This window comes from Plectonema radiosum NIES-515 (assembly GCF_025753815.1).
Classification (GTDB): domain Bacteria; phylum Cyanobacteriota; class Cyanobacteriia; order Cyanobacteriales; family Nostocaceae; genus Hassallia; species Hassallia radiosum_A.
Map to the genome: position 1 here is coordinate 1 of NZ_JAOWRF010000353.1, position 53,391 is coordinate 53,391.

At 39.8% G+C, this 53,391-nt stretch carries 39 protein-coding genes; 30 read left to right on the top strand and 9 right to left on the bottom strand.

What is annotated here, in order from left to right:
* Positions 1-59 precede the first annotated feature (59 nt).
* Together OGM63_RS24630 and OGM63_RS24635 are read left to right on the top strand one after the other, a co-directional pair.
* Positions 60-602: a hypothetical protein gene (locus tag OGM63_RS24630; RefSeq protein ID WP_263748304.1), complete on the top strand. Its 543-nt coding sequence runs from the start codon at positions 60-62 to the stop codon at positions 600-602.
* Between the two features lie 22 nt (positions 603-624).
* Complete coding sequence (locus OGM63_RS24635) at positions 625-795, top strand: hypothetical protein (protein ID WP_263748305.1); 171 nt, start codon at positions 625-627, stop codon at positions 793-795.
* Between the two features lie 469 nt (positions 796-1,264).
* Here OGM63_RS24635 and OGM63_RS24640 read toward each other — a convergent pair whose 3' ends face one another.
* Together OGM63_RS24640 and OGM63_RS24645 are read right to left on the bottom strand one after the other, a co-directional pair.
* Positions 1,265-2,536 carry an MFS transporter gene (locus OGM63_RS24640; protein ID WP_263748306.1) on the bottom strand — a complete coding sequence of 424 codons (1,272 nt, stop codon included), beginning with the start codon at positions 2,534-2,536 and terminating at the stop codon, positions 1,265-1,267.
* 42 nt (positions 2,537-2,578) lie between these two features.
* The gene (locus tag OGM63_RS24645) at positions 2,579-5,227 is read right to left on the bottom strand and encodes a TonB-dependent siderophore receptor (protein ID WP_263748307.1); all 2,649 of its coding nucleotides are present in this window, start codon (positions 5,225-5,227) and stop codon (positions 2,579-2,581) included.
* Between the two features lie 663 nt (positions 5,228-5,890).
* Between OGM63_RS24645 and OGM63_RS24650 the strand changes: the two genes are divergently transcribed.
* The 21 genes from OGM63_RS24650 (at position 5,891) to OGM63_RS24750 (ending at position 46,988) form a co-directional block, all read left to right on the top strand.
* Positions 5,891-6,226: an acyl carrier protein gene (locus tag OGM63_RS24650; RefSeq protein WP_263748308.1), complete on the top strand. Its 336-nt coding sequence runs from the start codon at positions 5,891-5,893 to the stop codon at positions 6,224-6,226.
* A complete protein-coding gene (locus OGM63_RS24655) occupies positions 6,207-6,587 on the top strand; it encodes a holo-ACP synthase (RefSeq protein WP_263748310.1) in 381 nt (126 codons plus the stop codon). The genes OGM63_RS24650 and OGM63_RS24655 overlap by 20 nt, the downstream gene beginning before the upstream one ends.
* Positions 6,588-6,624: 37 nt before the next feature.
* Complete coding sequence (locus tag OGM63_RS24660) at positions 6,625-8,172, top strand: benzoate-CoA ligase family protein (protein WP_263748311.1); 1,548 nt, start codon at positions 6,625-6,627, stop codon at positions 8,170-8,172.
* 22 nt (positions 8,173-8,194) lie between these two features.
* Entirely contained in the window at positions 8,195-9,529 is a 1,335-nt protein-coding gene (locus tag OGM63_RS24665) for a salicylate synthase (RefSeq protein WP_263748312.1), read from the top strand.
* Entirely contained in the window at positions 9,529-9,942 is a 414-nt protein-coding gene (locus OGM63_RS24670; protein ID WP_263748313.1) for a holo-ACP synthase, read from the top strand. The genes OGM63_RS24665 and OGM63_RS24670 overlap by 1 nt, the downstream gene beginning before the upstream one ends.
* A 63-nt stretch (positions 9,943-10,005) precedes the next feature.
* Positions 10,006-11,499, top strand: coding sequence for a 3-oxoacyl-ACP synthase III family protein (locus tag OGM63_RS24675; RefSeq protein WP_263748314.1), 1,494 nt, complete (start codon positions 10,006-10,008; stop codon positions 11,497-11,499).
* 134 nt (positions 11,500-11,633) lie between these two features.
* Entirely contained in the window at positions 11,634-16,241 is a 4,608-nt protein-coding gene (locus tag OGM63_RS24680; RefSeq protein WP_263748315.1) for a non-ribosomal peptide synthetase, read from the top strand.
* Complete coding sequence (locus OGM63_RS24685; RefSeq protein WP_263748316.1) at positions 16,238-21,034, top strand: non-ribosomal peptide synthetase; 4,797 nt, start codon at positions 16,238-16,240, stop codon at positions 21,032-21,034. The genes OGM63_RS24680 and OGM63_RS24685 overlap by 4 nt, the downstream gene beginning before the upstream one ends.
* Positions 21,031-22,443, top strand: coding sequence for a condensation domain-containing protein (locus OGM63_RS24690; RefSeq protein ID WP_263748317.1), 1,413 nt, complete (start codon positions 21,031-21,033; stop codon positions 22,441-22,443). Before OGM63_RS24685 ends, OGM63_RS24690 begins: the two co-directional genes overlap by 4 nt.
* A 50-nt stretch (positions 22,444-22,493) precedes the next feature.
* Positions 22,494-23,375 (top strand): cupin-like domain-containing protein, encoded by an 882-nt coding sequence (locus OGM63_RS24695; protein WP_263748318.1) that lies wholly within the window; start codon positions 22,494-22,496, stop codon positions 23,373-23,375.
* Positions 23,376-23,415: 40 nt separating this feature from the next.
* Entirely contained in the window at positions 23,416-24,669 is a 1,254-nt protein-coding gene (ectB, locus tag OGM63_RS24700; RefSeq protein ID WP_263748319.1) for a diaminobutyrate--2-oxoglutarate transaminase, read from the top strand.
* 77 nt (positions 24,670-24,746) lie between these two features.
* Positions 24,747-30,773 carry a non-ribosomal peptide synthetase gene (locus tag OGM63_RS24705; RefSeq protein ID WP_263748320.1) on the top strand — a complete coding sequence of 2,009 codons (6,027 nt, stop codon included), beginning with the start codon at positions 24,747-24,749 and terminating at the stop codon, positions 30,771-30,773.
* Positions 30,774-30,833: 60 nt separating this feature from the next.
* Positions 30,834-32,489: a pyridoxal-dependent aspartate 1-decarboxylase PanP gene (panP, locus tag OGM63_RS24710; RefSeq protein ID WP_263748321.1), complete on the top strand. Its 1,656-nt coding sequence runs from the start codon at positions 30,834-30,836 to the stop codon at positions 32,487-32,489.
* A gap of 50 nt (positions 32,490-32,539) precedes the next feature.
* Positions 32,540-33,313 carry a class I SAM-dependent DNA methyltransferase gene (locus tag OGM63_RS24715; RefSeq protein WP_263748322.1) on the top strand — a complete coding sequence of 258 codons (774 nt, stop codon included), beginning with the start codon at positions 32,540-32,542 and terminating at the stop codon, positions 33,311-33,313.
* 125 nt (positions 33,314-33,438) lie between these two features.
* Positions 33,439-36,630 carry a type I polyketide synthase gene (locus OGM63_RS24720; protein WP_263748323.1) on the top strand — a complete coding sequence of 1,064 codons (3,192 nt, stop codon included), beginning with the start codon at positions 33,439-33,441 and terminating at the stop codon, positions 36,628-36,630.
* Between the two features lie 39 nt (positions 36,631-36,669).
* Positions 36,670-40,746: a non-ribosomal peptide synthetase gene (locus OGM63_RS24725; RefSeq protein WP_263748324.1), complete on the top strand. Its 4,077-nt coding sequence runs from the start codon at positions 36,670-36,672 to the stop codon at positions 40,744-40,746.
* A gap of 26 nt (positions 40,747-40,772) precedes the next feature.
* The gene (locus OGM63_RS24730; protein ID WP_263748325.1) at positions 40,773-42,146 is read left to right on the top strand and encodes a cytochrome P450; all 1,374 of its coding nucleotides are present in this window, start codon (positions 40,773-40,775) and stop codon (positions 42,144-42,146) included.
* A gap of 12 nt (positions 42,147-42,158) precedes the next feature.
* Complete coding sequence (locus OGM63_RS24735; RefSeq protein ID WP_263748326.1) at positions 42,159-43,532, top strand: cytochrome P450; 1,374 nt, start codon at positions 42,159-42,161, stop codon at positions 43,530-43,532.
* A gap of 200 nt (positions 43,533-43,732) precedes the next feature.
* Positions 43,733-45,037: an MATE family efflux transporter gene (locus tag OGM63_RS24740; RefSeq protein WP_263748327.1), complete on the top strand. Its 1,305-nt coding sequence runs from the start codon at positions 43,733-43,735 to the stop codon at positions 45,035-45,037.
* A gap of 29 nt (positions 45,038-45,066) precedes the next feature.
* Complete coding sequence (locus tag OGM63_RS24745) at positions 45,067-45,939, top strand: SDR family oxidoreductase (protein ID WP_263748328.1); 873 nt, start codon at positions 45,067-45,069, stop codon at positions 45,937-45,939.
* Positions 45,940-45,953: 14 nt separating this feature from the next.
* On the top strand, positions 45,954-46,988 hold the full coding sequence (locus tag OGM63_RS24750; RefSeq protein ID WP_263748329.1) for a methyltransferase: 1,035 nt from the start codon (positions 45,954-45,956) through the stop codon (positions 46,986-46,988).
* A gap of 169 nt (positions 46,989-47,157) precedes the next feature.
* On the opposite strand, the gene OGM63_RS24755 is transcribed toward OGM63_RS24750, so the two are convergent.
* Complete coding sequence (locus tag OGM63_RS24755) at positions 47,158-47,676, bottom strand: hypothetical protein (RefSeq protein ID WP_263748330.1); 519 nt, start codon at positions 47,674-47,676, stop codon at positions 47,158-47,160.
* Between the two features lie 399 nt (positions 47,677-48,075).
* Here OGM63_RS24755 and OGM63_RS24760 point away from each other — a divergent pair, with 399 nt between their 5' ends.
* Positions 48,076-48,318 carry a Uma2 family endonuclease gene (locus OGM63_RS24760; RefSeq protein ID WP_318528543.1) on the top strand — a complete coding sequence of 81 codons (243 nt, stop codon included), beginning with the start codon at positions 48,076-48,078 and terminating at the stop codon, positions 48,316-48,318.
* 149 nt (positions 48,319-48,467) lie between these two features.
* On the opposite strand, the gene OGM63_RS24765 is transcribed toward OGM63_RS24760, so the two are convergent.
* Genes OGM63_RS24765 through OGM63_RS24785 form a run of 5 tightly spaced genes read right to left on the bottom strand, consistent with a single transcriptional unit; the run spans position 48,468 to position 49,737 of the window.
* Positions 48,468-48,647 carry a hypothetical protein gene (locus OGM63_RS24765; RefSeq protein ID WP_263748331.1) on the bottom strand — a complete coding sequence of 60 codons (180 nt, stop codon included), beginning with the start codon at positions 48,645-48,647 and terminating at the stop codon, positions 48,468-48,470.
* 3 nt (positions 48,648-48,650) lie between these two features.
* Positions 48,651-48,959: a hypothetical protein gene (locus OGM63_RS24770; protein WP_263748332.1), complete on the bottom strand. Its 309-nt coding sequence runs from the start codon at positions 48,957-48,959 to the stop codon at positions 48,651-48,653.
* A 5-nt stretch (positions 48,960-48,964) separates the two neighbouring features.
* The gene (locus OGM63_RS24775; protein ID WP_263748334.1) at positions 48,965-49,129 is read right to left on the bottom strand and encodes a hypothetical protein; all 165 of its coding nucleotides are present in this window, start codon (positions 49,127-49,129) and stop codon (positions 48,965-48,967) included.
* Positions 49,129-49,437, bottom strand: a complete 309-nt coding sequence (locus tag OGM63_RS24780; protein WP_263748336.1) for a hypothetical protein — start codon at positions 49,435-49,437, stop codon at positions 49,129-49,131. The genes OGM63_RS24775 and OGM63_RS24780 overlap by 1 nt, the downstream gene beginning before the upstream one ends.
* Before the next feature lie 39 nt (positions 49,438-49,476).
* Entirely contained in the window at positions 49,477-49,737 is a 261-nt protein-coding gene (locus OGM63_RS24785; RefSeq protein ID WP_263748337.1) for a hypothetical protein, read from the bottom strand.
* Between OGM63_RS24785 and OGM63_RS24790 the strand changes: the two genes are divergently transcribed.
* The 6 genes from OGM63_RS24790 to OGM63_RS24815 all read left to right on the top strand — a co-directional run bounded on the left by OGM63_RS24790 (position 49,708) and on the right by OGM63_RS24815 (position 52,830).
* The gene (locus OGM63_RS24790; RefSeq protein ID WP_263748338.1) at positions 49,708-50,355 is read left to right on the top strand and encodes a hypothetical protein; all 648 of its coding nucleotides are present in this window, start codon (positions 49,708-49,710) and stop codon (positions 50,353-50,355) included. The two genes, OGM63_RS24785 and OGM63_RS24790, sit on opposite strands and share 30 nt — an antisense overlap.
* 157 nt (positions 50,356-50,512) lie before the next feature.
* Positions 50,513-51,139 (top strand): hypothetical protein, encoded by a 627-nt coding sequence (locus OGM63_RS24795; RefSeq protein ID WP_263748339.1) that lies wholly within the window; start codon positions 50,513-50,515, stop codon positions 51,137-51,139.
* Between the two features lie 17 nt (positions 51,140-51,156).
* On the top strand, positions 51,157-51,492 hold the full coding sequence (locus tag OGM63_RS24800; RefSeq protein ID WP_263748340.1) for a hypothetical protein: 336 nt from the start codon (positions 51,157-51,159) through the stop codon (positions 51,490-51,492).
* Positions 51,434-51,793: a hypothetical protein gene (locus OGM63_RS24805; protein WP_263748341.1), complete on the top strand. Its 360-nt coding sequence runs from the start codon at positions 51,434-51,436 to the stop codon at positions 51,791-51,793. The genes OGM63_RS24800 and OGM63_RS24805 overlap by 59 nt, the downstream gene beginning before the upstream one ends.
* 232 nt (positions 51,794-52,025) lie before the next feature.
* Positions 52,026-52,571 (top strand): hypothetical protein, encoded by a 546-nt coding sequence (locus OGM63_RS24810; RefSeq protein ID WP_263748342.1) that lies wholly within the window; start codon positions 52,026-52,028, stop codon positions 52,569-52,571.
* Positions 52,558-52,830: a hypothetical protein gene (locus tag OGM63_RS24815; protein ID WP_263748343.1), complete on the top strand. Its 273-nt coding sequence runs from the start codon at positions 52,558-52,560 to the stop codon at positions 52,828-52,830. Before OGM63_RS24810 ends, OGM63_RS24815 begins: the two co-directional genes overlap by 14 nt.
* Before the next feature lie 63 nt (positions 52,831-52,893).
* Here the strand turns inward: OGM63_RS24815 and OGM63_RS24820 are convergent, their stop codons facing one another.
* The gene (locus tag OGM63_RS24820; RefSeq protein WP_263748344.1) at positions 52,894-53,127 is read right to left on the bottom strand and encodes a hypothetical protein; all 234 of its coding nucleotides are present in this window, start codon (positions 53,125-53,127) and stop codon (positions 52,894-52,896) included.
* Positions 53,128-53,391 lie beyond the last annotated feature (264 nt).

The following is a 53,391-nucleotide window of genomic DNA, read 5'->3' on the forward strand; positions in this document are numbered from 1 at the left end:
ACTACCCTTGAAGACTGTTTCCGATTTATCGGAAATACATCTTCAAGGGTGTTTCGTTTTTGACTCGCAATTCATCCCATCACCAACACTCCGTGTATGGTGTGGGGCTTCTTGCTGTACAAGCTAAGCCAGCTTCCAAAGAGCTTTTTACAGATGCCCAAGTTGAACAGAAGATAATAGATGCTTTAGCACAAAGGGAGCGCGAAAAAGCTGAGTCAGAACAGGGACGGTTTGTAGAAATTCGAGACGCAGCACTACAAGCAGCAAAACGAGAAATTCAAGCCGCTCAGGAACATGCTCGTGCGCTGCAACAAGCAAAACAGGAATTAATCGAGCAATTGACAGCCAAGGATGAGGAGATGCGATCGCTTGACGCATTGCAAACCAGAAACCAACAATTGGAACAGCGAGTGGAAGAATTAGAAAAAGCCCTCGAAAACTCCAGTGCGAACAATTGGGGCAATACCTTTAACAATCAAGCCGCAAAGGTGATTAACTTGGAGTTAGAGAAAACTATCTGCTACATTGATGTCCGAAGTCGATCACCTAAACAACGTACTTTCCCAGAAAGAGCAAGAAATTGTTCGGCTTCAAACGAGTAATTCCCAAGAATCAGATGCAGTTGTGGCTTCCTTTGGGGAGATTGGAGAAAGGTTTGGCTGGCAAGGTTGGAGCAGTCGGGGGTATCGTGCTGCGAGTGGGATGGTTTGTACGGGGATTAGTGCGATCGCTGCTTTTATTACCGATCTGAAAGCGTCTTCCCCAATTTACCAACAGCAGGAAATCACGTTTTAGATTTACATCAAATTAGATTTGTGTCGAATTTTGCCATTGGCTAAAAATGGTGATGAATTTGATATAGGGAAAATCAGTCAAACAAAGAAATTGAAATGCAGTTTCATCTTGAAAAACAAACAAATACCAAGAAAATTCCTTGATGGTTCGCAAAGTTTATATTGCGACAAACACAAAACAACCCAAATATTCAACAGATAGTTTTCACACTTCTAGAACCCATGACACCACAAGAATGGTGTTTAATTTGGATACCAGTTATCCATTCTGGAATCAAATTGCCCTGTGATGGAGAACGAAATCATACAGGATACATGAAAGCTTCTCTGACGACTTTTCTGCATGAAACTGTGACAGTGACCACCACAAAAAATAAATCTTTGGCTCTTCTGTTTTCTCTTCATCAAAATTTCGTGGTTTTCTCAAGCCAGATGTAATTTTTTGAGATGATAAAACCAAAATTAAACGTTTAGGTGTGTTCCCCCTGGCTCCTGTTTTTTGGAAGTCCCTTAAAATGTTGAAAAATCATCAACACACTAATTAGTGCGATCGCCAAGCTAATTGAAAAAATACCCCGATAAGCTACGGCTTTGGCAATTACACCACTGATTGCCCCAGCGCCGAGACTAGCAAAAATACTAACTGAGCTTTGAAGAGTATAATCTGTCCCAGGAGTTTCTAGACTGCTATTGTCCATCATTAATGTAGAGGTAGCAGTACTCATAATCCCTATACTAAATAGTGGACTGATAGCAACTAAGTAGATAACAGGTAGGCTGGTAAAACCGAATGCCGGAAACAAGTAAGTTAGCATCGTGGTTGCCCACAATAAGCTAAATAAAAATAGCGATCGCTTTCTTCCCCAAGCTGAAATTAATAAACCGCCAACAATTCCGCCAATCGCCGCAGCACTTGTACCAACAACTCCCTGTAACCAGCCAATATCTGACAAGGACAGCCCTATATCTACTAGTAGAGGGCGATACATAGTAGCAGCCATGTGGCTGCTTGATGAATATAGCACTAAGATAAGCAACCAGTTCATCATCCCTGGGTGACGGCAAAAGTTGATAAAAGTCTGAAAGTAAGAAACAGGCAACTTCACTGTAGATTGATCTGTCAAATCATCAGATTGCCTATTTATGGAGATTTGTTTTTTCTGAACATTTTCCCGATACAAGAAGATAGGAACTAACGCTAAAACCATAATCAACGCTAAGGTTTGTAAACTAGCAGCCCATCCCCAGTAATTAAACAAAATTAGCATCCCTCCACCACTGACAACTGAACCTAGAGAGTTACCCACAATTTGCACTGCATTTCCCAAACCTCTCTCATTAGGCTTGAGTAAACCTATAGCCAAAGCATCAGTAGCTATATCTTGGCTGGCAGAAAATAAACTGATTAAAGTTATACAAATCAGTAAAATGGTAAAGTTATTTTCCACACTCAGCAAAGCACAAATAGCCGTCATAGCGGCAATCAGGAGTTGAAAACAGATAATCCAAAAACGATAATGTCCCCAGCGCGTAAATCCATAGCGATCAATTAAAGGAGACCACAGAAAGTTCAGTGATATAGGAAGCGCAAGTAATTGCAACAAGCCAATTGTTTCTAAAGAAACCCCTTTTTGACGCATGAACAAAGGTAGGGCTTGGTAGAGAAACCAAAATGGCATGAACTGTGACACATACAAGCTGCCAAGTAAGCCAAATTTCTTCAAGCTTCTGATGCTGATCACGACAGTCAAAGTCCTGCTAGTTATTTGCTGGGAGGGCTGAAATTAAAAATTTACTGATACTGAACCAATCACAGTAAAAGGTTCACCGGGATAAATACCGCTAGTTCTGCCAAAAGGTACACCACTGATGTAGTCAGTATCAAAAATGTTCTTGAAATTGAGGGCAAAGCGCCAATTGTCTCGGCGGTAAAAAATAGCTGCATTAGTCAGAAAATAACTATCTAACTTAAAGCTGTTTTCGAGGTCTCCTTCACGTTCTCCGACATAGTTGAATCCCACGCCAAAGCCTAAGCCTTGCAAACTACCACGTTGGATTTCATAAGTTGTCCATAAACTAGCGTTGTGTCTTGGAACACCTATGAGTCTATTTCCCACGGAAATTGTATTATCTGCGGTGACTTCTGCATCTGTGTATCCGTAAGAGGCGATGATATTCCATCCAGGCAGAATTTGCCCGCTAATATCAAATTCTACACCTCGGCTGCGTTGTTCACCTGTGGCTACAGAAAAGCCTAGCCCTGGTAAACTAGAATCTGTTGTCGCTACATTTTGTTTGGTAATGTCAAAATAAGCCAAAGTTGCAGACAGTTTACCTTCAAGTAGTTCAGTTTTGACACCAACTTCATATCCTTCACCTTGTTCTGGTCGGAGAGGATTACCATTCACATCGAAGGTATCAATATTGGGAGTGAATGATTGGGAATAGCTGGCATAAACAGATACTTCTTTCGATGGTTGATAAACGACCCCCAAACGGGGAGTAAAAGCATCATCGAATTGACTAACGTCAGGACCTGGATAGAAAAGTGATGATTGATTGGTGGTGTTTTGACTGACAGTTTCGTAGCGTATACCCGCCAGTAATTTGAGATTATCAAAAAAGGCTATTTGATCTTGCAAATAAATTCCTAATCTATCTGTTGTAGTTTTCCTGTCTATCAGCACAACATCCAAAGGATTTCGCGGAGTCCCGTAGACTGGGTTGAAAACATTTAACTGCGATGGAGTAAAGAAATCAGATAAAGCAAAGGTGCTAGAGTTGGTGCGATTCAAATCCAGACCAAACAAGAGGGTGTGTTTGATGCCACCTGTAGTAAATTTTCCTACAACATTTGATTGTAAAGAGTAATCATCAGCATAAAAATCATCAAGAGCAGATACACGACTAACCGTACCTGTAGCTTCATCAAAGCCAGTGGTAATTGTTAATTTATCACTGTAGAACCGAGAATTGGCGTAGCGAAAATCATTGCGTATTTTCCAATTATCATTAAAACGATGTTCTAGAGAGTATCTGGCTGTGATAAATGTCCGATCAATATAATCATCGGGTTCATTAAGAGTGCGATCGCGTGGAACATCAAGGACGCGATCGCCCGAAGCCACTAAACCACCATCATAAGGTCTGACACGGTTAGAATACTGCGCTTCAAAGGTGAAATCTGTATTCTTACCCTTCCAAGCCACAACAGGTGCAATAAAAAATTCTTCAAAGTTTTGGTCAAAGCCGCGAAAACTCTCATTATTGAGATAAGAGAGATTCAGCCGATACAACAGGCTTTTGTCATCGTTCAAAGGTCCAGAAATATCAATCCGAGGTTTTACCAAATTATAGTTTCCCGCCTGAATTTCGGCTTCGTAAAAAGGTTCTGCTAACGGCTGTTTAGTAACAGCGTTAATCACCCCGCCTGGTTGAATCTCTCCATATAAAATAGAGGCTGGACCTTTGAGGACTTCAATACGCTCTAAACCTGCTATGTCTGGCACTTCTGCAAAAGAGTATTGTCTGAAGCCATTGATTAACAACGGTGCTTTATCAAAACCACGAATTGTATATCTCGCTTCTGTATTGGTATCAAACCCGCCAGGAATGACGTTACTAACATTTCTTAATGCTTCATCTATTCTAACCACCTGTTGATCTTGAATCACCTTCTGGGGAATCACCTGAATAGACTGTGGTGTATCCCGAAGCGGAGTGTCAGTCCTCGTCCCAGTAGTAGCGTTGAGTGGATTATAGCCATCATTGCGATCGCCTGTCACCACTAGTTCTATTGGCTCATTACTCTCAGGTGATGGTGGTTGGGGTGTTGCTTCTGCTTCTGGTTGCTGTGCTGGTGTTGTTGTTTCTACTTCTGGTCGTTGTGCTGGTGTTGTTGTTTCTACTTTTGGTTGTTGCGCTGGTGACGGTACTGATGCATTTGCCGTTAAGCCAAAAATTAAACCCTCATCACTATCAAACAATTCAACTTGCGGTAAACTCCCTTCACCCTTGACTGTCACCAAGATAGTATTGGCATTTTGGTTAGTCACCGTAATTTCTGCAATCCCTACTGCTGGTTTTTCCTGGCGAAATGTATCACCACTAGGTAAACGCAGTTGAGCATTGCTAATCTCTGCAATGAATGTATTCCCTTCACTTTTCGGCTGAACTTGTAATTGCTCACCGAGAGAAGTCTGTAAAATTATCTCTATACCCTTATTAGTGGAATTGACTTGTACTTTGGTAATCGTTACGGTCTGCTGTGAATCTGCTTGACTGAGTACAGATGGTCGCTTTAGTTGGAAAATATGCCTTCTGTGCCCCAGTTCTGTGTGCTTACTGATATCCTCTCCTTGAGCAGGATGTACCATCAACATCACAACTGAGACTGTGAACAACAAGCTCTGCACGAATTGCTCTGGTTTCATTATTCTTTTTATCATCGTGTCATGGAATTTTGATTAATGAAATACTTTTCTTACAATTAAGTGAAATTAACCAGCATTCACTTTGTAATTTAAATCATTTAACTCCAAAAAATATATTACAAATCTCACATTATAGCTATTTGATAATTCCTGTCAACTTAAATTTAAGTCAATACCTGACGCTATTCGAAACTAAATAGAAAATATCTTAGTTTTTTGTATTTAATTATACTAAATATTTTTGCATTAATCCAACTAAGGCTTATTGTCCGTAGTTAATATTTTCAGTAATAAGTAAATTGAAGTTAAATATAATATATGTACAAATAAAGTAATTACAGCATTTTCATGCGGTAATTCGGACTGAGTTGTATTTAATACTAGTATTTTCTTCGATTTATTAATAAGTAAAACTAATTATTTAACTGAAGATAATACGATTATTGTATGTAAAAGGACTTGCTAAATGATAGTAATTTCTATTAAATGAGAGTTAAGCTAATCAAGAATAACTTGCAATATACTGTATCAAATTCGATATGAGGCAATACCAGAGCTTATTCCCATTGAGATAAGGCAAGAAAAACTATTTTGACTGGAATCAAAGTCAAATTCCCTTCTGCTAAAGCTTCCTGTTCTGCATCCCAGTTCTCAAGGTGTAATATGTGTCAATCAATAGACAGCCGACAAGAAAATTCCTCTAATTTTTCTCCAGTTGAGTCTAGCTACCAGAACACTTGCAGTGTGATGAATACCCTAAAATCTATACTTCTGAACCTTAGTATCCCGGAAGAATTCATTAGGGAAGATACATTACTGCACAAGGATTTACAACTTGATTCTGTAGAGGTAGTAGAAATAGCCTTGGGATTAAAACGGACACTGGGTGTGAATGTGAAGCTAGAGTCTCGGCAAGATATGACATTAGCGCAAGTATGCAATACAGTTAAAGAAGCGATCGCTCAAAATATCACCAACCATGTTACACCAACATATTAAAGGGTTGGGTTTAGATATTACTCCCATTCACAGAATTGCCAGACTAGTTGATAGATATGACAGTGAGACCTTAAATCTGTTATTCACTGCTAACGAGATCGACCATTGCCAATCGGCAAACAACTATCATCAGTGTTATGCAATCTGCTTCGCCACAAAAGAAGCTGTAGGCAAAGCTCTAGGTACTGGATTAGTCAGTATTGATTGGAATGAAATTGAAGCTGAAATCATACCTTACAAGGTAATCATTCATCTGTATGACAAAGCAAGCTATCAGGCAAAAAAACGTAATATTCAACAATGGTTAGCTAATTGGTGCGATTGGGATCAACACATATTAGTGCAAGTCATAGCTATGTAAGAAAGTAGGTGCGAGAAGAATCAATCATCAATAACAAATGACAAATGACAATGTATTCAATGTTGCAGCTTACTTTATAGAAAGTAACTTGACCCAGGGACGGAGCGAGAAAATCGCCTTTTATTATCAAAATCAAATATATACTTATGGACAAGTTAGCAGTTTTGTGCGCCGTAGTGCCAGATTACTCGCCAATCTAGGAATAGAGCAGGAAAACCGCATAGCCATTTTATTATCAGATTCTCCAGAGTTTGTCTTTGCCTTTTGGGGTGCAATTTGGTTAGGAGCAGTACCAGTTCCTATTAATACGACTTGTAGCTTAGATGAGATTCAATATATTCTGCAAGATTCTCGCGCCAAACTCTTATTAACTACCCAAGAGTGGCAAGAAAAACTAGCTCCCATCCAATCAAAATATTTACGTCATATACTTTTAAAAGATGGGGAGTCAGCCTATCTTTCGCTATTAAACCAAGAGGATGAACTACTACCTTGTGCGGAAACTTCACCCGATGAACCAGCTTTCTGGCTATACACATCTGGTAGTACAGGTCGCCCTAAAGGAGTGATTCACCTACATCAAAGTATGATGGTTTGTGCAGAAAAGTATGGTAGAGCAACTCTAGGTTTGTGCCAAGATGACATCACCTATTCAGTGGCTAAAATGCCTTTTGCCTATGGCTTGGGCAATACCTTATATATGCCAATGGCAGTAGGTGCAGCTAGTGTTTTATCTGATGCGAGTAACGGCTTCGACATAATTGTAGATATTCAGCGTTATCGACCGACAATTTTGTTTGGTATACCGAGTGTTTACGCAGGTATTTTGGCTCTCGCGGAAATTGCACCTTTGGATGTATCTTCTTTGCGGTTGTGTGCATCTGCGGCAGAACAATTACCAAAAAGTATTTGGCAGCAATGGCTGGAGACATACAACCATGAAATTTGCGAAGGAATTGGTACTACTGAGTTTCTGCATATATTTCTCTCCAATCAAATAGGAAAGTGCAAACCAGGAAGTTCTGGTCGTCCCATTCCTGGTTATGATGTGCAAATTCTTAATGACGATGGTGTACCTTGTCCACCAGGTGAAATTGGTAATCTCCAAGTCAGAGGAGAAAGCCTGATGTTGGGTTATTGGAAGCGATTGCAACAAACTCGTAAAGCAATTTACGGTGACACAATGCGAACTGGAGATAAATATCTGCGGGATGCTGATGGTTATTTCTACTTTATGGGGCGCAATGATGACCTGTTTAAAGTCAATGGACAGTGGATATCACCAATGGAAATTGAGGATATATTACATCAACATCCTCAAATTCTGGAGGTAGCTGTTGTAGCTGAATCTAGTAGCGAAGAACAGTTAACTCAAATTGTGGCTTATATCAGTCTCAAGCCAGGACAAGCGGCTACACCAGAAATGGAAATGAATATTCGGAAATTCGCTAAACAACAATTGCCGCATTTTAAAGCACCCAAAACAGTTTACTTTGTAGAAAAATTACCCCGCACTTCCACCGGAAAAATTCACCGCAAATTATTAAGTAAGGATTCAAGTTTACGTGTAAGTATAAGTTTATAAATAATTTCCTTACAGAGGTAGAATGATGGTGACAGAGTTTCATACGGCAATCAAATATAAGCGGAAATTTATTCCTGGGGAGAGGAATCATATTGTAGTTTTGCAGAATTTTCTGCAAGCTGGTATCTTGGATAATTATGTTTTGTATGAGGGGAAAAATGAAGTTAGAATTGCTGGTAATGAATTAGCAAAAGTATCAGTTTCTCAAGATTTGGTTTCTCTTAAAGGTGTCGGTAAATCTTACTCAGAGCCAGCAAGTGAGCCATTTAAACAAATAGAAAAAATGTTGGCGACATTGCCAATTGAAGATTGGACGGCTTATGGCTATGTTGCTTTTGATATGGCTCGATTCTATTCGGATTATTCTAAATCAATACAGCAAGATAGCCTGTATTTTTTAATTCCAGAGATTGAACTAATATTTACAAATGAAGGAGTGTGCATCAGGAGTACAAAGTCTCTAGAACAGGTAGAAGAAATTTTGCTTTCAGATGCTCAATTACCAGATTATCAAGCTGCTGATTTGAGATTAGATTTTGGCGATCGCACAAATTATGAGCAAAAAATTACCCAGTTAATCGCGGCAATTCAAAAAGACGAATTACAAAAAGCGATCATCTCTCGCCCTGTGAAAATTCCTGGTAATTTAGATATATTGGGAACATATATAGTCGGTTCCAGAGCTAATAATTCCGCACGCTCCTACTGTTTAAATATCGGAGATGTCCGCGCAGTTGGCTTTAGTCCTGAAACTCTCATGGAAGTTTACGAAGATAGTTTCATTGTGACTAATCCTCTAGCGGGGACTCGCCCACGCAGTCAACATCAAGCAGAAGATTTACAACTAACCCATGAGCTATTTACTGATGCCAAAGAAGTCAAAGAACACGCTCTTTCTATTTGGTTAGCGCAAAGTGAAATTGCTTCCCTGTGTTTAGCAGGTAGTATTCAAGTCTTCAATTTCATGGAGGTGAAAAAATATCGGTGCGTGCAGCATTTATCATCGAGAGTTGGTGGACAACTACAACCAGGAAAAACCCTGTGGGATGCTTTGAAAGTTTTGTTCCCAGGAATTACCGTTTCGGGAATTGATAAACAACAAGCCCTGAAATGGATTGACCGTTTAGAAGACGAACCGAGAGGAATTTATGCTGGGGGTATTGGCTGGGTAAGTAGTAACGGTACAGGAGATTTAGCGATCGCTATTCGCTCTGTTTACCAGTATGGCAATCATATTTACTTAAATGCTGGTGCTGGCATCGTTGCGGAATCTGTACCAGAAAAAGAGTATATCGAGTCTGTCAACAAGATGAATACCATGCTGACTAATTTAGTGTTGGAAGCTGAGGAAAGATAATGGCATCAACCTGTATAGATACACTGACTATGCCTGATACCTCAAATATCATTGGTTATGGCATGGAAATAGTTGCGACTGTTGAGATTGCAACCCTCATAGAACAAACCCAGGGAAATTTTACTATGCAGTATTTCACAGCCAGTGAACGGAGTATTACGAAATCTGGGATTCAACATTTTGCAGGTCGTTTCTGTGCCAAAAAAGCCATCTTCAAAGCCTTGGGGATGGAATTAAATCAACAGATTTGTTGGTGGGAGATGGAAGTGCAGCGACTACCCACAGGTGAGCCATCAGTAGTATTGCATGGTCAATGTCAGCAAATTGCTAACCGTTTAGGAATTACTAAGTGGTTGTTGAGTATTACTCATGTATCTGATTATGCCGCAGCCAGTGCGATCGCTCTTTTGTAATTTATCTCACGCATTCAACAAAGTCGTTCGCGTCTTTGAAGGAGAAGAGTAGGTACAAAGGTTATGATGAATGATTCTATCGGTATTCGCTCACTTGCAATCAGCTTTGGTGGCATTATCCGCACAAATGATTATTGGCTAGAGAATTTTCCGGAATTAATTCCCCAGGAAAAGCCGAAAAGGGTAAGAATATCTCACTCTAGGGAATTTACTTCTGGTCAAAACGTCCTTGATATTTGGTCGCAAGCTGTCGCACCATATTTATCAGATCCATTTCGGGGTAATGTTGAACGTCGGGTAGTTGATATCGATGAATCTTCCTTAACCCTAGAATATCGAGCGGCAAAAGATGCATTGAACGCTGCACAAATCTCTCCCCAAGAGGTGGATTTGATGATTGTGGCTTCTCTATTTCCGCAACAGCTTGGACATGGTAATGCTGTTTACCTGGCTCAGAAATTAGGATTAAACTGTCCAGCTTGGAATTTAGAATCAACCTGTTCTAGTGCCTTGGTAGCATTGCAAAACGCTCATGCACTCATCCAAACGGGAGCATATCGCAATGTCTTAGTTGTTGTATCTCACACTGCTTCTCAAACAGTAGACGACGCAGATAGCCTTGCATGGTCGATGGGTGATGCTGCTGGAGCCTTTATAGTAGATAGACTGAAACCAAATCAAGGCATCTTAGCCAGTAAAATTGTCAGTACAGCTGCAACCTGTGGTGCTTATGTGCATGAACTGGTAACAGATGCTCAAGGACAGCCTCAAATCAGGACTCGTACAGGTGAGAATGTCAGTACACTAGCCGAAACCTCTGTAGATTTTGTGCGTACCTGCTGCGAAGGTGTGGCTGCTGCTGCTGGTTTAACTTTGGCTGATATTGATTTCTTTGCGTTCAATACTCCCACTGCTTGGTATACCAGTGTTTGTACGCAAGCATTAGGTATCAATGCAGCAAAAACTATCAACCTTTATCCACGATATGCAAATATTGGCTCGGTAATGGCGATCGCTAATTTATATCATGCTGCCCATGAGTGTAAAATTAGCGAAAATAGCTTAGTGTTAGTTTATACTAAAGGAGCATCCGCCACTGCTGCCGCAACTATCATGCGCTGGGGTGATGTCGCACTGGGTTCTGTTCCTACGTCTCCTCTCAGCCTGACTCAAGAACCAGAAAAAATTCATCTCGCAGAGATACAAAAAAGCAGCATTTCCAGAGAAAAACTTTTGGCTGCTTCTTTACAACAACAACGGCAAATGCTGGAAACCTATTTATTGGAATGGTTGAGTCATTCATTACAGATTCCTATATCGCAAATTAATCAAGACCAACCTTTAACTTTATTGCTTGGTTCACTGATGGGTTTCTTATTCAAAACTCAAATCGAAAATGACTTAAAAGTGCAAGTTCCTATAGAGAAATTCTTTGGTGAAAATAATCTCAATCATTTAATTGAAATGTTGCTCAATCAGTTAGCCTTAACCAAAGTTTTAGCATCTACGTCACTAGTTAATACTGATACAGAAGAAAGAGAACAATTGACTCTTTAACATTTAAAACTTACACAAAATATCTCTCGAACTCCCATCCATCGAGCCTCTGCGTGACGGCAGTCGCTACAACGGGGGGAAAATACGCAACGCGCTGCCTCCTCTGGTTGAAAAAAATTACAATATAAATCCCTATGAATTTACATTCACTTTTAACCGACTTGTCCCATCGAGGCGTAAAACTATCTGCTAATGGCAACTCTCTAGATATTGATGCACCAAAGGGAGTCATTACCCCAGAATTACGTGATTCATTAGCGAAACATAAAGCCGAATTACTAACATTACTCCAACAAAACGGCACAAGTACCACCTCTCTACCCAAAATTGAGCCAGCACCAGAGTCCCGTTATGAGCCTTTCCCTCTGACTGATATGCAGTATGCCTTTTGGGTAGGACGTAGTGGCGTACTGGAACTAGGGAATGTAGCTAATCACGGTTATTACGAAATTGAATGTAAATATCTACACATAGAACAGTTGAATGTGGCGCTGCAAAAAGTCATAGAGCGTCACGATATGCTCAGGGCGATAGTCTTGCCAAACGGACAGCAGCAAGTTTTAAAGCAAGTACCCTTTTATACAATAGAAACTTTAGATTTAAGAGACAAAACTGAAGACATTGCCAATGCAGAACTAGATGCAGTGCGTCAGCGAATGTCCCATCAGGTGATTCCGAGCGATCGCTGGCCTTTATTTGAGTTTAGAGTCACACGTTTGGCAGAAGAGAGTTTTCGGTTACACGTCAGTTTTGACTTGCAAATATTTGATGCGTGGAGTCTGTTTCGGTTATTTGACGAATGGTTTCAACTTTATCAGCATCCAGAGGAGCTATTACCACCCTTAGAAATTTCCTTCCGGGACTATGTTTTAGCAGAGCAAAGCATAGAACAAACAGAATTATATAAGCGATCGCAAGCCTATTGGTTTAATCGTCTAGACGAGTTATCACCAGCCCCAGATTTACCACTGGCTAAAAGTCCCAAGGAAATCAAACACCACCAAAACAAGCGTTATGAAGGACGGTTAGAACCAACACAATGGCAGCAGTTAAAGCAACGTGCGGCAAATGCTGGGTTAACTCCCTCTGGGGTTTTACTGGCTGCTTTTACGGAAATATTGACTCTGTGGAGTAAAAGCCCCCGGTTTACCCTAAATCTTGCCTTATTTAACCGCTTACCGTTGCATCCCCAAGTTAACGATATTTTAGGGGACTTTACCTCTGTCACCTTATTAACTGTAGATAATTCTCAGCCCGAAGCATTTAGAGAGCGATCGCGCCGTCTGCAACAACAACTATTGCAAGATTTAGAACATCGCTACATCAGTGGTGTGCGCGTCACGCGGGAACTAGCGCGCAGACAAGGAACAGCACCCAGTGCCATGCCAATTGTCTTTACTAGCACCCTTGGCTTTAGTTCCCTGGGACAAGAAACCTTAACTTTTAGCCATTTTGGTGACTTAGTTTATGGTATCAGTCAGGCTTCTCAGGCTTGGATGGATATTCAAGTTTGGGAAGAAAAGGAAACTTTGACTTGCAACTGGGATGTGGTGGAAGAACTTTTCCCGACAGGCTTAATTAGCGATATGTTTGAGGCTTATTTTAGTTTACTCAAACAACTAGCTACTTCCGAATCAGCTTGGTTGAACACTAATAGACAACTAATTCCTCCCCTACAATTAGCGCAACGCGATCGCATTAATGCCACAACCGTACCCACTCCCGACGCAATGCTGCACACAATGTTTGCCCAGCAAGCACAGCAGCGCAAAACAGCACCAGCAATCATTTCCTCCCAATGCACCTTAACTTACCAAGAGTTATACACACTCTCTAATCAACTAGGTCATCGACTGCAACGACTAGGGGCTACTCCTAACCAATTGATTGGTGTAGTCATGGATAAGGGCTGGGAGCAAATTGTGGCTGTTATGGGGATTTTAGCCTCTGGTGCGGCGTATGTGCCCATAGATCCAAACTTGCCACAACAACGCCGAGATTATCTGTTAGCAAACAGTGAAGTGAAGATTGTTCTTACCCAATCTTGGTTGGATGAGAAATTAGATTGGCTGTCAGGAATTCAACGTCTATGTATAAATACTCAAGAACTAGCAAAAGAAAGTCACGAACCGCTACAATCAGCACAAACACCTGATGATTTAGCCTACGTTATTTACACCTCTGGTTCTACAGGCTTACCTAAAGGGGTAATGATTAGCGATCGCAATGTTGTTAACGTCGTTATCCACACTAACCAACGCTTCAATATTGGTTGCCAAGATAGAATTTTAGCAGTGACGGCGTTAAACCATGACTTGTCTGTATATGACATTTTTGGTTTGTTGTGTGCAGGTGGCGCAATTGTGATCCCTGATGCTTGTGGTGTGAAAGACCCGGCGCACTGGGCAGAGTTGATGGTGCGGGAGAAAGTGACGCTGTGGAATTCCGTCCCCGCTATGATGCAAATGTTGGTGGAATATGCCGAGAGTCAATCTGTAGTCATCCCTGCAAGCTTGCGTTTGGTAATCATGGGTGGTGATTGGTTGCCGGTGTCTCTCCCTGAACGCCTGAGAATTTTAGTACCAAAAGTAGAAATATTGAGTATTGGCGGTCCTACAGAAACCACTATTTGGAATATTGGTTATTTAATTACAGAGGTTGACCCGAATTGGAAGAGTATTCCCTATGGACAACCGATGGCTAATGCCAAATACTACATTTTGAATGAAGCTTTAGAAGATTGTCCCGTTTGGGTTCCTGGTCAAATGTATTGTGCTTCTGTGCAGGTGGCTCAAGGTTATTGGCGTGATGCTGAAAAAACGGCGGCTAAATTCATTACCCATCCTCGCACCCAAGAACGTATTTACTGCACAGGCGACCTTGGTCGTTATTTACCCGATGGCAACATTGAATTTTTAGGCAGGGCAGATTTCCAGGTCAAAATCAGGGGTTATCGCATCGAATTAGGTGAGATTGAAGCCGCTATCAAACAGCATCCAGGGGTAAAAGAGGCGATCGCTGTTACAATTCCAGGTGTCGAACAATCTCATCAACAAATTATTGCCTGCATAGTGCCGAATCAACAGCAAGCAGAAACGCTGTTTGAACTCGAAAGGGTAGATAGTGGCGAGACACAACAGTTATGGCAGAATTTAGTTAAAAAGGGCGCGAAAATAGCTCAACAAAACTTGGATGCTGTGAAACCAGAAGTCTTCGCTGCTTTTTGGCAACAATATCTAGACCCACTTTATACCTACGCTGTGAGTATTGCCTTTCATCAGTTTGGCGTTTATACCCAACTCCATGAGGGGTACTCTCTGGATGAATTGATGCAGCGAGGTCAAATTAAACCCCGCTATCGTCAATGGCTGAGTCGCGCTTTATCTTTCTTGGTAGATTTGGGATGGTTAGAAGTACGTAGTGACAAGTTTATTAATACTCGACTTCTACCTAATAGTTTCCCTACAGAATTGTTAGCCAAGATTCTATCAGAAGCCGCGCCCATTCTCGACTACAACCAAAATACAGTCCAATTATTGGTTAATTCGGCGAGAAATTTGGCAGCGATTCTCACCGAAAATATTCACTCGGCTCAAATTATTGCTACAGATGAAATTCCCGCCCTGTATCGCAAAGAATTTCAAGCGGGTAGTTTAGTCATTCGGGAAATTTTACATCACCTTGCCCAGTCTTGGGACTCAAAAACTAACTTGCGAATTTTAGAAATTGGGGCGGGAACTGGTGCTGTGACTAGGGAAATATTGCCAGTTTTACCACCAGAAAAAACCACCTATGTTTATACAGATATTTCTCAGTATTTCTTACAGTTAGGACAGCAAGATTTTGGTCACTATCCTTTCTTAGAAACTGCTTTATTCAACTTAGAACAGTCGCCCCAAGAGCAAGGCTATGAACTCCACAGTTTTGATGTGATTATCGCTGGTGGTGTAATTCATGCTACCCGTGATATTAAAGAATCTTTGGATAATATGCGATCGCTCTTAGCCCCTAATGGTTTGTTACTGTTTGTCGAACCAACAAAACTACACCCATTTTGGGAGCTATTTATGGGATTGCAGCAAGGTTTTGACCGCTTTGAAGATACTTCATTACGGTCTCATCCGCTCCTGTCGCCAAAACAATGGCAAGAAGTGTTAATAGCACAAGGATTCACAGATTGCACAGTATTTAATCAGCCAGGCTCGATTGCTGACTTTTTGGCAGTTTATACTTTTATGGCGCGGGGTTCTGCATCTGTACAGAAGTTTAAAAAGCAAGAAATCAGGAGCTTTTTACAGCAAAAATTGCCTGATTACATGATTCCTAGCGAATTTATGCTGCTAGATGCTCTGCCACTGACAGCAAATGGTAAAGTCAATCGCCAAAATCTGCGATCTGCCTTTGGTGGCAACGCTTCGCTATCGCAATGCAAAACCAACTACGTCACACCACAAACAGAAACTGAGCAAATCATAGCCAGTATTTGGCAAGAGGTGCTACGAGTGGAGAAAGTTGGTATAAACGATAAGTTTTTTGAATTAGGGGGAGATTCTTTACAAGCAACGCAGGTTATCGCTCGAATGCGCGAGAAATTCCCAGTTAATTTACCTGTGCAGAATTTACTGCAAGCACCAACTTTATCTAGCTTGGCAAAGTCAATTGACGAAATTCAGCAAACAACGCAAAAACTCCAAGCCCCAATTCATGAAGCATTAGATAATCGCGTGGAGGTTGAACTATGAAATTAATTTCAGAGTTTTTATCTGAATTGAGTAATTTAGACATCAGGCTGTGGTTAGATGGCGTTAACGGAGTTCCTCCCCAGGAGGCTCGCCTGCGCTGTAACGCTCCCAAAGAAATACTCACAGCAGAGTTACAAGCTGAGATAGCTGTACGTAAAGCAGAAATTATCCAATTTCTTAACACTAGTTCTACTCAAGAAACAATCAAAGCAGTTCCCCGCAATCAACATTTACCTTTGTCTTTTGGGCAGCAAGGACTATGGTTTATCGACCAATTAGCAGGTGGTAGTACGGCTTACAATCAATTATTTGCCATTAAGTTGCAAGGTGTAGTAGAAGTACCCATTCTTGAGCAAGCACTGACGGAAATAATTAGACGGCACGAAATTCTCCGCACTACATTTAAAACTAGTAATGGGCAAGCCTTCCAAGCAATAGCCCCTAAACCAAATTTTACCCTAGCAGTAGAAACCCTACAATGGCAAGAACTCCAGCCGTTTGGTGTGGCTCAATCCCAGCGTCCTTTTAACTTGGCAGAGGGTTCATTACTGCGAGTTACTTTAGCGAAACTTGCACCAGAAGAATATGTATTACTGTTTGTCATTCATCATGCGATCGCTGATGCTTGGTCAAGTAAAATTTTCATCCAAGAACTAGCCGCAATCTATGAGGCTTTCGCTTTCGGTAAACCTTCACCCTTACCAGAGTTACCCATTCAGTATGCTGATTTTGCTGATTGGCAGCATCACAAGTTGCAACAATTATTACCAGAACAACTCCGCTACTGGGAACAGAAACTTAGTGATACACCACCTGTATTACAATTACCCAGTCGCCCAAGATTAGCGGTGCAAAGTTTCCGGGGAGATATCATTACCCTAGAACTCAACCAAGACTTAACTACCAAGCTCAAACAACTCAGTCAGCAGTCAGGGGTAACTTTATTTATGACCCTGCTGGCGGCATTTAATACACTACTATACCGATATACCAACCAGGATGATATCTGTGTCGGGACGACTATTGCTAATCGTCACAGCCGCGAATTAGAATCACTCATTGGTTATTTTCTTAACACTCTGGTGATGCGTACCGACTTATCGGGGAATCCGACTTTTCGGGAGTTGTTACAGCGAGTTCAGAATGTCGCTTGGGAAGCATACAATCACCAAGATTTACCCTTCGGTCAGTTAGTAGCAAAATTACAGCCAACGCGGGATTTATCTCATACACCATTGTTTCAGGTGATGTTTGTCCTCGAAAATGCACCCAAACAAGAGGTACAGCTTTCAGGACTTACCCTCAGCTTCTTGGAAATACCATTAGTAACGGCTAAGTTTGATTTATCTGTGTCAATGCGGGAGACTGAACAGGGGTTGTTAGCGAAGTTTGAATATAATACAGACTTGTTTGATGCAGACGCAATTACCCGAATGGCAGGACATTTCCAGACTTTACTCTGGGGAATTGTGAATAATCAAGAAAAGTCTATCTCGGAATTACCCTTGTTGACTGAAGCAGAACGCTATCAGTTACTAGTAGAGTGGAACAATACTCAAGCTGAATATCCTCAAACTTGTCTGCATCAATTATTTGAGGCGCAGGTAGAACAAATACCTGATGCTGTTGCGGTAGTATTCGGCGAGGAAAAATTAACTTACAAAGAGTTAAACACCCGTGTAAATCAACTAGCACATTATTTACAGACATTGGGTGTCAAACCAGATGTACCAGTGGCTATCTGTTTTGAGCGTTCTTTAGAAATGATTGTGGGGTTATTGGGGATTCTCAAGGCTAGTGGTGCATACATACCACTTGATCCCACATACCCAAAAGAGCGTTTAACTCAGATGTTATCTGATTCCCAGACATCGTTATTGTTGACAACTGACAATTTAGCGATCGCCTTACCTGAGCATCCATTAAATGTAGTTTATTTAGACACAAACTGGTCAATTATTGCCCAACAAAGTCTAGAAAATCCGGTGACTGAAGCCACACCAAAAAATCTGGCTTATGTCATCTACACATCCGGTTCCACAGGTCAACCCAAAGGCGTGGCTTGCACACATCAAGGGGTGACTAATTTACTGGCAGATTTTCAAATTAAACAGCCACTTGCTCAGGGTAATAGATGTAGTTTATGGACGAGCATTAGTTTTGATGTCTCAGTTTATGAAATTTTTTCAGCTTTATTGGTGGGGGGAGAACTACATCTCACCTCAGAAAGTATGCGCTATGAAGCAATCACATTATTTGAGTGGTTGCAGTCACAGCAGATTCATAGTGCTTACATTCCTCCTTTCATGCTGAAAGATTTAGCTGATTGGTTGCAGAAAAAACCCCGTAAGCTGGCTTTAAAAAGATTACTTGTGGGAGTAGAACCCATTGCCGAACAGTTACTGCAATCTATCAGTCAACTAGTTCCTGGTTTGCAGATTATCAATGGTTATGGTCCATCAGAAGCTACCATCTGCGCCACTTTGTATACTGTTTCATCTCCATCGACTTGTCACCAAAATACACCCATAGGCAGACCAGTACAAAATACAGAAATTTACTTGCTGGATGCTTATCTCCAACCTGTGCCATTAAATGTACCAGGTGAATTGTATATTGGCAGTGTTGGTTTAGCATCAGGCTACCTTAACAACTCATTATTGACCGCCCAAAAGTTTATTTCCAACCCCTTTAAAGATACAATTTCTGGATGTTGCGACTCTCGCCTTTACAAAACTGGAGACTTAGGACGCTATTTAAGTGATGGTAATATTGAGTTTCTAGGGCGAATCGACAATCAGGTAAAACTGCGTGGTCTCCGCATCGAACTAGGCGAAATTGAAGCAGTTTTGAGTAAGCATCCACAAGTGCGACAAGTAGTGGTTATCCTGCGTGAAGATACAGATTTTCCGCGCTTGGTAGCTTACATTGTGCCGCACAAACAGGCGCAAAATCTCGTAGGTGAACTACGGAACTTTCTAACAGCACATTTGCCTAATTATATGGTGCCATCGGCTTTTCTCATACTAGAGGCATTGCCGCTTTTTCCTAATGGTAAGGTGAACAAGCAAGGTTTACCAGCCCCCGACACAAGTAGACCTGAATTAGACAAAGCATTTGTCGCACCGCGCACTTCTGCCGAAATTACGCTTTGTGAAATCTGGGCGGAATTTCTCAATGTGACACAAGTGGGTATCAATGATAACTTTTTTGAGTTAGGCGGGGATTCAATTATTGCTATTCAAATCATCGCCAAAGCTAACCAAGCTGGTTTAAAACTGACAACGAAACAATTATTTCAGCATCAAACTATCGCTCAGTTAGCAAATGTAGCAGTTCTAAAACAGACAATCCAAATCGAACAAGGACTCATTACAGGTGCAGTATCTTTAACACCTATTCAACATTGGTTTTTTGAGCAAAATTTCTTAAATCCCCATCACTGGAACCAGACAATCGCGCTGGAAATGCCCCAAGCTCTAGATTTAGACTTATTAGAGCAGGCATTACAACATTTATTATTGCATCATGATGCCTTGCGGTTACGGTTTGAAAAAACAGAATTTGGTTGGCAACAAATTCTCGTCGGTAGTGATATAACAGCCGCATTAGCACGCTTTGATTTCTCAAGACTGCCAAAAATAGAGCAAGAACAAGCTTTTCAAGACAGCACCGCCGAATTACAAACTAGTCTGAACCTATCAGATGGATCAATAGTACGATTTGCTGTCTACGACTTTGGGACGGAACAACCACGCCGCTTGTTACTTATCATCCATCATTTAGCCGTAGATACTTTCTCTTGGCGAGTTTTACTAGAAGATTTGCAAACAGCCTATCAACAGCTAAACCAAGGAAAAAATCTGGAGTTACCAGCCAAAACAAATTCTTTTAAATATTGGTCAGAACATCTGCATGAGTATGCCCAATCTGTTAATCTGCAAAAAGAAAGAGATTACTGGTTAACCCAGTGCCAACAGCAGACACTACCAGTAGATTTTCCTGATGGTGAGAATATAGTAGCTTCCCAGAGAAATATTGCGATCGCCCTCAGCCTAGAACAAACCCAAGCCTTACTCCAAAAAGTACCGCAAGCTTATAACACCCAAATCAATGATGTGTTACTCACAGCATTGGTACAAGCTTTTGCCCAATGGACAGGTACAGGCTCTTTATTAATAGCATTGGAAAGTCATGGACGAGAAGAAATTTTTGCAGATTTAGATTTATCGCGCACGGTTGGCTGGTTTACATCTATCTTTCCCGTACTTTTGGATTTAGGAAAAACTACTCATCCTGGAGAAGCCTTAAAAACAATTAAAGAGCAACTACGAGCTATTCCTGATGGCGGAATTGGTTACGGTATTCTGCGTTATTTGAATCAGGATAATGGATTACAAAATTATCCAGAGCCGGAAGTCGTCTTCAATTATTTAGGACAATTTGACCAGACATTTTCTAACTCGTCGCTATTTCGACTTGTGCAGAACTCCAGTGGATTAATGAGCAGTCCTCACAACAAAAGAAGTAGCTTATTAGAAATCAACGGCTTAGTAGTTAATAATCAACTGCAATTTGATTGGACATTTAGCGAAAATATCCATCGGTATTCTACTATCGAAAATTTAGCGCAAGAGTTTGTCAAAGCATTAACAGGAATTATTACTCATTGCCAATCTACTCAAGAAAAAAATTACACACCTTCTGATTTCCCAGAATTAGATTTAAGTCAAAAAGGGCTAGATAATTTCTTGGCAAAACTCAATCGTAAAGGTAAATCAAAAGTAATATGAATACAGAAAATGTAGAAGATATTTACGAACTTTCTCCCCTACAGCACGGAATTCTGTTTCACTGTGTCTATGGTTCGGAAGTGACACTTTATTTTTCCCAATTAGGCTTTACGTTTAAGGTGCGTGATAGTTTAAATTTTTCTGCTTTTGAACGTGCTTGGCAAGAAGTCGTAGCTCGACATACCATGTTGCGTACTGGCTTCTATTGGGAAGATATAGACAAACCTCTACAAGTTGTATATCGCCAAGTTAAATTACCCATAAACCAATATGATTTGCGAGGAATAGAAGCAACAGAACAACAAAAACTTTTCGATGATTTTTTAGTCAAAGATAGAGAGCAAGGCTTTGATTTCTCTCAAGCTCCTTTAATGCGAGTAACTCTAATTCATTTTGATGAGCATACTTATAAGTTTGTCTGGAGCTCACACATGATTATTGTAGATGGATGGTCATCACCGTTAGTAATTAAAGAAGTTATCGAATTATATACATCCTATAGTCAAGGTCAAAATATCGACTTAGGAAAAGGTAGTGTTTTTCGAGACTATATTGCTTGGTTGCGACGACAAAATTCATCAAAAGCTGAGATTTTTTGGCGACGGATGCTCAAAGGATTAAAAACATCTACTCCGCTCAATAATCTGTATGTAGATAACTTATATAACCCAGAAGAAAGATATGATGAACCACAAATAAAAATATCAAAAGCAACCACAGCAAAATTACAGTCCATAGCACGACAGCATCGTCTAACTATTAACGTCATTGCTCAAGCTGTTTGGGTTCTGCTTCTCAGTCGCTACACTTGTCAAACTGAAATTGTCTATGGTTGTACTGTTTCTGGTCGTCCCGTAGATTTAAAAGGTTCTGAGTCAATGGTAGGAATGTTAATTAATACCTTACCTGTCAGAGTTAAAGTAGATCCAGAACAGTATTTATTACCTTGGTTGCAACAATTTCAAGAACAATTAGTGGAAATTCGCCAATATGAATACACCTCACTAGTAGATATTCAACGCTGGAGTGAATTAACTCCGGGTATACCTTTATTCGACAGCATTTTTGTGTTTGAAAATCAACCAGTAGATGATATTCTTCAGGAATCACCAGAGCGAGAACAGAACATAGAACTCAGCCTAAATCTTTACAAAACTAACTATTCTCTGAATTTAGTTGGTTATCCTGGCTCACAATTACGCATCGGTATTAGCTACGATTTTCGCAGTTTTGATAGTGGTACAATTAATGGCATCTTGAGACATTTTGAGATATTACTAGAAAACATCGCCAAAAATCCTGAAGTGCGCCTAAAAAACTTATCTTTACTAACAGAGCAAGCAGGAGATGTCAGCTTGATGTTAGAAAAAACAGCAACATTTAATTTTGAATTGACTGTATGTAATTAATTGATAATTCAACCACAGAGACGTAGAGTTAGAGATTTAATCAACAAGTTATGCTTTCTATTTCTTCAGATATTGACCGACGTTATCAACTTTCAGGTAAAGAGTTTTTCTCAGAGTATGTCAAGAAATCTCAGCCAGTGATTATTTCTGGTGTAATTCAAACTTGGGATGCTTTTACTAAATGGTCATTACTATATTTTCAATCACTTGCCCCTGATTTAAAAATATATGCTAAACATTTCCGCAATGGTAAAATTGAAATAGAAAATTTTACTTTTCAAGAATATGCAGATATTTTAAATATAAATGAACAGGGAGAACAGGAAATTCGACCTCCTTATTGCCATGACTTACCTTTATTAAGCTTAATTCCTGAAATTGTTAAAGATATTCAACCATTTGTTTTAGAATACTTGCCAAAATGGTATAGTTATAAGTGGTGGCGTTATTGCCAGTTTTTTATTGGTGCATCTCGGAGTTTGACACCGCTACATTTTGACTGTCTACTCACAAATAATCTATTTTTTCAAATTTCTGGGCGTAAACAATTTACTCTGTTTCTCAGAGAAGATGCTCAATATTGTTATCGATATAATTGGCGATGGTTTAAGATTGACCCCGAAAAACCAGATTTAGCGCAATACCCACTTTATCAAAATGCCAAACCTATTCAAGTAATTGTGAACCCTGGCGATATTTTATATATGCCTCCAGGTACGTTGCATCATGTGAGAAGCTGGGATAAATCCATTTCTTTTAATATCGATTGGCACACACAGCATAGTGTATTGCAAGGTCTAGCAGCAATTACTAAAGGTATGCCATTAAAGAATGTTTACTACAACTTTTTATTGGCACTAGGATTAATTGTTAAAGTTCCACCACAAGTAATATTTAGATTTTACAAAACTTATCTAAATTACGTTTCGTAACTAACAAAATTGCATCTTATTACGCACTAAGGAAAAGTAAATGAATATCTTTGAAACAAGAGAATCTAATGTCAGAAGTTATTGCAGAAGCTTTCCAACTTTATTTCACAGAGCCAAAGGTGCTTTTATCTATTCAGAATCAGGAGAAGCTTATATTGATTTTTTAGCAGGTGCAGGAGCTTTAAATTATGGACATAACAACGACTACATTAAACAAAAGGTCATAGCATACTTAGATGCTGATGCGATCGCACATGGTTTAGACTTTCATACATCTGCCAAAGAACAGTTTATCTCGAAGTTTACAGAAACAGTATTAACGCCCAAAAATTTAGATTATCGGCTTCAGTTTTGTGGACCTACAGGAACCAATGCTGTAGAAGCTGCATTGAAATTAGCCAGGAAGGTTAAACAAAGACCAGGCATATTTTCCTTCATGGGAGGCTATCATGGTATGACCTTGGGTAGCTTATCCATTAGTGGCAATCGTGATATCAAAGCTGGGGCATTTGGTACATCAAGTAATGTTACATTTATGCCCTATCCATTTGGCTTTATGGAAAGCTTTGACACGATAGAATTTATTGAGTCAGTCCTCAATGATGTCAATTCAGGAATTGAAAGACCAGCCGCCATTATATTTGAAACGGTGCAAGCAGAAGGCGGAGTAATTGTAGCACCAATAGAGTGGATGCAAAGACTGAGAAAATTGTGCGATCGCCATGATATATTATTGATTTGTGATGATATTCAAGTCGGCTGTGGTAGGACTGGTCCATTCTTTTCTTTTGAAAGAGCTAATATTATTCCTGATATGGTAGTCCTTTCAAAATCTATCGGTGGCTATGGTTTTCCTATGTCTTTGTTATTGTTGAAACCAGAGTTAGATATTTGGGAACCTGGCGAACACAATGGTACTTTTAGAGGCAATCAACTAGCCTTTGTTGGTGGTACTGCTGCCCTCGAATATCGGGAAATTGTCAATCTAGAAAAAGAAGTTAAACTTAAAGAATCCTTTTTACATAATTTCTTAATTGATAAAATAGTCTCCATTAGTGAGAAAATAAAAATACGGGGCACAGGTTTAATTTGGGGTATTGATATTTCCAACTTTGGTGATGCTAATTTAGCAAAAAAAATTACTTCCCGTTGTTTTGAATTAGGTTTAATAATTGAAAAGGCTGGCAGAAATAACACTGTCATTAAAATATTGCCACCTTTAACAATTGAAATGCCCATATTAGAACAAGGGTGTTCGATTATTAAACAAGCCTTTGATGATTGCGTAGTTTAGATAAAACTCTCATTCATTTTCCCTGCGTCTGATGCGTCTTATATCCCATCAATTATTTTGTAACAAGGTGACAGATAATGGTTGCGATTCAAACTAAACCTACAATTACATCTGAAGTTTTATTTACACAAAAAATTTATTGGTTGAATCAATTATCAGAGGAGTTACCAGAGACAAATTTAATTACAGACTATGTTAGACCTGCTATTTACTCTGGTAAGCATAAATCAGTTAGTTTCCAATTATCTGCTTATTTGTCAGAAGCTATTCTCACATTGAGCAATAATTCTCATCTATCAACATATTTGATTTTGTTGTCTGCATTCAGTGTATTGATGCAGAAATATACTGGAAATAGTGATAATATTATTGGTTGTCCTACTTACTGCTTAACAGAAGTTGATAGCAATGTAAATCAAGTCTTACCCCTACGGATTAATGTTGATAAAAATCAAACATTTAAAGATTTACTGCTACAAGTTAAAGCAACAACAATCAACGCCTATTGCCATCAAAATTATCCCGTTGATGAATTAGCACAACTCTTAAATTTACCCAATCAGCAAAATCGCTATCCTTTTTGTGACATTGTTGTTCTATTAGAAAATATTCATCAAGAAAATGACTTTACAGGTATTAATAATGATGTCACATTATCATTTCAAGTTATTGATAATTTATTATTAGGTAGAATAGATTACAATGAGCATCTGTTTAGAGAAGATGCTATTAAATGTTTAATTAAATCTTATTTGAATGTCCTGGAATGTGTGATTAACAATTATCACATGAAAATCACAGATATATCTTTTTTAAATATAGAAGAACAGCACCAGCTATTAGAAGAATTTAATTATAAAACCAAACAATATCCAATTACTCAAACAATCGATCAATTATTTGCCCAGCAAGCCCAAGTAACGCCAGAAAGAATTGCTGTTGAGTATGCAGATAGCCAGCTAACCTATCAACAATTAAATGCCAAAGCGAACCAATTAGCTAGATTCCTCCAACAGTTAGGTATTAGAAAAGGGGAAATTGTTGGCATCCTTAAAGAGCGAGATATTAATTTTTTAATCGGCATCCTTGCTATTTATAAAGCTGGTGGAGCATATCTACCAATTGATAGCCAGTATCCAACTGATAGAATTAAATATATGGTATCTAACAGTGAAGTCAAAATAATTTTGACAGACTCTTCCTGTTTAGATATGTTTACAGATTTAGCAGGAAATATCCTGAATTTAAAATCTCTAGTTTGTTTAGATACCTCAGAAAATCCTATAAATCCTGCTCAATTAACTGATATTAATATATATAATCAACTTAATTTTCAGCATTTATCTACTGAGAATTTAATTACTAGCAATACAGCTACAGATCCAGCTTATATGCTATATACATCTGGTTCGACTGGATTGCCAAAAGGCGCAATAGTCAGACATGACGGGGCGATTAATCATATATATGCCCAGTTTGATGAACTAGAGTTAACAGCAGATTTTGCTTTTTTACAAAGCGCACCCTCTTCTACTGATATTTCTGTCTGGCAATTTTTAGCTCCACTTTTGATTGGTGGTAAGACAGTTATAGTAGATACTGAATCAGGGTTTATTCCCGAAAAATTATTTAAAGTTCTCCAAGAAAAAAGTATTACTGTTGTGGAATTAGTTCCAGCAGTATTTGGAGGATTAATAGATTATATTTGCCAACTCCCAGAAGACCAAAGACAATTACCTGATTTAAAGTGGATGATGGTTGTTGGTGAACCAGTTGCGGTTAAACGAGTTAATCAATGGTTGAGTTTGTATCCTGCAATTAAAATAGCTGATGCCTATGGACCTACCGAAGCTGCGGACGATATCACTCAATTTATTATTGATCAACCTTTACCAGAAAACCAACGTACTGTTTCTATTGGTCAGCCTTTAACTAACTTAAATATCTATATTATTGATCGAGAAATGCAGTTAGTGCCAATTGGATTTCCGGGAGAGATATGTGTATCAGGAATTGGTGTAGGAGATGGTTATTGGCAAAATCCAGAGAAAACAAAATTAAGTTTTGTTCCTAATCCCTTCCCCCATCCGACAAAAAAATTACCAGCAGTAAACCCAGATTTAATGTATAAAACTGGAGATTTAGGTAGATGGCTACCTGATGGGAATATCGAGTTTTTGGGACGTATAGATAACCAAGTCAAAATTCGCGGTTTTCGGGTTGAACTGGAAGAAATAGAAGCACTGCTACGTCAGCATATATCTGTGCGGGAAACTGTAGTTATTGTGCGGGAAGATACAGGTGAGAAGCGTACTTCGGCTCCCTTCGACTTCTCTACGAGACGCTACGCGAACGCTCAGGGCAAGCCGCTCAGTACAAGTCTGGTAGCATATATAGTTCCTCAAACTGAATGTTCAGCAGACTTAGTGTCAGAACTACGAGAACTACTCAAACAAAGGTTGCCGCAACACATGATGCCATCAGCCTTTATGTTGCTTGATGATTTACCATTAGCTCCCAGTGGCAAAGTAGACCGCCGCGCCTTACCTGTACCTGACTTTACCAAACTTCAAAACCAAAATACTTTTGTTGCTGCTTCTACTCCCATTCAAGAAATGCTGACGGGAATTTGGGCGGAAGTTTTAAGTCTAGAAAAAGTAGGTATTCACGACAACTTCTTTGAATTGGGGGGACATTCCCTATTAGCGACTCGTGTGATTTCCAAAGTGCGGCAGTTGTTTGAGGTAGAATTGCCTCTGCGTCGTTTGTTTGAACAGCCAACAGTGGCTGGGTTAGCAACAGTTATTGAGAATGCTATTAAGGCGGGGATAGGTTTAGATGCTCCTCCCGTTGAGCGCGTTTCTAGAGATGGGGAATTAATCTTATCTTTTGCTCAACAACGGTTGTGGTTCCTGACTCAGCTACAACCAAATAGTCCCTTTAATAATTTATGTGCTGCTTTTCGCTTGCAAGGTGAACTGAACGTACAAGCACTACAGCAAAGCTTTCATGAAATTGTGCGTCGTCATGAAGTTTTACGCAGCAATTTTCAGACAGTTGCCGGAAAACCAGTGCAAATCATTTCATCAGAGGCAACTTTTTGTTTGCCAGTAGTTGATTTGAGTGATTTATCGGCTGATTTACAAGCAGTTCAAATTGAACAACTGACACAAACAGAAGCACAACAGCCTTTTAACCTACAAACTGACTTGATGCTACGGGCGAAGTTATTATGCTTGGGCGAACAAGAATATTTACTATTATTGACTGTGCATCATATTGCCTCTGATGGTTGGTCAATAGGTGTATTTGTGCAGGAACTTTCCACACTTTATCAAGCTTTCTGTACTGGGCAACTTTCTAATTTATCAGCAGTGCCAATTCAGTATGCAGATTTTGCCGCTTGGCAACGACACTGGTTAGTGGGGGATGTCCTAGAGTCGCAACTGGCTTACTGGCGACAGCATTTAGAAGGCGCACCTGCACTGCTTGAATTACCCACAGACTATACAAGACATGCTGTTCAAACTTTCCGGGGTGCTAACTATACTTTTGAACTTTCTCCTGAACAAAGTGCTGCGCTGAAAAGTTTCAGCCAGGAACAGGGATGTACCTTGTTTATGACACTGCTGGCAGCTTTTAAAACTTTGCTATATCGCTACACAGGTAATGAAGATATTGTGGTGGGTTCTCCCATCGCTAACCGCAACCGTGCGGAGATAGAAGGATTAATTGGCTTTTTTGTTAATACTTTAGTGTTGCGATCGCGCTTAGACGGTAATCCTACATTTGAGGAATTATTGAGTCGGGTGCGTGAGGTAGCTTTAGGTGCTTATTCTCACCAAGATTTACCTTTTGATGTGCTGGTGGAAGAATTGCAACCACAGCGTTCTTTAAGTTATGCACCCCTATTCCAAGTGATGTTTGTGCTGCAAAATGCACCGATGTCAGAGATAGAGTTGTCAGGTTTGAATTTGAGTCTGCTGGAAAATGACAACGGTACAGCTAAGTTTGATTTGACTTTGTTCATGGAAGAGACGGATGCGGGAATTGTCGGGACTTTTGAATACAGTACCGATTTGTTTGAGGCTGATAGTATACAGCGAATGTCGGAGCATTTGCAGACATTACTAGCGGGAATTGTCAGCGATCCTCAGCAGCAACTTTGGGAATTACCGTTGTTAAGTGAAGCTGAAAAGACGCAGTTGCTAAAATGGAATGATACCCAAGCTAAGTATCCGCAACAGTGCATTCATGAGTTATTTGTAGCGCAAGTAGAACGTACACCCGACGAGGTGGCTGTAGTTTGTGGTGCAGAACAGTTAACTTACAAAGAGTTAAATCAGCGTGCGAATCAACTGGCGCATTATTTGCGCTCATTGGGTGTAGGTAAAGAGGTATTGGTGGGAATATGTGTAGAACGTTCCCTAGATATGATAGTTGGGCTTTTGGGGATTCTCAAGGCAGGTGGTGCATATTTACCTTTAGACCCGGCGTACCCACAGCAACGACTAGCTTTTATGTTGGCGGATGCGGGGGTGTCATTTGTTATTTGTCATCAGTCATTTGTTGATAGATTTGACAAGATGACGGTCGTGTGCATAGATACTGAGTGGGATCAGATTGCTCAAGCTAGTCAAGAGAATCCGGTGAGTGAGACTACAACTGAGAACTTGGCTTATGTGATCTATACTTCTGGTTCTACTGGCAAACCTAAAGGAGTTTTGGGGTTACACAAAGGTGCTGTCAATCGTTTCCATTGGATGTGGGAGACTTATCCGTTTACAGAGGGAGAAGTTTGTTGTCAGAAAACATCCTTAAACTTTGTGGATTCAGTTTGGGAGATTTTTGGCTCTTTACTGCAAGGGGTGAAGACGGTAATTGTAGGCGATCGCACTGTCAAAGATCCACAGCAATTTATTGAAACACTAGCTCAACATCATGTCACCCGACTGGTGCTAGTTCCCTCGTTGTTGCGGGTGCTGTTAGATAGCCGCAATTTACAAGCAAGATTACCAAAATTAAAGTTGTGGGTAACTAGTGGCGAAGCCCTTAACATTGAATTGTTACGCAAGTTTCGGCAGACATTACCGGATAGTACCCTGTTGAATCTTTATGGTTCTTCCGAAGTATCGGCAGACGTGACCTGTTACAGTGTAACTCCTAGAGAGCAACTGCCTAAACGGGTGGCGATTGGGAGCGCGATCGCTAATACACAAATTCATCTGTTAGATAAATATCTCCAACCTGTTCCTATTGGTGTAACTGGTGAACTATATGTTAGTGGTGCGGGATTGGCTAGAGGTTATATTCATCAACCAGAACTTACCGCAAATAAATTTATTTCCAAAGCCGGAATAACGCTTTATAAAACAGGAGATTTAGCACGTTATCAAGCTGATGGTAACTTGGAGTTTTTAGGAAGAATTGACAACCAAGTTCAATTACGGGGTTTTCGTGTAGAACTAGGAGAAATTGCGGCAATATTACGCCAATCTGCCAAAATTCGAGAGGCTGTTGTGGTAGTGAAAGAAGAACAACAGCAGTTAATTGCTTATGTAGTTTCTGAAGACAAAGAAGTAATTATTAGCGAGTTACAGCATTTACTAAAAGAGAAGTTACCAGAATATATGCTGCCTTCGGCTTTTGTGAGCTTAGAAGCTTTACCACTACTACCCAATGGTAAAGTAGACTATCAATCGCTGCCAACTACCGAGGGTGTGCGTCCGCAGCTAGAACAGCAATTACAACTTCCGCAAACTGAGGTAGAAAAAACCATTGCTAATATTTGGCAAGAAGTTTTGCGGCTGGATGAGGTAGGTATACATGATAATTTCTTTGAACTTGGTGGACATTCGTTACTTTTGATTCAAGTTCATAGCAAGCTGCAAGAAGTATTTCAACGAGATTTTGCTTTAGTTGAAATGTTTCAATATCCAACTATCAGTCAGTTAACTAAGTTTTTTAGTCAGGAACAGAGTTCACAATTATCTGTAGGAATAAATAATCGTGAGTTGGCAAGTAGAACAGTATCTATACAGCGACGTAAGGAAATTAGAAATAAAGCTCACGCCAAGATGCAGAGGCGCAAAAAGGAGGAATAAGAGAGTTGACGCATCACTGAGGTAGTTAAGTAAGTGCTAAATATTTAGGAATATAAAAAGATGACATTAAGTAAACAAGAAATACCCACCCAAAGTTATTTGTTGGAAACTGAGGAAATATTGCATTCTGATATTGAGAAACAGGTAATGCAATTATTTAGTTTATCTAGGATAAATGCTGAAAATATAGATGAGTTAATTGATGATATATCTGATAATTTCTTAGGTGCAGATACAGCTAGTAGTGATATTGATTTGGATTCATTGGCGACCAAATTTTGTGATAGTAGAGTACCTAGTCACCCGGCAAATTTAGATAAATATCTGGAATATTTATCTGATAATGTTATTGCCCATGCAATTCATACTGCTTCACCCAAATTTATTGGTCACATGACCTCGGCACTACCTTATTTTGTGCAACCACTAGCCAAGTTGATGACGGCGATGAATCAAAATTCAGTAAAAATTGAGACAGCAAAATCTCTGAGTTTTTACGAGCGTCAAGCTTTAGCAATGTTGCATCGGCAAATATATAATTTTTCTGATAATTTTTACGCTGAACATATTCAAAATAGTCAAAGTACACTGGGAATTTTGACATCTGGTGGGACAACAGCAAACATTACTGCTATGTGGTGCGCTCGGAATGCTGTTTTGGGTGCAAAAGATGATTTTTTAGGTGTGGAAAAGGAAGGTTTAACAGCAGCATTAAATTTCTATGGCTACAAAGGAGCAGCAATCATTGGCTCGGAATTAATGCATTTTTCCTTTGATAAAGCGGCAGATTTGCTAGGGATTGGGAATCGGGGGTTGATGAAAATTCCCGTTGATAGTAACAATCGGGTGAGAGTGCGATCGCTACGTCAAGCTGTAGCTAAATGTCGTGAGCAAAACTTGTGTATAATTGCCATTATTGGTATTGCTGGCACTACAGATTCAGGTGGCTTAGATCCACTATTAGATATTGCCGAAATTGCCCAAGAAGCTAATGTTCATTTTCATGTAGATGCCGCTTGGGGAGGTCCATTAATTTTTTCTCAGCAACATCGCTCTAAAATTGCAGGGATTGAACAAGCTAATTCAGTCACCATTGATGGACATAAACAACTTTATTTACCAATGGGTATTGGTATGCTATTTATGCGTGAACCATACATAGCACAATCCATTGAAAAGCAAGCCAGCTATACCATGCGTAAGGGTTCTTTCGATTTAGGTAAACGCGCTTTGGAAGGTTCTCGTCCTGGTATGGCATTATTTTTACACGCTGGATTGAATTTAATTGGCAGTCAAGGATATGAATTTTTAATTGATGAAGGTATTAGAAAAACTCAATATATGGCTAATCGAATTCGTTCAATGCCTGAGTTTGAGTTGCTCGCAGAACCTGATACTAACTTGCTCCTTTATCGCTATATTCCCGAATCTTTAAGAGAGCTTGTGGTTAAAAAACAGTTGACGGAAACTGACAATTTATTTATTAATCAATTTAATGAGCATCTGCAAAAAAAACAACGCCAAGCAGGTCATACTTTTATCTCGCGGACGATGAAAACTAGCAATTGCTTTAGTCAAGAAATTTCCATTGTAGCACTGCGGGCAGTATTAGCAAACCCACTCACAACAGAAGATGATATTGATGCAGTGTTAAATGACCAGATTCAGATTGCCTCAGAAATTTATATGCCAACATCTTCTGAAAATGTAGCTTAGAAGATTTGAAAAATCCCTAAATAGAACAAATTTAACTTGGAGCAATTTTTATGTATTTAGCAACTCCACATCTTGAAGAAAACGCTCAAAATCTTTATAACAATTGGGCTTTTGCCTATCCACAAGATAATAGTAGCGAACTTTGGCTAGAATTTTTAGGTCAATATATTTTAGAAAATCTGCCCGAAAGCGCTCGTATTTTAGATGTTGGTTGTGGTCATGGTCAATTAGTCAGTAAATTAATCACAAAAGGTTATCAAGTAACTGGGCTTGATTTATCAGAAGAGATGTTACGGTATGCTCGCAAGAATGCACCCAGTGGTGAATTTATTCAGAGTGATATACGCTCTTTTGAAATGCCACCTACTTTTCATGCAGTTGTTTCATCGAGTACAGTATTTAACTATATGTTAAGTATTGAAGATTTGACAAAAGCTTTTCAACAAGTGTATTCCTCGCTATTACCTAATGGCTGGTTTGGGTTCGATATGAGTGAAGGTGAAATAGTGCAAGAAGATTATAATCTAGTTGAGGAATGTAGTGGTGATTTTGGCGATGACTATACATGGCTGCAACGTTCAATTTACGACCCAAAAAGTAAGTTATGGCAAAGTCATTATGTCACATTTCAATTGCTTGATGGAAACTGGCAACGAAAAGATGTAAATTGCACAGCAAAAGCTTATTCTCGGACAGAGGTTCAGTCTGTTCTAGAAAAAGTGGGCTTTACGAAAGTTTTGGTCAATGATGTAAGGAATGATGCTAAAATAGCTGGTTTAGCAGATTCCAGGATAGTATACGTTTTTCGTAAAAGTTTATCCTAAAAACTAATTCAACCCCCAACCAGCCCTTCTTTAATAAAAAATAGATAATTAAATACTTGTCTTTAATCAAGAGAAGGGCAGAAACAATCGGAGTATTAAAACAATATTTATAGACTTTTACTTTGATGAATACTGATAATAACTCTCAAATCATAGATGGTGATGCAATAGCAATAATTGGTATGGCTGGACGCTTTCCTGGTGCTAAGAATGTTAATATTTTTTGGCAAAATTTACGAGATGGTGTAGAGTCAATTACTTTTTTTAATGATGAGGAATTACTCTCAGCCGGAATCAAGCCAAAATCACTTAATGACCCTAATTATGTCAAAGCATTTGGTGTATTAGAAGATATCGAATTATTTGATGCTAATTTTTTCGGATTCACTCCTAAAGAAGCAGAAATAATAGACCCGCAACATCGGCTATTTATAGAATGTGTTTGGGAAGCATTAGAAAATGCTGGTTACAATTCTACAATTTATCCTGGTCAAATTGGTCTGTTTGCTGGTGCTGCTTTAAGTTCTTACTTATTGCATAATTTATTTTCTCAATTTTATCCCCATTGGGATATGTTAAAACCAGTGGAATCATTTCAAATGTTTATAGGGAATGATAAAGACCATTTACCGACACAAATTTCTTATAAATTAAATTTAAAAGGACCAAGTGTTAATGTCCAAACGGCTTGTTCTACATCCTTAGTGGCTGTGCATTTTGCTTGTCAAAGTTTGCTCAATGGCGAAAGTGATATGGCTTTGGCTGGTGGTGTATCTATACATTTGCCCCAAACAGCAGGTTACTATTATGAACAAGGGGGAATTTTATCAAATGATGGTCACTGTCGCGCCTTTGATGCCGATGCTAGTGGTACTATTTTCGGTAACGGCTTGGGTGTGGTAGTCCTCAAAAGATTAGAAGATGCTGTGCGCGATCGCAATTATATTCATGCTGTCATTAAGGGTTCAGCAATTAATAATGATGGCTCTTTAAAAGTCGGTTATACAGCACCTAGTGTAGATGGTCAAACAGCAGTAATTTTAGAAGCATTAGCATTAGCTGATGTTGAACCTGAAACTATTTCTTATATTGAAACTCATGGTACGGGTACTGTATTAGGAGATCCCATTGAAATTGCGGGTTTAACACAAGCTTTTCGTAATAGCACTGATAAAAAAGGTTTTTGTGCGATCGCTTCAGCAAAAACCAATGTCGGACACCTGAATACAGCAGCCGGTGTGACTGGCTTAATTAAAACTGTTCAAGCTTTAAAACATCAACAAATACCTCCCAATTTGCACTTTCAAACACCTAATCCCCAAATAGATTTTGCAAATAGTCCTTTCTATGTGAATACGAAATTATCAGAATGGAAAACTAACGGTGAACCGCGTCGTGCTGGAGTTAGTTCTTTTGGGATTGGTGGAACTAATGCTCATGTGATTTTGGAAGAAGCACCTATTTTTAGGCAGGGGGCAGGTGAGACCAACCCCCGTCTTGGCGGTCTCCGTCACGTTCGCGTAGCGTCCCGGAGGGAACTTGGGGGACTGGCGAACCCAAAGGGGGGTAGGGAGCTGGGGAGAGATTATCAACTATTATGTTTATCAGCTAAAAGTGAGCAGGCACTTGAGCAAATAAAGATTAATCTAGCTACGCATTTACAACAACATCCTGAATTGAATTTAGCGGATGTTACTTATACTCTCTGCATTGGGCGGCAGGCTTTTGACTATCGTCAAATGGTGGTTTGTCGTGATATTGAAGATGCAATTAAAGTCTTAGCAAATTTAGATACACAACGAATTTTCACCTTCTATCAAAAACCGAGCAAACGTCCAGTTATTTTTATGTTTTCGGGACAGGGTTCGCAGTATGTAAATATGGCGCGGGAACTATATGAAGTTGAGCCAATTTTTCAAGAACAAGTAGATATTTGTGCAGATATTCTTAAACCGCACTTAGGGTTAGACATACGTCAAACAATTTATCCCAGCGAACAAGAAATACAAACAGCTTCTGCCCAACTACAACAAACAGCAATCGCTCAACCAGCATTATTCACTATTGAGTACGCCTTAGCCAAGTTATGGATGTCTTGGGGTGTGCTACCTACAGCAATGATAGGTCATAGCATTGGTGAGTATGTAGCTGCTACTTTAGCCGGTGTGTTCACTTTAAAAGATGCCTTGGCTTTAGTTGCCGCGAGAGGACAAATGATGCAGCAACAGCCGTCCGGAAGTATGTTGGCTGTAGCACTACCAGAAGCCGAAGTAAAACAATTTTTAGGTCAAGAACTTTCTCTTGCAGCTGTCAATAGTCCATCTGCTTGTGTTGTTTCTGGAAAGACAGAAATTATCGAGACTTTACAAAACTATTTAGCGAATAAAAATATAAATTGCCGTCTTTTATATACATCTCATGCCTTCCATTCCCAGATGATGGAGCCGATTTTAGCAGATTTTACTGAAGAAGTGAAAAAAGCTAATCCTCAGATACCTAAAATCCCCTTTATTTCTAATCTGACTGGTACTTGGATTCAAGCAAATGAAGCTACAAATACCCATTATTGGAGTCAACATTTACGCTCTTGTGTGAGATTTTCAGAGGGAATATCTGAGTTACTAAAACAGTCAGAAGGAATTTTTCTAGAAGTAGGAGCAGGTCGGACATTAAGCACATTAACAAGACAGCATTTAACAACCAATTCCAAACAATTAATATTAACTTCTCTGCGTCATCCCCAAGAACAACAAACAGATATTGCTTTTATCTTAAATGCATTAGGTCAGCTATGGCTGGCAGGTATAGATATAGATTGGTCAGAATTTTATAGTCACATACAACCTTATCGTGTTCCTTTACCTACGTATCCTTTCGAGCGTCAACGTTATTGGATTGAGGCAAAAATGCCATCATTAGTATCACAAGAAGAAAATAAAGTTTTTTCTCAATCAGCAACATTAACAGAAACGAAAGTACAAGAATCAAATATATCTTATTCCCGTCCCAATATTAGCAACTCCTACATTGCTCCCACTAACGAATTAGAAGAACAAATCGCCAAAGTTTGGCAAGAAGTGCTAGGAATTCAGCAAGTTGGAATTTATGATAACTTCTTTGAATTGGGAGGAGATTCTTTAATTGCCACTCAACTTGCTTCGCGTCTACAAGCAAATTTCCCTGTAGAATTAGCACTCCGCGAACTGTTATTACAAGCCTTAACTGTTGCCAAACAAGCAGAAATGATTGAAGAACTTCTCCTAGAAAAAATCGCGGAATTATCCGAAGAAGAAGTTCAAACTATTCTTACTACTTAATACCTTTACTCTGGATACCTCTGCGTTCTCATAAAAATTATGGATAACTTCACCTTATCACCTACGAAAAAAGCTCTGTTAGAAAAATGGAAAAAAGGTCAATTTCAAACAGAAATAATTTCCAAACGCCAAGGCTCCAAATCACTCCCATTATCTTTTTCTCAACAAAGACTATGGTTTATTAATCAACTTTATCACGGTAGTTCTTTCTATCATGTTTCCAGTGCTTTACATTTAACTGGCTTGCTTAATTTACAAGCACTCCAGCAAAGCCTTGACGAAATTATCAGGCGACACGAAGCATGGCGGACAATCTTTGTTACAGGAGATGAGCAGCCAATACAGATAGTTTTACCCCCATTTAATTGGGAATTACCTATCATTCATATTGAGCATTTATCAAGGAAAAATTGGGAAGAAGAAGTTAAAAAAATCGCTATTAAAGAAGCTCAAAAACCTTTCATTTTAGCTGAACTACCATTATTCAGAGCAACTTTACTGTGCTTGAATGAAGTAGAACATATATTACTTTTAACCATACATCATATAATCACAGATGGCTGGTCGATGGGCGTGTTCGCGCAGGAGTTAGCAACGCTATATGGTGCTTTTTGTGTGGGTAAACTTTCCCCTATTCCAGAAATACCGATTCAATATGCAGATTTTAGCATTTGGCAACGCGATCGCCTGCAAGGAGAACGGCTAAATAAGCAACTGAATTACTGGAAACAACAATTAGCTGGGAAGCTTCCCATCCTTCAGTTACCTATAGATTATCCCCGTCCGACTGTTGCGACTTTTAAAGGTGCGAAACAATACTTTACTTTATCTCTAGAATTAACAGCCGCATTAAATCAGTTGAGTCAGCAAGAAGGTTGTACTTTATTTATGACACTGCTGGCAGCATTTAATACTTTACTTTACCGCTACACAGCCCAAGAAGATATTTTAGTCGGTTCTTCTATTGCTAATCGTAACCGCGCCGAATTAGAAGGGTTACTTGGTTTATTTGTCAATAATTTAGTACTACGGAATAACTTAAGTGGGAATCCTAGTTTTCGAGAAATTTTAAATAGAGTGCGAGATGTAACTCTCAATGCTTACGCACATCAGGATTTACCTTTTGAAAAGTTAGTAGAAGAATTACAACCCGAACGAGATTTAAGCCGGAATCCTCTGTTTCAGGTCATGTTTATTCTCCAAAATGCACCCACTCCTGTGGAAGATTTTTCTGGCTTAAGTTTGCGAAATTTAGAAATTGATCATGGTACATCTGAATTTGATATTACTGTATCAATCTCGGAATTAGAACAAGAATTAACTGGATTTTGGGAATACAATACAGATGTATTTGATGCCATAACAATTCAAAGATTTATTGATAATTTTCAAATTTTACTAGAAAGTATTGTTGTCAATCCCCATCAAAACATTTCCAAATTACCATTACTTACAACCAAAGAACGAGAGCAATTATTAATAGACTGGAATAATACTCAAGCCGATTATCCTGATAACGCATCTTTGCATGAATTATTTGAGCAACAAGTTGAGCGATCGCCTGATGCTTTAGCATTAATTAGTCAGTCAGAGCAGGTAACTTATCAACAACTCAACCAAAAAGTCAATCAGCTTACTCATTACTTAACAAACTTGGGAGTCACAACTGAAACTATTGTGGCTATATGTCTAGAACGCTCTGTAGAGATGATAGTAGCGATTCTAGCCATTTTGAAAGCTGGTGGTGCTTATTTACCCTTAGACCCGAATTATCCAGTGGAACGCCTTCAATTTATGTTGGCTGATTCTCAAGCTTCGTTGATGATTAGTCACACATCATTAATTCATAGTTTGGGAGAAGTAAGCGCGATGGCGTTAGATACAGAATGGGATACTATTCAACAAGAAAGTCAAGAAAACCCCGTCAGTACATCTGGAGAAAATAATCTCGCTTATGTGATTTACACCTCCGGTTCAACGGGAACCCCTAAAGGTGTCTTGGGGACGCATCGTGGTACAGTCAACGGTTTACACTGGCTATGGAAAACCCATCCTTTCGCAACTGGGGAAATATGTTGTCAGAAAACAGCAATTAGTTTTGTAGATTCAGTCTGGGAAATTTTTGCACCCTTATTGCAAGGTATTCCCACCGTGATTATCCCCGATGCGATCGCCAAAGACCCACAACTTTTCCTCGCAACTTTAGCTAATTACCAAATTTCGCGTCTTGTACTTGTTCCTTCATTATTGCGCCTACTCCTAGATAATTACCCACACCTCATACAAAATTTATCTCATCTGCAACTTTGGATTGCGAGTGGAGAAGCACTAACTATTGATGTAGTCAAAACTTTTCGACAGTTATTACCAAATGCGAAATTAATTAATCTTTATGGCTCTTCAGAAGTATCTGCAAATGTCACTTATTACGACACAAGTTTATTGAGTGAGACATCTTCCACAGTTCCCATCGGCAAACCTATAGATAATATACAAGCATATATCTTAGACAATTATTTACAGCTTGTTCCCATTGGTGTAGTTGGAGAATTATATATTGGCGGTGATGGATTAGCCAGGAGTTATTTACATCGTCCAGAACTAACCCAAGAAAACTTTATTAATAACCCATTTTTACCAGGAACTAAACTTTTTAAAACTGGTGATTTTGTCCGCTATAAAAATCATGGTCAATTAGAATATTTTGGTCGTCATGATGACCAAATAAAAATTCGTGGCTTGCGTGTAGAATTGGGAGAAATTGCGACGGCGATCGCGCAATATCCATCTGTGCAAAATGCTGTTGTCATCGCTCATAATGATGCTCAAGATGATAAATCTTTAATTGCTTATGTAGCCACCCAACAAAAAGATATTATCCCCCAATTACAAGCATATTTACAGCAGAAACTACCAAATTTCATGCTACCATCTGCTTTTGTTTTATTGGATGAAATACCACTGACACCAAATGGAAAAGTAGATAAAAAAGCACTACCAACTCATGAGTTAATTCGCCCCAAAATCAATAAATCTTACATTCCAGCTAAAACTTTTACAGAACTAGCATTAGTGAAAATTTGGGAGCAACTTCTCAACACTAGCCCCATCGGAATTACAGATAACTTTTTTGAATTGGGCGGACATTCATTTTTAGCTGTACGCTTAGTTGCACAAATTTACGAGCTATTTGGACATAACCTGAGCCTATCTACTCTCTTTGAAAATACAACAATTGAAAAACTCGCAACAATTGTCAGTCAACCAGCCAGTTTAGGTGTAAATTCTCCCTTAGTAGCAATTCAATCTTCTGGTTTATATCGTCCTTTTTTCTGTGTCCATGCAGCCGGAGGAGATGTCAATAATTATCTTATTCTTTCCAGGAAATTGGGCAGAGAGCAACCATTTTATGCCCTAGAACAACCAGCAAACCGACAAGATTTTCATTCCCTTTCTGTAGAAGAAACGGCAGCTTACTATATCAAAGAAATTCGTACTCTACAGCCTCAAGGTCATTATCTTTTAGGAGGTTGGTGTTACGGTGGTATCATTGCTTTTGAAATGGCACAACAACTAAAAAGAGAAAATGAAACGGTTGATTTACTAGTAGTAATTGACGCAATCTTACCCAAAACTATCATTCAATCTGATAAAAATGATGATGCCAAATTAGTCTTGCGTTTAGCTGAAGCAATCAAAAATTGGTTCAATATAGAATTTTTCGTTTCCTATAATGAACTGCGAGATTTCCCACTAGATGAGCAATTCCATTTGTTATTTAGCAAAGCAAATCTCAAAATTAGCGATACAGAGATGGCGCAACATTTGCAAAGTTACAAACTTTTCAAAGCGCATATCCAAGCCATGCGAAATTATGTTCCTCAAATTTATCCCGATGAAATTACATTATTCAAAGCCAGCGAAATCATTACCCACGACTTTGAAAGTCACGAATTCCATACAGATGATCCCTTATTAGGTTGGGGTAAATATTCTCCAAAACCCATCAACATGATTGAGATTCCCGGCAATCATTTTTCTATCTTTAATGAACCTTACGTCCAAGAGTTAGCCAGTCAATTAAAACAATCTCTCATTCATGCTCAAAAATTATAAATTATCTGCTCTATACGAGATTAAATATGAAAATACCTGAAGTAAGTATTCCTCTCTGGCTCAATATTCTGAAAATAGCCAACGACCCCTTAAATCATCTTGATGCGATCGCTAAAAAATATGGTGATACTTTCATCATTAACTTCCCGGAAACACCCATAGTATTTGTGAGCGATCCCCAAGCCATAAAACAAATTTTTACCAATACAAAAGATATTAAAACTCCTGGTGAATTAAATGCCGAAATGGCATTAATCACTGGTAATCAAGGTCTATTGCAACTCGATGGCTCACGTCACAAACATCGGCGTAAATTAATGATGCCAGCTTTTCATGGTGTGAAAATGCAAGCTCAAGGAAAGCTAATTTGCGAACTGACAAAGCAAGTCATGGATAAATATTTAGCCAGCAAAACCTTCATTGCCTATCCCACCATTGAAGAGATTACCTTGCGAGTCAGTATGGAAGTTGTCTTGGGTTTAAGTGAGGGAGAACGCTATGAAAAACTCAAGTACCTACTTCCCAGCATACTCAAGTGTATGCGATCGCCCATCATGCAAATTACCTCTTTTGTGCCTTTTCTGCAAAAAGATTTAGGCAAGTGGAGTCCCTGGGGATACCTCATGCAATTGCGGCGAGAAATTTTTCAACTGCTTGACGCTGAAGTGCAAGAACGCCGTCAACAAGCAGACACCTCCCGCAGCGATATCCTATCTGAGTTAATATTTGCTCGTGATGAGATGGGTGAACTGATGACAGATGAAGAAGTCCGCGATTTGTTACTCTCACCCTTATTTGCGGCGCAAGATGCTTCCGCCGTTGCTATTACCTGGTTATTTTACTGGGTTCATCGCCAACCGAAAGTCCGCGAACAACTGCTGCAAGAACTTGCTACCCTTGGCGACTCACCCGATCCCCTCAGCATTGCCCAACTTCCTTATCTCAGTGCCGTTTGTAACGAAGTCCTACGAATTTATCCGGCGCAATTATTCACATTTCCCCGCCGAGTCGAATCACCAATTAAATTGATGGGCTATAACTTGAACCCAGGAACTCTAGTCATGGGCTGTATTTACCTCACCCATCAACGTCGAGATTTATACCCAAATCCCCAACAATTTCAACCAGAAAGGTTTCTGGAAAAACAATACACTCCTTACGAATTTTTTCCCTTTGGAGGCGGTGCGCGGGGATGTATTGGCGCAGCTTTCGCCGTATTTGAAATGAAACTGATATTAGCAACTATGCTTTCAAACTATCAACTCACATTAGTCAACAAACAACCAGAGCAGCCCAGATTTGAAGGTCTCATGTGCTACCCAGCTAGCGGTGTCAAAATGCAAATTGCTGCAAATACTCCCCGCACCTCTTTGGAAACCTCTGCACCCCTTTGCGTTTAAAAATAATCTATTATGAACCTACCTCCAGGTCCAAAACTCCCCGCTTGGTTGCTGAAAATGCAATTTACAGCCGATCCTCTGCGTTTTCTCGATCAAATGAAGCAACGCTATGGTGATACTTTCACCATCATGTCTGAATCTACACCCCTCATCTTTGTGGGTAATCCTCTGGGGATGAAGCAGATTTTTACCAATACCACAGAAATTATTGCTGCTGGAGAGTTAAACGAAGAAGCCGCACCCCTCGTGGGGAAAAATGGATTACTCCTGCTCGATGGTTTACGCCACCGATCCCGACGCAAACTTTTGATGTCTCCTTTGCACGGTAATAAGGTAAGAGTTTACGGAGAGCAAATTTGTGATGTGACCGAAAAAGTCATGAATCAACTACCCCTTGGCAAATCTTTTTTAGCCTACCCCACCATGCAAAAGATTACTCTGGAGGTAATTTTAAACACTTTATTTGGCTTACATCAAGGCGATCGCTACCAGCAATTGAAGCAACTACTGACTAGTTTAATGAATTATGCGCGATCGCCCTTTGTGGAAATCCCCCTATCCTTCCCCTTCTTGCAAAAAGATTTAGGACGCTGGAGTCCTTGGGGAAAATTTCGTTATTTGTGGCGACAATTTGACAAACTGATTTACGCCGAAATTAGCGATCGCCGTCACCAACCAAACCCTGATACTAATGATGTCCTTTCCGAGTTAATATTTGCCCGCAACGAAACTGGCGAATTATTAACCAATGAAGAAATCCGCGATTTATTTCCTTCATTATTATTTGGTGGTCGAGATGCTTCCGCAACAGCCATCACTTGGGCATTATACTGGCTTTACCGCGAGCTACAAGTTCGTGAAAAATTGCTCCTAGAAATCAACAGTCTGGGTGAATCTCCCAACCCAATGAGTATTGTTGAACTCCCTTATCTCAATGCTGTATGTAATGAAATCTTGCGGATTTATCCCACTCAATTTGTCACATTTCCCAGGATAGTAGAATCACCAACTCAATTAATGGGCTATAACTTGAGTCCTGGAGCTATCATCATCGGCTGTATTTATTTAACTCATCAAAACCCAGAGTTATATCCACAACCCCAACAATTCCGACCAGAACGGTTTCTAGAAAAACAATACTCTCCCTATGAATTTATGCCTTTTGGTGGCGGTGCTAGGCGTTGTCCTGGGGAAGCTTTAGCTTTGTTTGAAATGAAATTAGTATTAGCCACAATTCTCTCACACTATCAATTAGCACTGACCAATACACAACGAGAAAAACCCCAACCCCAAGGTGCAAATTATCCCCCAGCTAGTAGATTAAAGATGGTATTGTGTGAAATTCAGCAACATCAAGAACAGCAACCACAGGTAATTCGTTGTTAATTAAATTGATTACTCAAACATGGTTTTTAATACAAATTTTATGCAATTATACAAATTGAAAATACTTTATGCCTTGGTAACTACCAAAATTTATAAATACTAAGGCTTCCATACTGTCTTACAAATTAGCAACTAATATGACTACCGAAACACAATCAACAGTTACCCATGAAATACTCAATGGCAATCTAATTCAACTAATGATAAAATTAACTATTCCTGGCATTTTAGGAATGCTGTTGCTTGGTTTCAATAGTTTTTTAGATGCTTTATTTGCTGGACAACTAATTGGTGAAACTGCGTTAGCAGGCATCTCTTTGGCAGTACCGCTTACTTCTATTGTTATTGGTTGCGCCCATTTGGTAGGAGTAGGTTCTGCCTCAGTTCTGAGTCGAGCTATTGGTTCAGAAGATACCAGAACTAAGTCAAGGATTTTTGGTACTTTAGTAATCATGAGCGTGATTATTGCCTTCTTTATCACCCTTTTAGGTTACTTTTTTAGTGATACATTAATTGCTTTTATGGGTGGAGAGGGGAAAGTAGGAGCTGCTGGTGCAGAATATTTTAAAATTTACACCCTCGGTTCAGTATTTTATATCTTAGCCGTTGCTTCTAGTCAGTTGATTAAATCAGAAGGCAAAATTCGTTTAGCCATGATTTTTGCAGGTATTTTTGCTGTTCTTGATGCTATTTTAAATCCTATATTTATTAGTGTTTTTCACTGGGGGATTGCAGGAGTAGCTTCTTCTACAGTTGTTTCTATGATGATTTATAGTCTTTTGAATATTAGCTATTTTCTCTCTAATAAAAGTTCTGTTCCTGTGAGTCCGAAGAATTGGACTTTAGCAATAGACTTACTACCAGCAATTTTATCAGTAGGATTTACAGCCCTATTAATGGAAATTATTAGCTTGGTAGAACAGTCTGTAATTTTTAAATCTATTGCTCAACATGGCAGTGATCATGATATTGCTGTTGCTGGTGCGACTCTGAGAATATATGCTTTAGCTTTTATTCCTGTAGAAGGTTTTGTACAAGCTTTACAACCAATAATCGGTATAAATTATGGAGCAGAAAACTATTACAGGCTCAAACAAGCTTATTTCACATTTTGCATCGGCGCAACACTATTCTTAGGATTAATTTGGCTACCTTTACAATTCTTCCCATCTACATTTCTCAGCATATTGTTACCATCTGTAGAATTTAGTGGTGATGATTTATTGAATTTTAAAATTGTGAGTTTATTACTCTTAATTTTACCTTTGGGATTTTGTAGTGTAACTTTCTTCCAATCCATCGGGAATAGTAAAGCCGCAGGTTTACTAATTTTGGCTAAAACCCTTTTCTTTCTCGTTCCATTTGTATTGATACTATCGGCATATTTAGGTGTAAGAGGTGTATATTATGGAATGTTATTGACAGATATTTTGGTAGTTATAATTTCTGTATTAATTACTGGACTAGAGTTTAAAAAGCTCAGTAATCAAACCCGCATAGTATAAATATAAAAATAGAATAAGTAGAAAAATATATGAATCAAAAAAGTAAAGGTGCGATAGTCATTACAGGAGCATCTACAGGAGTTGGTAAAGCAACTGCACTCTTGTTAGAACGGCAAGGATATCAAGTATTTGCGGGGGTTCGTCAACAAAAAGATGCTGAATCACTTAAGTTAAATTCATCGGGTAATTTAATACCAATTATTCTTGATGTCACCAAAATAGAAGAAATTAAATCTGCCGCAGAAATTGTGGAATTAGCCGTTGGTGAAACAGGATTATGGGGGTTAGTAAATAATGCCGGAATATTAGTAGATGGTCCATTAGAATATTTAGACATCGATGAGCTAAGATGGCAATTTGAAGTTAATGTAATTGGGCAAGTAGCTGTTACCCAAGCTTTTTTACCAATGATTCGCCAAGCCAAGGGAAGAATTATTAATATTGGCTCTGTTTCTGGTAAAATTTCTTCACCATTCTTCTCTGCATTGTGTGCTTCTAAGTTCGCTTTAGAAGCCTTGAATGATGCTTTAAGAATGGAATTGCATCCTTGGGGAATTGAAGTAGTTTTAATTGAACCAGGCTCAATTGCTTCCACAGCACCAGACAAAGTAGAAGCAAGTTTGCAAAAAAAAATAGCTAATATGTCATCTATAGCTAGAGCTATGTACGGTGATATCTACAAGTTTTCTCTAGAGCAGTTAATCAAATCAAATCGCATGGGAATATCGCCAGAAGAAGTTGCAAATGTCATTCAAAAAGCCTTAAAAGTTAAGAAACCTAAAACTCGCTATTTCGTATCTAAAGAAAAGGTGATGTTAAATTTTCTCTTGATGTTGGCGAAAATTCTCCCAGACAGGGTTTGTGATGCGATTCAACTCCAAGAATTGGAATTAAAAAATTAGTAATGAGGTTAGTTATGACTTTATCAGAATCTAGATATGTACCGAGTAATGCACCATTTCAAATGTCTGCAATGGAATGGATACACGCTTATTGGATGTCGCGGTGTGTTTATGTAGTGGCTAAACTTGGCATTGCAGATTTACTTCAGGAAAGCCCTCAGAACTGCGATACTTTGGCAACTCTTACCAACACCAATGGTGATGCACTTTATCGGATATTGCGAGCCTTAGCAAGTGTTGGCATTTTTGCAGAAGTTAAACCGCGTTATTTTGGGTTAACTCCATTAGCAGATAATTTACAAAGTAACCACCCTGAGTCGGTTCGGGCTATGGCAATTTTAAGGGGTGAGGAGCATTATTACAAAGCTTGGGGCGATTTGATGTACAGTTTACAGACTGGAGAAAGTGCTTTTGAGCGTTTGTATGGCATGGATTTATTTCAGTACAATGACCAAGATTCTACCCAAGGTGAAATTTTTGACCGCGCAATGGCAGAGTCTCAAGAGGAAAATGCTTTAGTATTAGAGGCTTATGATTTTTCCTCTATTGATAAGTTGGTTGATATTGGTGGCGGTAAAGGTCATTTACTAGCTACCGTTCTCCAAGCCTACCCTAGGATAACAGGGATACTATTTGACCGTCCAGATGTAGTTGAGCGAGCTAAAAACTCTTGGGATTCAGCTTTGAGAAATCGCTGCGAATTTATCGGGGGAAGTTTCTTTGAGACTATTCCCATAGAAGCAGATGCTTATATCTTCAAGCATATTATCCAAGACTGGGACGATGAGCGATCGCTCACCATTCTGCAACGCTGTCATCAAGCCATGAAAGCACAAGATAGATTGTTGGTAATAGACTTTGTAATTCCACCAGGAAACGAGTTTTATGGCAGTAAGTTTATAGACGTAAATATGTTGGTTATGTGTCCTGGTGGACGCATCCGCACAGAAGAAGAATTTCAAGAGCTATTTAAAGCCGCAGGGTTCATAATAACTAAAATTATCCCAACTGAATCGGAGGTAAGCATTATTGAAGCAGTTAGGAATTGAAGAATCATGGCTGGACACTGACTTATACACAGCAAGCCGCCCCTAGGTAGCGCATCAGACCAAACTCTGGCTATTTTAGCACTTACGGAAATACTCAACCCACCCCTGGGTAATTGGGAAATTACCCGTGGATTATATCCAATTCAATAGTTCATAAGTACTATACTTGTCACTGGTGGACACCAATAACACGACTTTGCCATGCCTGGTAAATCACGTTCCGTTCATCTTTCGGCTGGATAAACTGATACACTCTTTCGCGCTTATCTCTACTCCCCATCCTGCTAACGTAGGATAACTTCAACCCCAATTTACTCAGCAACCTCTGGATAATAGCAATCCCGCTCAACCCCTCAGAAACAGAAACCCCCAAATAGTCGCGGATAAAATACCGATGCTGGACAGCCAAAGCCTTCAACTTCTGCAACTCTACATCAGAACCGCGAAACATTATCCCTGGCGTGAGGAAATAACGAATATTTAATTCTTCTAACAACAATACAGCAGGCAATAACTGCCCACGGTTAAAATCTGGCTTCCAAAGGGCATTTTCCCCTGCCTCCATTTGAGCTTTTGCCTTGGAGCGATCGCGTTCTGCAAGATATTCCCGTCCCATCGTGATAAAATAATGCAACCGCAATTGAGGATACCAGTTGTCATCATCTTTCTCAACAAGCCCATCTGTCACCTCAACCCCGTAACGCTCTTTAAGTAATGCTTTTCGCTCCTGGTATCGTTCAGTTTTAGTTTTGGCTTTTTTGTCTTGTAATTTCTTAAATACTCGTAAGGTGTTCTACCTTCGAGGGATTTGACATTGAGATGGAAAATTTCTTGATCAACTTGGAGCAAGAACAATCAAAATTGCCCCTTCTTCTACAGGATTTGACATTGAGATGGAAAATTTCTTGATCAACTCCACTTTCAAGCCATTCTTGAAAGTGTTGGGATTCTGCGTATGAAATAGCGAGCGCGTTCATATCCCCCTCCAATTTATGAGCTATTTGGCATAGGTGCATGAAAATTGAGCGGCAAATTGAAGATATGCCGCGCTTTAAGTTATTCATGCTAGTTCAATCAAATTTTTCACATCCTTGCGGATAAATATAGCTATCGCACAAGCCAGAAACGCAAAAAAGGTGGAAAATCCCGGAGAAGCTATGCTGTTTGGGAAGAAAACGAGGTAGTGCCGATATTAGCCTTAGAAATGGTATCCCACACTCCAGGGGACGAATACGACGAGAAATTGGAAATATATCAGAAACTTGGCGTACTTTACTACATTATTTATAATCCAGAATTTTGGTTGCGCGATCGCCATCAACCATTTTAAGTTTACAAATTGGTAGATGAGAATTATCGACTACAAATTGGGGAACCATTATGGATGCCAGAAAGAAGAAGCTTTTTTAGTTGCCTAGATTTAGAATTATTGGCTTGTTTTTATGTAGCAAATCAATTTCTCAGAGTCAGCCAAGAAGACTATCTAGAATCCCCAGAGCGTTTCGCCTCAGGCAGCATTTGACCGAGGTATCCCCCGACACCGACTTTCGCCAAGTCCCCAAAGGTTGGGCGGAAGTTGTGGTCTGCGATCGCCAGCACCAAGGCTCCGATTACCAAAATAATTACAACCACAGAGCGAACGGTAATACGTAACGGCATTTATTAGCCCTCACCCGATTTTGGCTTGTATCTCAATTCAAGTTTTAACTCCTTAATTTCATCCCAAAGCCGACCAGACTTATGGTCAATTTTTTCCTCCAGTGCGCGCAATAGATAATCCACCTGCTCCTTCCGTTCTGCGTAAATCGCACAATGTAACGCAAGGCTTCGCTCTAAAAGGTTTATTCGCTCGCTAACTGACTCTTTTAAATCTTCAATTGCATCGTAAATTGCAGCCTCAACCTGAAATAATCGGTAAACGACTACCACCAGTGCCACAAGAGCCAAAAGAATATCAAGATTATTTTTCATTAATTTTAAAATAACAAAGTTATATTTTTTAAAGGCGCGGTCATTTGTCCGCCTGGATCAAAATTAAAATTTTGAAACTGAGCTTTAGATTTCAACTCAGGCTCTTGAAATCCAAAGTTAAATCCAGGTTTTTGGGCTTGAAAAGGTTGTTGCTCCGGTTGCCCAAACATTAAGCAGCAGTCTTAAAGCTTGAAGGGATTTGTGCGTCAGATAAAGGTTGGGCATAAGTCCATATGTTATTAGCGCTAGCAAGATGATCCGGGCTAATAACTACAGAAAGTCGGATTAATGCGCGATGTTTGTTATCAGCTTCTACATAAAAAATTCCGCTTTGAGCAACTCTTTGACTATATCCAGGTGCCTCAAGTGCTGTGGCAGTTAAATTGATTGCAGATAAAGACATTCCTACCCAGACCGCTAACTTTTCTAAAGAATCGATATTGGAAGGAATATCTGTAGCTGGATTTAAAGCGGTCATAGTTTTGGAAAATAAAAATATAAATCTGTTTTAATCGTCTCAGATTAATTTCTTAATTTCCTGGGGAGATTGATTCCGTGCGATCGCCCTCACCACCGCTTGATAGTTTCCCAAAGCTTTGAGCGATCGCACGGAGCCTATATGGCACCGACGAATTTTGCGTCCCTCCATCCAGCAGTAACGCCAATAGTAATATTTTTTCTGGTTGCGTTCCACCCAATATTCTTCAGTGGAAAGAAGTATTGAGAAGCGATCGCGCAAGCTTAGGGTTTGAACATTGATCCGGTCTTGCGGCTGCACGCTGATTGGCTTTGCGATATTGCTTTAATCGAGCAGCGGATAGAAAAAGATATTGCTTGGCTACTAACTGATGACGGCTTCAAAATCTATAACCAGATTTTTGACTTATTTGGTTTTGGGTTACGAGTGCGATCGCGCTTGCTGAGTCGCATTTATCCCTTTGAGGCTTTTTTAAGTGCCGATGGCAAACCACTGATTGAGCATGAAGTCAGAGAAGTTAAAAAAGTTGAAAAGGAACGCCGGGACGGGGTGAATGTAATTAAAGCTTTTCCCGGAGATATCAAACGACGCGATGCATTTAAAATGAGAATCGGTATGGGGACAGTGCTGGAGCAGTCTGGTGATGAGTTGATTGAAAAAGCATCAGGTTCAGCGCTGTGTCGAATGGCGTTGTGGCAGTATGTTTTGTGCCAAGTGGAAACTGGGAAATTAAAACCAAACTCAGTTACAAAGCGACTTCTAGACTATAAGGATAGTTTAAAGAATCTGACAACCCCTCAAGGCAAGCAGCTACTCAACGGTAAGCACTTGCAGGGTAAACTTATGGCGAAAGTCGCGAATATGCTTTTTGACGAATTGGTGACTGTGCGATCGCGCACCCAACTAACAACTAACTAGAGTGAAGAAGTAGTCTGTAGGGGAGGCTTGAAATTATACCTGCGAGAAGTTAGATGCACTGAGTTGTATAAATTCCTGACTGAGTTTTTAACACTAGAGGAGCAAGACTATTTTTTTGTAAAAATTCTAATTGAAAAATTAAAAGAGGAACAAAGCAATGAATCTGTCAACAGCAGTGCAGCAGCTTGAAATTTCAATTTCTGATTTCAAAGCAATTTGTCAAGTTTTAGATATTGACATCACTGACAACTCAACTAGCAATGAAAGCTTCCTCAAGGTAAAGGCATTCATCGCAGCTTGTAAAGAAAAGAGTGTGAGTATTGCTGAGGGTATTCAAGAATTGTTGAATTTGAAAAGTGAAGCCCAAACCCAACAACAAATAATGGGTGAAAGATTTAACCTGGATGAGTTTTTCAAACAGCGTATTGGTGTTGACCCCCAACAACTAAATCCTGGCGGCTACCATTTCGATTTGTACCAACTCCTTCTTAAATCGGAGTCAATTTCTCAAGTTGGTTATGCGCTATTTAGAGAAGCTTTCCTGCGTCAAACCCAGGACTTAATTATGAATGGGGTGGGAGAATCTGAAATCCATCAAAATCAAACAGTTGGTGGTTTTGATAACGTTTTTGGAGATATTGAAGCGGAGTTTGAACGCAATTTTTTGGGAACTTCGGTGAATTGGGGAAAAGGAGAACACCCGATGTTGGCAGCATCCAAGCAAGCATCCCTACCAGAGGCACAAAACAAGAGTACATCACAGTCCTCTTCGCAGAAGAAATAGTTGATGCTGTCCCAAAATTGGCAACTCAGACTGTACAAGTATTAGCACCAACAATTAATCAAGTTGTAATCACTGATCGCCAAACAGTCACAAATGTTATGACCGAGGGTGGAGTTGTTGCGACGATTGCAGCGATTACGACAACAAGCACAGTTGCGATGATTGCGATCGCCATAACCTCTCCCCCAAAACCAGTTTTCTTGAAGATTATGGCTGCGGGGATTGGTGGGGTTATTTTAGGAAGTATTTTAGCAACACTAATTCTTCGGCACTACAGAAAGGAGATTTTGAGGAATGATGCAATCCCAACATCCACCGTCAAATTATCAAAACAATCAACAAAATTTAGATGATTTTGATTCCGTCTGGGTGCCGAATCCGCTTGGGCAAACGTCTGTAAATTCCTCTCCCACAGGATTAATCGACATCATCAAATCGGGGAGTTTGGATTCCTTACTAACTAATCCTTGGTTGGTATCGATATTTGTGGCAACGGTAATTTCCATTGCGATCGCCACTATTGCAACAGTATTAGCTGGTCAACGTTCAACAGAACTGACTCCTGAACAGCAAGCACAGCGGTTTACGAAAACACTGTTGGTATTGTCGGGAAAGAAAAAGGAAGCGGCAAAACATCCAAACTGGGCTATTTAATCGGCGAACACATCAAACTCGGTCATTTGGTATGGATGGTTAATCCCTTTGCAAAGGGTCAACATTGGAAGGGAATTAAGGTGTTTGGACGGGGTTATAATTTCCTCGAAGCGACTAACGCCATCCGCGAATTTACTCGCATTGCGTTTTGGAGAATTGCTGAGGCTGGCGATGAAACAAAGGAATACGAACCCTTTGAGGACTACCATTTGAATCTTGCCCCTCTTATGAAATGTCCAATTATTCCAGTGAAATCGATGCTATTGATTCGACTGTAATGCCCAAATTCTGGGAAGCAGTGGTGCAATTTTTGAGACAAGCAAATATCCCCGTATCCTTCTTTGTGGACACCAATTATGTTGGCGCAGCCTCTCGTAGAGAAGAAGTTGATGATGACTACAACTACAGCGATCGCTCCCACAACAATCGTTGGCACAACCGCGCTTATCGTGCTGGCAGATATGCCAGGAATGCTTACGATTGCGGGCAAAACTACAGTCGCGGGATTACACCAGCGATGGAAAATGGGGCGAGTGCTGCGATCGCAACTCTAGGCACTGTAGCAAATCACACTAATCCTTTCCGTCCCTGGCGTTGGCGAAGCCTCTCGAAGAGAATCGTTTGCGTTCTGGAGCATGGGTATTGGAACTTTAGTAGTTGGCGGATGGGTGGCTCAATTTTTCCTGGGTGGAGTGATTGCCACTCGCAATCCCCGACAATTACCCCAGAACGCACCAACCGCAGTCAGATTTGGTCATGGTGTTGTGAATGCTGGTAAACCTGTGACAACTGGAGTGTGGAATGGATTTGGACAAGTTGCCCTAGGTGCAGGGGATAGTTTGGATAGGGCAGTGCGTTTGCAAACCGTTGATTCCGATAACTGGCAGCAACCACCAGTTACAGTAAGACGACAGCAGCAACCAACTACTACTTTACCGTTGACCAATTGGACTGGTGATGGCAGCTATCACAGGACTTACGCAACTGTCACAACCAAAGCGAATGGGAAGGGGTATGAAACGGTGACGCTTCAGTAGCGTAGTGGTTTCCATGTGAGGTTGGTGAGGAAATAAATCGGGTGTCTTAAGCGCAGGCGATCGCTATGCTGGGGCATACATCAACGGTTTTGGTTCCGAAGAATGGTCTGTAATGCCGACATTGCAGGACTTTCTCGGTTTCTGCTCCCACGAACGATTGCGGTTAGATTCCTTGACTTGCGACACCAAAGCAGCTTTAGAAACAATTAGGTTGCGTCTACGATTCTGGCTTTCATCACGGGTTGGGCAATCTTTATCACAACCCTCGACCTTCCGCAGCGATGCGCGTTTACTCATTTTTGCCTTGCGTAATTTATCCAACGATGAAGATGCAGCAATTTTAAGTTTGAGTGCTTATAGTGCTGAGACCTATGAGCAAAAGTCACAGATGCATGGGACAAGTAGGTTAGAGTTGGGTATCATTGATGACCTAGGAACAAGTAAAGAGCCTAAAGCCAGAAGACTTTAAACGTTTGTGTGGTGTACGTCCAGAGACTTTTAGCCAGATATTAGCAATGGGTGCGATCGCACAGTCAGCCGAAACAAAAAACAGGACGGCCA

What these genes read in the sequence shown, in the direction of transcription:
- OGM63_RS24655 (WP_263748310.1), top strand. Translation starts at nt 6,207, where the DNA reads ATGTTACACCAACATATTAAAGGGTTGGGTTTAGATATTACTCCCATT.
- OGM63_RS24805 (WP_263748341.1), top strand. Translation starts at nt 51,434, where the DNA reads ATGATGCAATCCCAACATCCACCGTCAAATTATCAAAACAATCAACAA.
- OGM63_RS24775 (WP_263748334.1), bottom strand. Translation starts at nt 49,129, where the DNA reads ATGTTTGGGCAACCGGAGCAACAACCTTTTCAAGCCCAAAAACCTGGA.
- OGM63_RS24820 (WP_263748344.1), bottom strand. Translation starts at nt 53,127, where the DNA reads ATGAGTAAACGCGCATCGCTGCGGAAGGTCGAGGGTTGTGATAAAGAT.
- OGM63_RS24715 (WP_263748322.1), top strand. Translation starts at nt 32,540, where the DNA reads ATGTATTTAGCAACTCCACATCTTGAAGAAAACGCTCAAAATCTTTAT.
- OGM63_RS24665 (WP_263748312.1), top strand. Translation starts at nt 8,195, where the DNA reads ATGATGGTGACAGAGTTTCATACGGCAATCAAATATAAGCGGAAATTT.
- OGM63_RS24725 (WP_263748324.1), top strand. Translation starts at nt 36,670, where the DNA reads ATGGATAACTTCACCTTATCACCTACGAAAAAAGCTCTGTTAGAAAAA.
- OGM63_RS24645 (WP_263748307.1), bottom strand. Translation starts at nt 5,227, where the DNA reads ATGAAACCAGAGCAATTCGTGCAGAGCTTGTTGTTCACAGTCTCAGTT.
- OGM63_RS24680 (WP_263748315.1), top strand. Translation starts at nt 11,634, where the DNA reads ATGAATTTACATTCACTTTTAACCGACTTGTCCCATCGAGGCGTAAAA.
- OGM63_RS24670 (WP_263748313.1), top strand. Translation starts at nt 9,529, where the DNA reads ATGGCATCAACCTGTATAGATACACTGACTATGCCTGATACCTCAAAT.
- OGM63_RS24765 (WP_263748331.1), bottom strand. Translation starts at nt 48,647, where the DNA reads ATGCCGTTACGTATTACCGTTCGCTCTGTGGTTGTAATTATTTTGGTA.
- ectB (WP_263748319.1), top strand. Translation starts at nt 23,416, where the DNA reads ATGAATATCTTTGAAACAAGAGAATCTAATGTCAGAAGTTATTGCAGA.
- OGM63_RS24780 (WP_263748336.1), bottom strand. Translation starts at nt 49,437, where the DNA reads ATGACCGCTTTAAATCCAGCTACAGATATTCCTTCCAATATCGATTCT.
- OGM63_RS24735 (WP_263748326.1), top strand. Translation starts at nt 42,159, where the DNA reads ATGAACCTACCTCCAGGTCCAAAACTCCCCGCTTGGTTGCTGAAAATG.
- OGM63_RS24720 (WP_263748323.1), top strand. Translation starts at nt 33,439, where the DNA reads ATGAATACTGATAATAACTCTCAAATCATAGATGGTGATGCAATAGCA.
- OGM63_RS24745 (WP_263748328.1), top strand. Translation starts at nt 45,067, where the DNA reads ATGAATCAAAAAAGTAAAGGTGCGATAGTCATTACAGGAGCATCTACA.
- OGM63_RS24675 (WP_263748314.1), top strand. Translation starts at nt 10,006, where the DNA reads ATGATGAATGATTCTATCGGTATTCGCTCACTTGCAATCAGCTTTGGT.
- OGM63_RS24690 (WP_263748317.1), top strand. Translation starts at nt 21,031, where the DNA reads ATGAATACAGAAAATGTAGAAGATATTTACGAACTTTCTCCCCTACAG.
- OGM63_RS24740 (WP_263748327.1), top strand. Translation starts at nt 43,733, where the DNA reads ATGATAAAATTAACTATTCCTGGCATTTTAGGAATGCTGTTGCTTGGT.
- OGM63_RS24810 (WP_263748342.1), top strand. Translation starts at nt 52,026, where the DNA reads ATGTCCAATTATTCCAGTGAAATCGATGCTATTGATTCGACTGTAATG.
- OGM63_RS24660 (WP_263748311.1), top strand. Translation starts at nt 6,625, where the DNA reads ATGACAAATGACAATGTATTCAATGTTGCAGCTTACTTTATAGAAAGT.
- OGM63_RS24770 (WP_263748332.1), bottom strand. Translation starts at nt 48,959, where the DNA reads ATGAAAAATAATCTTGATATTCTTTTGGCTCTTGTGGCACTGGTGGTA.
- OGM63_RS24685 (WP_263748316.1), top strand. Translation starts at nt 16,238, where the DNA reads ATGAAATTAATTTCAGAGTTTTTATCTGAATTGAGTAATTTAGACATC.
- OGM63_RS24750 (WP_263748329.1), top strand. Translation starts at nt 45,954, where the DNA reads ATGACTTTATCAGAATCTAGATATGTACCGAGTAATGCACCATTTCAA.
- OGM63_RS24730 (WP_263748325.1), top strand. Translation starts at nt 40,773, where the DNA reads ATGAAAATACCTGAAGTAAGTATTCCTCTCTGGCTCAATATTCTGAAA.
- OGM63_RS24795 (WP_263748339.1), top strand. Translation starts at nt 50,513, where the DNA reads ATGAATCTGTCAACAGCAGTGCAGCAGCTTGAAATTTCAATTTCTGAT.
- OGM63_RS24695 (WP_263748318.1), top strand. Translation starts at nt 22,494, where the DNA reads ATGCTTTCTATTTCTTCAGATATTGACCGACGTTATCAACTTTCAGGT.
- OGM63_RS24705 (WP_263748320.1), top strand. Translation starts at nt 24,747, where the DNA reads ATGGTTGCGATTCAAACTAAACCTACAATTACATCTGAAGTTTTATTT.
- panP (WP_263748321.1), top strand. Translation starts at nt 30,834, where the DNA reads ATGACATTAAGTAAACAAGAAATACCCACCCAAAGTTATTTGTTGGAA.
- OGM63_RS24650 (WP_263748308.1), top strand. Translation starts at nt 5,891, where the DNA reads ATGTGTCAATCAATAGACAGCCGACAAGAAAATTCCTCTAATTTTTCT.